Origin of the sequence: Paenibacillus pseudetheri (assembly GCF_924513355.1) — a bacterium.
Taxonomy (GTDB): Bacteria; Bacillota; Bacilli; order Paenibacillales; family Paenibacillaceae; genus Paenibacillus_AQ; species Paenibacillus_AQ pseudetheri.
The window spans coordinates 1-57671 of record NZ_CAKMAB010000029.1 but is presented as its reverse complement, the minus strand read 5'-3'; the positions used below and the strand labels follow the sequence as shown (position 1 = coordinate 57671).

Below are 57671 nucleotides of genomic sequence, written 5' to 3'. Positions count from 1 at the left end.
CTTAATCAAGCTGATTAAAGGGGAGACTGGTATTCAGCATCATGCAAATGTAGCCCATTATTTGGCGATTCGCGAAAGTACGGGTTAGGGAAAACTTCCCTAACCCTATTTTCAAATCTGATAATGGTTATTGTGTAAATCCTACACGGGCGCGTTCCCGTCCTTTAGTATCTAGTGTGATGGAACAGACGGAAGTCATGGGAATATAAAGCTCCTCGAATTCTGTCCGATATTTAATAAACTTCTCAGTTACCGTTTCCAAAATGCCTTTTCTAGCGTTAGAGCCATCTACAAAATAAATGGTTACCTCTTTACCCTGCAAAGCTTCCAGCATCATTCACTTCACTCCTTCGACTTACAGATTTGTGATAACTTTGTCGATAATCCCGTACTCCACTGCTTCCTCGGCTGACATGAAATAATCCCGATCCATATCTTGTAGTACTTTTTCCACCGCCTGTCCGGTTCGGTCCGCTGTAATTTGGACAAGCACTTCCCTTAGCTTCAAAATGCGTTTGGCTCTAATCGCAATATCACTGGCCTGACCCTGCGCTCCACCATGCGGCTGATGTATCATGATCTCACTGTTTGGCAGCGCATAACGTTTACCCTTGGCCCCCGCTAACAATAGAAGTGAACCAAAGGAAGCCGCCATACCTGTGCAAATGGTGTTCACCTGCGGTTTAATAAGCTGCATCGTATCATAGATACTGAATCCCGCCGTTATGGAACCCCCTGGACTATTGATATACATGTGTATATCTTTATCTGGATCCTCTGCCGATAAGAACAACAACTGGGCAACAACACTATTCGCTAATTGATCCTCAATCTCCGCCCCTACAAACACAATTCGGTCCTTTAAGAGCCGCGAATAAATATCGTAGGATCTTTCCCCTTGATTCGTTTGTTCAATGACATAAGGAATGTACGCCATGCGTATGCGACCTCCATCCGTTAATTTTTTTTGAAATCTACCCTGTAAACGGATTAGTCTTTGGATAGGATACGTTAAGCGGGCAAAATATTATTTTTATTATTGCGTATCTTAATTTGGAGCTCATTCGTTTATTATTAGAAGTAACTGAAAGCACTTTACCGGAAAAGGGGTTATGCAGAGTGATCAGCCTTGAGAAACTTAGCGCCGGCCATGAACCGGATGAGAATCATACCACGTCTTTGCAAATGGCTCTGAAGCGGTATTGCCTTGCACTGACACAATCCCCGTGGGAAGCCGAAGATTTGGCTCAAGATACGTGGGTCAAAGCACTGGGCTATATGAAGACTTCCAAACATTCGAAATTGAAGAGCGAAATGAACGATACAAGTCAAATGAACAACACTACAGATCATACAAGTCGTACAAATTTCAGCACACTAACGAATCATCCGAATCCTGAGGCGCTACTCCTGCGGATTGCCAGAAATACCTGGACAGATATTATGCGGCGAAAAGCCACGTTGTCACGAGTGCTCGAAATGGATCAACCACGGACAGAGGAAGCAGCAGGGTATGGTTTATTTGAGATTGAGGCTGCTTTTCAAGCCTTACAGAAGCATCTGTCTCCACTACAGCAAGCGGTGTTCCTGCTCCGTGATGTCTTCGAGCACTCCGGAATCGAAGCTGCCGAAATCCTCGATACCACGGAAGGAGCCGTCAAAGCTGCTCTGCATCGAGCTCGGCAAGCCCTCCCTGCAGTCAGACAAGAGCTTCTTCAATCGGAAGGCCCCTCGTTGCCGCAGGACATGGAATTAGAAATTGGCTTGAGTCTCCTTGCTTCCGCCTATGAACAAGGACAAATTACAGAGCTGATTGGGCTTGTCCTTGCAGATGAAAGACAGGAAACTGTAATGGCCGTGTCTAGCCAGAGCTTCCAGAGCTTCCAGAGCTTCCAGAGCTTCCAGAGCTTCCAGAGCTTCCAAAGCGAACCTTTCCAATCTGGCGGATTCAGCTCTATGGGCTGGAACTATTCCGAGCCAGGAATGCGGATGGTGGCTTAGTCTTTCGTGATATTAGTTTTGAAAAGTGCGAGTTAGGTGAGTTTTGTGAGTTAGGTCAGTTTGATGAGTTGTATAGTTGGGTGATGTTTTAGCTTTGAGCTAGTGACGTTGCAAAATGTGCAACAGAATCCATAAAATCAACGCTAAAAAACGAATCTGCTGCACTATCTGCAATAGATTCTTAATAAAGATTGCTTTTTAAGCAATTTCTCATCTATTGATTGTATAAAGTGCAATAGAATCAAATACTGAACAATATAGTATGACTTCTATTGCACAAAGTACAATCACACGAATGAAATCTTCTCACATATCTTTATGCGTAACGTCTTTAAGCACAGTCCCCCCCTGTTTTCTAAGGGAAGCCTTAAAATAGACTTATAAATAAACATTAGTTTAGTTAGGAGTGGCATCATATGAGGAAGATTCTTATCTTAGGCGGCACTCGCTTTTTTGGAAAAAGGTTAGTTGAACGATTGCTGCAGGATTCCGTGAACGACGTAACGATACTTACACGCGGGGAAACTAGTGATACCTTTGGAGATCACGTTCACCGTATCCATGCGGACCGTTTCCAAGCAAACGAGCTCGCTCAGGCGGTAGGAGATACACTATGGGATGTCGTGTTCGATAATATTTGTTATTCACCGGACGAAGCGGATCAGGCACGCCGGATTTTTGATGGTAAAACAAAACGGTATATCCTCACCTCAAGTTTATCCGTCTATGATTTCAGCGAAGAAGCGCTAACCGAGGACATTTTTGATCCTGAAACTTATCCTATCCGTCACGGAGGGCGAAATGATTTCACCTATCAAGAGGGAAAAAGACTGGCGGAAGCCGTCTTCATGCAGCAGGCCACCTTCCCAGTCGCCACGGTTCGCTTTCCAATTGTGCTGGGAATAGATGATTATACGCGAAGACTTCATTTTCATATTGAGCATGTCCGTAATGAGTTGCCTATTGGTATACCGAATCCCGAAGCACAGATCTCCTTTATCCGTTCGGATGAAGCTGCTGATTTCCTATATTGGCTCGGCTGTAGCTCTACTATGGCAGGACCGTTCAACGCATGCTCAGACGGTACGGTTAGAATTAAGGATATTCTCACAATGATTGAAGAAGAAACAGAGAAGCTAGCCATCATCCAAAACCAAGCCGCGGACGAGCATATGTCGCCATTCGGAATTGAACATTCCTGGTTTATGGATACGACAAAAGCCCAGTCAGCAGGGTACAAGTTTCTTAATCTAAATAACTGGCTCCCAGAGCTAGTCAGCTCTCTGAACAAAACCTACGAGGAATAACATAGAACCCACACACAGGTCCCAATACTCATTCATCTATGCGACAAAGGCTACCCTTAAGTAGATATCTTCTACGAAGTTGGTAGCTTTTTCATTGTACAAAACCTCTGCGAACATTTCAGATAACTGCACTCTATACAACTAAATTAGGCCGGCCAAGCTTATGTTCGACTTTAGTTGTATTCAGTGCAATTAAAAACTAGCTAAACACCACTAATAGTCATTTCTCGTAAAAATAACTGCGCTAAGTACATCTAAACACTCTTTATGGAAAATACATCCTTTAATAGCTGCATTAAATACACTTAACGCGCAAAAAAAAGGTAGATAGAGGAATCTCCACTCTAAGCTCCTTTTACGTTACAGAATTAGTGAATCAAACCGCTCCCGATGTGCGAGCAGTCAATCAAACCTTCCCCTATGCGGAGATGGTCAAATAAGACCGCTCCTCAGGCGTTTCATCGCCAGATGAGTCACTGTCGTCTCCAGCGATAATCTCGTCTACAATCTCCGAATTAATCTTGAAGACGTTGATTTCCTTGAATAATTTTTGCGAAATTTCATTAATCTCAACGGCTTGGCGGGCAATGTCGTGAATTGCGTTGTCCTGTTGCACGCTAGAGGCATTCACTTCCTGAACACCTGCCGCAGTTTCCTCAGCAATGGCCGCCACGTTGTGAACAGACTCTGCGAGTCTACGATTCATAGTCTGTGTCATATCTACCTTGTCATGAATTTGCCCAATCTGCTTACTAATCTCAACAATCGACTGATCTATCGCTTCAAAAGACGACAACGTTTCTGCCACTTTTTGATCCTGCTCTTCAAGGTTTCCTTTGGTCTCCAGCATATATTGCTGAAATTCATCCATCCCTGCTTGCAGCTCATTAATAATCTGGCCAATATGTACAGAGGACTCTTTGGTCTGATCAGATAGTTGTCTCACTTCATCTGCTATGACAGCAAAGCCCTTCCCATAAACTCCCGCCCGTGCCGCTTCAATCGCTGCATTTAGAGAGAGAATATTGGTCTGGTTAGAAATGTTTGTAATCGATTTGGTTATTCTGAAGATATCCTTCGATTGGTCGCTCAACTTGGTTAAAGCAAGATAGACTTTATTCACAGACTCACGTGAGTGCTCTGATACCTCGCGCAAAGCGATGACGGACTCGGAACCTTTTCGAGTATTGTGATTAGCCGTTTGACTTGTCGAGAGCATGACCTCCGTATATTCTGTAATTTCATGAACTTCCCGTTCCAATTCTTGAATCAAGCTTGCGCTCTGCTCAGATTGTCCGGCTTGCTGCTCAGCGCCTACAGAGATTTCCTGTATTGTGCTTACGATTTCTTGATTCGTATGAGCGGTGATCGATGAAGATTGTTGAAAAGAGTGCGAATAAGTCGCAAGCGATGAAGCTACCGATTGGGTCTGCTGAAGCATCTCTCTTACCCGCAACACCATATGGTCAAAATGATGACTCAGACTTCCTAGCTCATCGTTATATGGCGAATTAATCTGCTGCCGCAAATCTCCCTCAGCAATTTTACGTAGAGCTACTTGCAGCTTATTTATAGGGTTCAGGAAGGAACGAATAAGCATAACAGCAATAACAAGTGTGAAAATGAATACTAGGATTGCTGCATAAGCCCCCATAGAACTGGTCAGATTTAATAAATCAAAAGAATAATCCTGGGCCTTCTCTGCGTTCTCTGCTGCTGCGGTATATAGTTTCTCATTGGTTTCCAACATAGCTTTATTCATAGCCAATGCCTTCGTATGTAATTCATCTATTCGTTCCAGAACGGCCATGGGATCAAGCTGCTCGTCCTTTATAGTATTCACTAATCCGTCAAAATAGCCTGTATATCCTCCAACTTGATTATGTAACTGTTCTAACTCCTTAGACGCTTGCGAATCTGCCTCAAACTTCACTTTGCCCAATTCTTCCATTAACTTTGTCTGTTTGTCCTTAAATGGTTGAGTAAACTCTAAATCGCTAGAACCCGCTAGAGAGATCTCCACACCGTTCATTTCTTGAAGCAGTTGAGTAATTGTGGATACTGTAATTCTCTTTTCCATCTCCATTTTTTGCGTTTCCATAGAGATTTCTACTTGATTGATTTTATAGTTTTGGTATAGCGCTACTCCTAGAAAGAATAGTACTACGGCAGAAAAACTCAAGATCAACTTCCACTTCATTGATAGATGCATGGACCTAGCCTTCAACAATATCATCCTCCGTATAAAGCCTCATATGGCAATAGGTACTTTTTACTAATATCTAAATTGTAGAAGCTGGACATTAAATTCCGGACACAGTTTTGTATGAGAAATGTAAATTTTGTCGAGTACACGTTCACAACTATCCTATTGCAATTGACGTAACGTTAAGTGCTAAAATACTTCTCATAGGGCGCCTTATAAATCTATAGAACGGGAGTTGTCTATGAGTGGATTTGTGACCATTGATAAGCTTTCTACGCAAATCGGACTGACGAGTCGGACGTTGCGTCACTGGGAAGCACAAGGATTATTTGAAAGTCACCGTGAGGCTAGCTCGGGTTGGCGAATTTATGATGAGCACGCAATCCTTGCCATTCAAATCACTGCTTTATTAAGAAAGCTTGATATTAGTATTAAAGATATCGGAACCGTTCTAAAGAACATGTCCGTACAATCCTTGTATGAAACACTTCTTCAGCAATCCGCTTCCATTCATAATGAGAAATCCGAGCTTACACAAAAAGATCGCGAAATCCGCTTCTTATTACAATTAATATCCGCACGCATGGAGGAGTCCATAACTAACCATTTATTACTAGAGCTGAACGAAGAATCATGCAATACATTGGATGATTTAAATGAGAATGAGGAGGTTCTATCTATGACAACAATTAAACACTCTCCACCTATCCATGTAAGATTCATTACACTTCCACCTATGAGATTTGTTTATAACATTGCAGTCAGTACATCCCCAGAGGATGAAGCTATGCTACCCGTCTTGGAATGGTTGGAGGCTAACCATCTCTTGGGGACGGCACGTTTATTTGGTGGGAATACGAATCCGCATCCTAGTGGTGAAAATAACCCTTATGGCTATGGATTCTGTGCCTCCATTCCTGAAAATGTAGAAATACCAAGCCACCTTAAAGAGATGCGGTTCGACGGCGGTCTTTATGCGATGACGGAAAGCAGTGATGATATCTACGGCTCATGGCAAGCACTGATGAGTTTTTTGGATAATAACCTTGATTATCAAGCTGACCACGATTCAAGATTATGTCTTGAGGAGCATATCCGTAACGATAGTCCCAAAGGTAGCGGAAATGAGTATGTATTAAATCTGCTCGAACCTGTAAAAAAGAGAGCATAAAACAAAACGCTCTCCTTTGCCCATCATGGCATTGGAGAGCGTTTCTATTGTCATCAAGAAATATGATGATCGCTTATGATTGACTCAGCTTTAACAGCTTCGCTAACATTTGAGCTATTTCTTCACGAGTCGCTGTATCTTTTGGAGCAAAGTTAAGCCCCGTACCTTCTGCAACAGGCTTGCCTGAAATAATTCCTGCCTGCTGAGCAGCTGCGGCTGCTTCAAGAGCATAAGCGCTTATCGACTTCTGATCCGCAAAAGCTGAACTGTCGCCACTTACTGGCAATGTCCAGTTCATAGCTTTCGCTAATCGCACGATCATGACAGATAGCTGCTCACGAGTTACATTTGCCCGAGGATCGAACTGTCCATCACTCACTCCGGTAACAATTCCCTTGCGATTAGCCCACGTTACCGCTGCCGCATAATAATCGTCAGCTTTAACATCTGTGAATTTTCCTGATCCTTCTGCGCCCAGATTAGCACCAGCCAATCGAGCTAGGATCAAGGTAACATCTGCTCTGGTTAGTTGACTCTTAGCTCCGAACTTACCTTCACCAATGCCGGTAATTACATCACGAGCTGCCAAATATGTAATAGAATCTTTAGCAAAGCTGCTGCCAATATCAGAGAAGCTCACTTTATTGTACCCAACTGCATACGTGGAGAATTGTGAAGTTTGGAAAATCAGTTGTCCTGTTGCTGTGTTATAGCTGCTGCCTACCAGTACAACCGCTTGCCCCGCATTCGTCAAATCATAAGCTACGACTGCGTTTGCATCCTCATTTGCTCGTAGTGTATAGGGCACTGTTATTGTCGCAAAACCAGCACCTAGGTTAGATAGACGCTGACTGCCAGCGGAAATCGCCAGATTTATTACTGGACGACTGCCAATCACAGCCTGAGCTTTGCCTTTCCCATCCGTATCCGCACTGCCGATGGACAATTTAATGTCCTCACCCTTTGCTGCTGTGTGCACAGTCGAGAGTGCATTACGATCCAACGTTATCGTACCCGCTCCTGCTTCAAATACAACTGACTTTGCAGTACTACCTGCAAGTGCCGCAAAAGCACTCGATGGGAAGTGAAGTAGAACTCCACCTGAAGCTGCATCAACTTTTGAGCGGAATATCAACTGACCACTAGCATTATTCGCCAGAGACTTAAGTCCCTCTGTAACCATATCCAAAGTAACGGTGGCAACTAACTTACCTTCTGCATCCGCTGAAGCCTTAACCTCTACAATAATCTTATTCCCTTCTGTGGTTACAGCTGGTGTTGTCGTCTCTTTAACTGGATCTTTAGTCGTTACCGTTGTACCAGGTCCCGGATTTGAAATCACCGGATCTGCTGCGGATACGGTCACAGTAGATTCAGCTACGCCATAACCATCTGCGCTATAGGCGGAGATAACCGCTGTTCCCTTTGACAAGGGAGTGACCTTTCCGTTGTTATCAACGGAAGCCACACTTGAATTCGAAGAACTCCAAGTTACAGTCTTCGATCCACCTTCAGTAGGAACAACACTAGCCTCAAGCGTTGCTGAAGCTTCGCCAGCCTTCAATGACAGAGAAGTCTGGTTCAGTGAAATCTTCGTTACATTCAACTGATAAATAGCTACTGCACCACCAACTTCATTCGCTACGAGCACTAATGGCAGTCCTGTTGGGCTTGACGTTGCCGGAATAAATTCAATACCTTCTGGACCAGTATCCGTTTCAAGGATGTTCACAGGTGTGAATTGACGTGTATTAATATAGTTCACAAAATTCGGTTTCTCTGGATTCGTCACATCATAAGTCATCAGACCACCGATTCGCTCAAGACCAATAAAGGCCAGCGCTTTTTGTCCAACCTTGCCTACCTTGACATACTCAGGCTCTGGTCCTTTTTTCGTACTACGGTTATCCATGGTCGTGTTGCTGTTACTTGCATTAAAATATTCGGGCATACGTTCTCCGGTAATTCTTTCAAAGTCGCTACCACTATCGTAGACCCGTTTCATAGAATCTGCTTCCCAAATAGAAAATGAACGACCACCGTACAAGTAAATCCCATCATTGCCCATGTCAGACATAACTTCTACACTATCATATTTATCTTTATTTTTATTTAGAAATTTTGCCGCATCTGATTCCGGATCTAATGAGCCCTTCATTTTTTTGACTGAGCTCACGTTCACTTTACTATCCCATTCGGTTGCGTCTCCTTCGTTGGCCGTGAACAGATAAGTTTTACCTCCGACTGTGTACTGATCTATACCATCAGGCATAAACGTACCGAGGAATGGAACATTTTCTAAATTCACTTTATTATCTTTTACCAGGTCCAGAGCATTATTAGGAAGGCTTAAATCCTTGAACCCTAATCCTTTGACCCATAGAACCTGCTTGGAGGCAATATCGATGGCAGCAATAGCATTATTCTCTTGAAGTGCTACATAGGCAATGGTCTGGTCATCAGAAAGTACCACAAACTCCGGCTCCAGATCACGTATCGCATCCTTCTTTTCACCTTTGCCCGTAATCTGTTTCGTTACCGGATCAGCTACTCCACGGATATGGACAAGATCATCAATTACATCAGGGTTATCGAACTTCACCTGATTTATAGAGTTCTTAAGCGTATCAATGATCGTTACACTACCTTCAGGATCGCCAACCATCATGCGAGGTTCCGCTTCGTCTGCTGTCAAAATGAAACGGCCATCATCAGTATACTTCACCATGTCTGGTTGTACTCCAGCTTTATAAGAAGCCAGCAATTTACCAGCATAATCGAGTACAAGAACCTTACCGTTCTTCATAGCATCTTCTTCTTGAATGGCTACAGCGATCCGTTTAGTAGCGGTGTTGATATCTACACTCGTCAGGTCTCCGTATGTAAATCCATCCACTTCGGATAGCTGTTCTACATTAATACTATATTCTTTTTGCGGATTAGAAGGGTCCTTGAGATTCACAATATCGACTGTTGCAGGGTGGGATGAACCATTTACGAGGTAGAACTTGCCGTTATCACGGTTAAATTTCACGATCTCCGCCACGCCGCCATCTTTATTGGTCACGCCTACAGCGTATCCGCCGATCTTAGTTACACTAAGTAGATCTGGAGTCAAAGGTGCTGCGGCTTCCGCCACATTCAGTGGTAATATAGCTTCTGTCTTCTTCCGGGGTGTCGAGCTATCATACACAGCGATGCTGACGGTGGCCGCTCCTACTTTCGTCGGTGTTCCACTAATATTCCCGGATGCTGCATCCAGTGATAATCCTTCTGGTAGACCAACAGCTTCAAAAGAATACGGCTGTACTCCCCCATAAACGGACAATGTTACCGAATAAGGCGATCCGACTTTTGCTTCTGAAAGATTCTTGGTAGCGATGCCTAAATCAGTCACTTTTGCTCCCCATTGTCCGTCTGCACTGCTGTGTGGCTTTGCCAATGCCAGAGCTGAAGCATCCAGAGATTCAAAAGTAATCTGTTTGAAATCTGCTTTGTTATTATCTGAATCCGCGAAATCAGCTCGACGCACAGACTTTTTCTTTGAGATACCTCCAGAACTTCCTGTAGGATAATCCACTTCATATCCGTCGATTGTTGCATTTTTATCATTAGATGCTACACCGATCATGTCCACATAGCTGCTTGGCATCGTTTGAAATGGATTCACATCCTGCAACAAGTCAGTACTACTTAATAGAACAACCTTCATACCATTATTATTAAAATACGTCTCCGACCAGGTCTGATCACCTATGGCACTAATATCTTGCTTGTGTTCTGTATTGTTAGTATCATCGGTAATCAGATAAGATGAATGTGCCTTTATCGTCCCATTCAAATCTAGCTTTCTCCATCCAGCGAGGCTAGGATCTGAATATTGCACCGACCACCCCGTTAAACTCACATTGGAATCAGTTGGGTTATATAGCTCAATGAAACCCTTCGAGAAAAATCCACCAGTTGGTTTAGCGGTATTACCCCCACCATACACTTGATTAACAATAATATGAGGGATGTTCACATTGTATTTGCCGTCTGTAGTATAAGGCGTACCTGATTGAACGGATGCAGCCACTGCTGGACCTGCCATCCAAGCGGAACCTAACAACATCTCAGCTGTAAGCATAAGAGAAACAATAGCTTTACCTGTGGGTTTCAAGTAGATTTTCACTCCTATTGATAGTTTCTATCAATATAGAGTAATAGTATTAACTAACCTGCAGATTTGCGTAATGGTGATGTAAATATTCTCTATGCAGTAGCTGGAGTAATTTTCACAAAAATAAATCGTGTGAGCGGCCCAACTAGAATGATTTGCAGTGGAAGTGCAACAATAAAATTCTTGCCTATCGCAGACAAATAAGCCATCGGTAGTTCTGAGGAGAACCCGACATGTAGAACGGCGCCATAGAAGGACATAAACAGCACCATTCCAGTTACCATAAAAAAGGATATGAACATGATTTTTTTGATCATCGGATCATTCTCTTTTACTAGCTTATGTGCAATCCCTTTCGCAACTTTACCTACAACAAAGACATCCAGAATAAATGCAACTATAAATGCAGGTACGTAGCCGATGATCACATCTTTAACTACTGTACCTGACCAGCCCTCCATCAGCGCTACATTGTAAATGCTCATTCCCAGCACCATCAAAGCACACATGATGAATGTAAATAATAATGCTTCTTTTTTGTTTCTTCCCATCTTTTTCTCATACTCCTTAGTGTTCTTTTAGTATTGTCAACTTGGATTACAATATCACAACGTCTTAAATTAAGTCAACCAAGTTGACAATAAACACAAATGATTTATACTTGGATTAACGAGCGAAGATTTAGGAGTGTTCACATGGACAACCATCTGCAAGAAATGAATCTAATTGATTTACTTAGTGAGAAGCATCTAGTCTTACGTAAAATTGTGACTGACCCAGACCCGGATCAAATCAACAAAACTGAATCCCATATCCTAGCCGTTCTTGAAGCACATCAAATGCTCTCGATCTCGGAAATCAGTAGAATTATTAATATTTCTAGGCAAGGTACGCATAAAAGCATTCAAGGACTGTTATCCCGTAACTATGTGGAAGCCGTTGAGGTCGAAGGAAATCAGCGTGACAAAAACATCATCCTTACCCAGAAGGGGATCGAATGCAATCAAAGAATGATGATCACCAAAATCGAATTAGAGCAAAGAATCGCTAACAAGCTTGGGGCAGCTAACGTAGAACTGCTTAAATCTTTGTTAAAAGAAGAATGGCTCTAATCTCCAGCAAAAAAAGACGCAGAGTTCTCCACCCTGCGTCTCTAAAAAGATTCAATTATTTTCCGGGAAATTGTCGTTAATTAGCTTTCAAAGCACTGTTTGCCGCACTCTCCCCTCCAGATGACCTGAGGTAAAGGAGTATCCAATACCAACGCCGTTTCAAACATAAGTATCGTTAAACAACACGCCTTCAGATTCAAGACCTACAGCAAACAATCTTTCCACAGGCGTCCGAATCCATTAAATATCTATAATTATTGCTGTTACCTTTGGTTGGACTTAGATTATTCAGTACACACCCAATTGAATAATAAAGATCACGCCAGCCCAAACCAGTGAACTAGTGTAAATCCCACTAAGGATAACAATACCGAACCTATAAGTCCCGCTGCAAAAGATTTCATCCCTAGTCGTCTAAATGCCGCCAAATCAACATTTAAACCAAGTCCAGCCATCGCCATAGCGATTAGCATATAAGCAATCGTTACAATTCCATTTGCCACGGATGCAGATACGATCCCTAATGAATTCACACCACTGACAAGTAAGAACCCTAAAATAAACCAAGGGATAGGAATGCTTTTCCATGAGGCTTTAGACTGTCCACCTTGCACTTTTCTTTCTGCAAGATTGGTCCAAAACCCAATTAAGATAGCGACAGGAACGAGTAAGGCCACCCGAGTCAATTTGACAATAACCGCCATATCTACTGCTGCATTCCCACCAGCATCTGCTGCTGCGATGACGTGAGCAATTTCATGTAAGGTAGCTCCAGAGAAAACCCCATAACCAAGATCCGATAAGCCTAGTAAAGGATACAAAAAAGTGTAGAGTAATGTGAATATTGTACCTAAAATAGCAACTATCGCTGCGCCAATAGCAGTTTCGTCGTCTTTGGCTTTAATTTGTGGAGCAATCGCCACCACCGCTGCCGCACCGCAAATCGCTGTTCCGCAAGCCGTTAAGATACTGAGTCGCTTATCAACCTTAAACAGTCTAGCAAGTCCGAATACAACAGGGATCGTAAATACGATCACAATAACAGCCAGTAGAAATACCCGTGGACCTGCAGCAACAATATCCATTAAATTCAGTCGCATCCCAAGAAGGATGATTCCAAGCCGCAGCAACTTTTTACTGGAAAAATCAGTGCCTTGCGTGATCGTACCAGGCACTCCGGCGGTTGCACGCCAAATAATTCCGATTAAGATAGCAATAACCAATTGGCCCATAATAGAGAGAAATGGAAAGCCTGCTAAATATTTTGCGACTAATGCAATGATTAAGGTTAACCCAATGCCAAGTGCAAAACCAACTTGTTTTTTATTGTTCGATTGGTACAATCCCTGTGAATCCCCCATGTCGTGTACACTCCTTGTATGAATCTCTAGATGACGGAGGTATGTATTTCCCTTCCCCCATGAATCAACAATAATACGCCATGGCTCGAAAGTTAAATACCAATATACTATCCGTAAGATTAGTATTCCTTATGCTTGACTTTATGCATAAAAAAAGCTCCTCCGAGAAGCGGTATGCCTGGGCATCCACCTCACCAAAAGAGCGATTGTGATCCTATTTAAAATTTACACTTCAAGCTTTTGAAGCTTAGTCCCCTTTGGGAGTACAGAAGTTATATACTCGTGAACGGGATGTTGTCCTTCAGCTTCCGCAAGTACCGTCACAATTCCTTGGTCCGTACCCGTTCTGATCAGCCGTCCCATTCCTTGTTTAAGTCTTAGCAGCATGTAAGGTAAATCCACATCTTCAAAAGGATTGGAAGTCTCCGCACGTTTTGCCATAAACACAGGATCGAGCGGAGGATAAGGTAGCGACCAAATGATCACATTAGATAGTGAAGGTCCTGGTATATCTAATCCTTCCCACAGCGTCACCGCACAAAGTACACTGTGCTCATCCCGTTGAAAAGCTGAGATCAGATAGCTGATCTCTTGATCCCCTTCATAGAGGAAAGAATATTTGCTGGATTCTGCTCTCAGCGAGTTGAGCTGCTTGAACTGCAGAAGCTCTTCGCGAGTTCGGAACAGCAGCAAGGCTCTTCCTTCTGTCTGCTGGATAAGTTTCAGGGAGATCTTCATTTTCTCAGCAAAATCACCGCTCTGAAGCTCAGGTACATAGATATTCATCTGGTGCTCATAATCATAAGGTGAGTCTACAGAGAAAGACAGGAAGTCGTGTATTCCAAGACTATCCTTCAAGTATTGGAATGATTTATCCACGGATAATGTAGCCGAAGAGAATACGATTGGCATTTTTTGCGTGAATAAGCTGTCTTGAAGTACTTCCTTAACATTACGCGGCATGACCGACAGTGTTAATCCATCGCTATCTTCCGTCGCCCAGCAGATTAATGCACCTGAATCTTCAAACAATCTCAGTGCGATTTCTATGGTCTCTAAACGTTCTTCCACAATCCGCAATTGATATTCATCAATCGTGTACAGTCCACTTTCGAATACTAATTCTTCTTCAATAGCGGCAATCACACTACGCATGCGATGCACCTCACGGATTAGCGATGCATTTAGCTCAATGCTTTTTCGATCCGATCCAGGAATGGTGCGGCATTGACGACGAATGTGTTTAAACATTTGCTCACTTTGCATAATCGCTTCATCGATAAGAACAGCAAGCGTTTCACGAATCTCATTCTGTAACAGCCGAGAGATTAGTTCTTCAAAGACAACATGCTTCATTTTATAGCCTAACGCCTTCATGGCGGCAGATTCTAACAAATGCCCTTCGTCAAACACAACTGCACAATGCTCTGGAAGCAGAGGAATTTGACCCTCTCGTTTACGCGCTTCATAAGTCCAGACATGCTCCATGTAATAATCGTGGGAACAAATGATCAGGTCGCTTGATTTCCGGTAATGATCACGGGACAACGTTTGTCCACAGCGATGACGCATATCACAAGTAAAACAATCCTGAAACGTATCCCAGTTGATCTTATTCCATTGTTCATCATTCAGATCTGGATAATCCCTACGGTCGCCGTAGGCATGGAACTGCTGCATCGGTGCATGAGAATGTACAAAATCAGGTAAAGTACCATATAAACTCTCCAGCGGCAAGCTCCCATCATCATTGTTGCGAGCATGATCCAGCTTTTTCAGACACATATATTTATCTGGAGATTTCGCTAGTCTGGCATCGATATTCATATTCAGATGCTTCGCAAGCTTGGCAATATCACCCTCTGGCTTCACCAACTGCTCAATCAAGGACTCGTCCGCACAAGCGATAATCGCAGGTTTACCCTTATACCGCGCATAACAAATGCTATATAACAAATACACTAAAGTCTTACCCGTACCGACCCCTGCCTCAGCAAAAATCGTCTTCTTCTCAGCAAAAGCTCGCTCCACCTGAAACGCCATGTAGATCTGTTCATCACGAACTTCAAATCCTGCCTCAGGAAGAATTTCATAGAATACATCGCCGACCCATTCCCCTACTTGCTCCATAAAAGGTCTGGTCCGATCATATTCAAAAGGATACTGTGTCGCCAACAAGCCTACCTCCAATATTTGATCAGGCATATCACGTTATGCCATGAAAAATAGAATCAACGGAAAAACTCTATTATCTCATAAGATTGGAGTAATTACAAAGTAATTCATTCGGAAAATGAATAAAAGGGCAGAATGGGATTACTATAGCAGGCAGGAGGATTATTACCTTTAATAGAATTAACAGATACAAGAATATATTGGAGGAATGGGAAGATGTCTGATAGAAATGCGGTGTTAACTTGAAAAAAACATTCATAATCATTTTAATAATTGCAGTAATTGCTCTTGTTTTACCAGTCGTGTCCACTCCATTTATTAACAATTATATTGCATATTCCACAAAGAAAAATCTAATGCAATTATCTTTGCCAGACAAAACGGAAAGGGTAGATGCCTTATCATCAGCTGGAAAATTAAAAGACTTCATCGTCCAAGTGGAGCTATAAAAATTGTCCCTGTAGGTCAAGGGTGGCTAGAGTTTGAGCCGATTCTTTGTTATATGAAATATGAACGTCCGCATATTCAAGGAATCCTAGAAAGCACACCTGAATCACATCTGGGAGAAAGCATCGTTTTTTTACAGCGGATATATGAAGAAGTTTAGAAGCATCTCTTTAAAATCAAAAAATCCACTGCACACCCCATTACCTTGTGCAGTGGATTTTTATATTCTGTTTAACATCCGTTTGACCTCCATGAAATAATGGGCTGTTATGATCAAGACATCAAGAGTATTTGGGAGGGGTTCTATGCGTCTTGCTTTATTTACAGACACATTTCTTCCGCAGACGAATGGTGTTTCACTTACGCTTCAGCGCTTAACCACTCATTTAAACCAGCGAGGTATCGAGCATCTGCTATTTTCGCCAAAATCTGCTCCTGAAGACAGTTACGCCGATCCCATACGTCCCATTACCAGTATCCCCTTTTTCTTATACCCGGAATGTAGACTCGCGCTGCCCAATATGTCCTCCATCCAGTCAGAGCTAAAAGCTTTTCGACCCGATCTGCTTCATTTGGCTACTCCATTCAATATCGGTCTATGCGGCCTTCGCTATGCGCGAAAGCATGGCCTGCCTCATGTCGTCTCCTACCATACCCATTTTGATCGCTATCTTGAATATTATCGGATGAAAAAAATCGTTCCTCTTTATTGGAAGTACATGAAGTGGTTTCATCGGTCCTGCGATGCTACCTTCGCGCCCTCCAACGAAACACTTGATTCCCTCCAAACTCAAGGTTTTCAACGTCTGAAGCTTTGGTCTAGAGGTATCGACTGCAATCTCTACACTCCGAAAAAACGCAGCCATCAGGTCCGTGATCGTTACGGAATTACCGCACCGTTACTACTGTTATATGTAGGAAGAGTCGCCCCAGAAAAAGATATCAACACCCTTGCTCTCGCCATGCAGGAATTGCCCGAGTCTATGCAAGCTCAGGTTCATTGGTTAATTGTTGGAGACGGTCCCTTATTATCAGAGATGCGGGCGCAGGCGCCGCAAAATGTCACGTTTACAGGCTATAAACACGGTGAAGAGCTTGCCCAATTGTATGCCTCAGCTGATCTATTCGTCTTCCCTTCCAGTACAGAAACCTTTGGTAATGTTGTCCTTGAAGCAATGGCCTCTGGACTGCCTGTCCTCGCCGTAAATGAAGGTGGGGTGAAGGATCTGGTTACACCCGGTCGCACCGGAATAATCGCCCCACCTCGTTCCCCGGATGCTTTTATTCGTGAGATTTGTGCATGTATAGAGCAACCCCAAAAGCTGGCTGCTATGGGTTATGAGGGGCGACAGCTGGCACTCGGCCGCTCGTGGGAGACCATTTTTGATGGACTCATTCGCGATTATGAAGAGATCATTGAGAATAGACGCTTCGATCTTATACCGGCTTTACTACCATTAGTATAATAATGACGATAGTAAGCACATGTACGGCTGCTTCTAACGGAGCGATCTTGTTCATAGTCGCGGTGTAACCTTCAGGGATTTCTTCGCCTTCACTAGCCATCACGAGCTGGGTCAGCTTTTTCAATCGAGGCTCAACAAATCCAATAATAATGACTTCTATCACGATAAAAAATAATAACGAAAGATTGATCCACAATACCGACAAGCCCATTTTATCAATGATCATTAACAAAATGCCTGTAACAATCAGGGTGATCCCACCCGTCTTAGGGAATCTGTTTATTGTCTTCATCATGCCAAATACAAAACGAAGCTGGCTGCCTGTCTTGGCTGAGCTTGTCAGTATTGGCAGCACAAAAGCTGGTCCAATTCCCACTATGGCTGCTATAACATGTATAACTACCACAATCTTAGATATGATTTCCGTCAATTCCATGATTACAACCCTCCCTATCATTCGTTGTTTAGATTCATATGACGATGATAGTGGAAATAGTCTTACAGAATCCTTTAAATCTTAGATAATGATAAAAGCGCCTATCCGGATATTACCGACGTAGGCGCTTTTTTAACTTTCATGGCTGTACTTTCACTTACGCCTTGATCATTCTATTTTTTCATTATGTTATAATATTGGCATCCTTGATAGGAGGGTAAAAGATGGCCCTTATTCATTATGTTGAATACAATACAACGCACGCGAGCAATTTTGTTATAGATGTTCCCGTGGGCTATCACTGGCTTCTTGTAATCACCAAGACCCCAGCGCAATTCTGGGTAAATGGCGGGCTCAAGGAATACCCTGCTCACAGCGCCAATCCTCTATCGTCCATTGCAGAAAGTCTATTATCGGGCTTGCACCGATCATTTTATCAATGACTGGATCCGCTTCGAATCCAATGAACCTTATATTACGGAATCACCCCTTCCGCTTGGGGTTCCCTTTGCTCTTAGTGATCCGGACTACTGCCACAAGTTGTTTGAACTGCTTGTCATCGAGCATAATTTTAATCGGGATTGCAAAGAATCTTCCATCGATTATTTGCTCCGGACGTTGTTCAACAAGCTATGGGAATCCTACTTCCAAGATGAAATTACACCTCAATACTACAAATTACTGAAGCTGCGTACAGCTATTCAAACTAATCCAGGAGATTACTGGACAGTTTCGAAAATGGCGGGTTTTCTTAGAATAAGTCCCGGCTATCTCCAAAACATCTATAAAAAAACGTTTGGAATCTCCTGCATGGATGACGTTATCAATAGCCGAATTCGTATGGCAAAAGAATATTTGATTCACAACACTCAAAGCATTGCTGAAGTCTCTTCCCGGTGCGGATATCAAAATGTGGAACACTTCTGCAGGCAATTCAAACAAATAACCGGGTATACGCCAAGAAATTACCAAAAGCATGCAAGGAGTTAATGCCATTCACACAAATGGTAAGGTACCCACGACGTTTATTCCGTTCACCATATTGTAAGCGGAAAGATATATTTAAAGACAAGTGGAGATTTCTCCACAAGATTTCAAGCATTATTGGAATGATGTTATTGCCGTGGATACAGAAAGAGCACAAAAATCGTTAAACTGAGTACGGATACAGTTGCTGGCCAATTAATCATGCTGCAATAAAGATAAAGGAAGTTCTATACAGCCAGATCAGGTCTGTTAGGAACGTCTCTTTATATCTTATAGGTTGCAAACAGCGGGTATCTTTGTAAAAGGCGATTTTAAAAAATAAGTTGAGAGAACTGATAAAATCCGTTCTTCCAGACCGGCCAATCATGGTCGCCGTTTTCCTCTACCCAGATATGTGGTACGGAATGTTGTGACAAATATGCATGCGTCCGGTCACTGACATTCTTGAGACTGTCCAGATCACCACACGATAGCCAGAGTAAACTGAGCATTTCTGTGGTCTTCTGCGGTTCCGGGACCAACAGCTCGGGTAGCTTTGTATTGGGAGCTGGGGAAAATGCCCCAATCCAAGCGAAGCGGTCCAGATTGTTTAGACCGATATTTAGGGATTGTCCTCCGCCCATGGATAGTCCGGCAATGGCGCGGTGCATCCGGTCTGTCAGTACCGAATACTTCGCTTCGACATAGGGGATAAGATCATGAAGCAAATCCGACTCAAATGTTTCGAATGCGAGTACCTTATCCGGAGCAAAAATATCTCCTTCCGCCCGGTCGTTCAGCATCGCCCGACCATTTGGAAGAACGACGATCATGGGCTTCAGCATTTGATCAGCATACAGATTATCCAGAATGATCTGGGGCTTTCCGTGAGTGTACCACTCCGACTCATCCCCACCAATCCCGTGCAACAGATACAAAACGCTGTATTCCTGCTCAACAGAATAACCGGGCGGTGTATATACCCTTGCCTTCCGAGATTTGCCCAGTGTTATTGAGGGATATTCTATGGTCTGTATCTCACCCCGGGGAATGCCTTCCCTCTCCTTGTCGTATCCGGCTGGTGTTGATTGAATCTTATATTTCTGCTGGCTCTCTTTCAATGCTGCTCGTTCCTCTCTTATTCATAAATGGACTGCTGCTTGAAATATTGCTCGACCAAAAATTGCATCACTTCACCCGGGGGCTCTTCTACAAATTCTGCCTTGTCTGCATAAATCATGCCGTATGGCGCTTCCCGTGTACACGGTTTCCAGAGAGGCATATCTTCACCAGTAGAATCTTTGCCGTTCGGATTACCTGTACCAATGAAATTGGCAAGATAATTGCACATTTGGCGGGCAAGATCATAATGCTTACCTACAAAAGGCCTCCAGCATTTGGCTAGCGTCTCGAAATGAAACCATAGATCCACCGAATGAAAGGTTCCCGGATTATCCCAGCCTGGAATCTCCGCATCAAAACTGTAATAATACATTGAAACGCTGCAACCGGAATCGCTGTTTGCTTTAACGGCAACACGGGACGCATATTCAATATTGTTCACGGAAGCTTTTCGGATCATTTCCTCCAGATTACCTGAATCAACGGAGCACAGCTTAAGGTACTCAACTGCTGCCCCTCCAAAAATTTCCACAGCCTTGGCTCTGAACTCCTCTACACTGCCGGCGTAAGGGACACTGAAAAACTCAGACGCTGTATTTCCCAGCATTACCGGCACCTTATAATGCTGTCCACTCAAAAAAAGGTTATATGGATCGCCAATACAGTACTTCTGATCCATGACCGTTCCCCAGAACTTACCGTATTCAAGCATTTTATCACGGAGATATACGGCATCCAGCATGCGGGCCTCTCTCAAAGTCGAAACCCCTAAAAATTCAAAAAAGGCTGCCCCCTCCTCTTCAGCCTCCTTAAGGATCCGGTTATGCGGGGGTACCGGACTGTTCGGGTACAAAGGTGTAAAGATCCCACTCATAATGACTGCCCGCTGAAATAACCCATCATTCTGCGGCGAGGTCAGCTGGCTCAACACACTTCCACTGCCTGCAGACTGTCCTCCTATCGTGATTTGGTTTGGATCTCCGCCAAAAGCAGCGATATTGCGTTTTACCCACTGAGTGCCCGCCTGCTGATCCAGATGTCCGAAATTCGTGGGAGCATCAGGCGATTCCGCAGTAATCTCGGGATGGCTCAGAAAACCAAACGCGTTCAAGCGGTAATTTACGGTTACTACGATAATTCCCCTGCGGGCAATGCGTTCACCGTCAAACTCCATTTCAGCCGTATGACCGACCTGAAGTCCTCCGCCAAAATACCATACGAATACGGGAAGCTTCTCATCGGAGCTGACGGCCGGTGTCCAGACATTCAGGTAAAGACAGTCCTCATTCATTGGAAGATCCGGATCAACTGACCATTCGCGTGTATAAATATTATTCACATCTATGACAGTCGGGACCTGCATGGAGATGGGGGAAAAATCATGTGCTTTCAATATCCCTTCCCAGTTTTGGACAGGCTGGGGAGCACGCCAACGGTTTACCCCCACAGGCGGGGCCGCGAACGGAATTCCCTTGAAGCTAGTAATACGAGGATCAGCTGCCGGCAGTCCTTGAACCATACCATCTTCTACACGCACTACTCTTAACATCCCTTTTAATCCCTCCTAAAAAAGCGCTTACTTTTTTTTGTTTGTTCAAGAGAATATTTACTGATTCATCAATTGATCTATCCGAAGGCGGCTACGTTAGGGCTTCTCCTTCCGGTATTCCGCCTCCAGAATAGATGCACCCCTTGCGATAATGCCGCTGCGCTTCAGGTAATCCCGCCATCGACATCGCTGCCAGTTCTTCTGCCTCACTAAGCCTTCTCTCTATAATCAGCTTGCGAATTTCGGATAAATGAGGCAGAGCACCTTCGTTATTACGGTCACGCGGACCTCCGTACCACACGGAATCCTCATTTAGCTGCAATTTTCCTTCGGCCGTACCGCCAGCCCCGTTTCCTATTGGCAAAGCGTCGTTCCAATCTCCTGCAGGCTAGCTGTACCACAATCGCTGACTGTATCCCGTGTCTATCATAATTGGTATGCTCTTCTAATCTTCTACTATGAAACCAACGTTCCAAATATGCGGATGTTATTCCAAAGTAAATGAAGCCAGACTAGCACAACCATTACCGGTATACGTAAAATACAGTGCTTGTACACCATCCGGAACAACCATATCAATAGCGTATTCCTTCCATACATTCGTAAAGCCTACCGCTATACGTCCGAGTGGTGGTCCCGTCCCACGACGTTTTGACTTCAAAAGCGCCTTGGCAATATCCACGCACCTTTATTTTGACTTTGGTGACTCTCTCACACGCGAAATATTTAAAACCTGCGGTTGCCGAATCTGTCATATTGGCGATATAGCCGATTTCTTCGTCGCCATCCCTGCCGTCTTGGGTAATCTTTGGGAACCGACTATCCATCCATGCTCCGGTACGGCCGAAGCCTCCCGTATACATTTCCTTATCTTTGCAGAACAAATGACAGGCCAGGTATGCCGGATATTCCCCCCGGCCTTCAAGTGGCCCTCCGTTTGAACCGCAGGATGTGATCTCCACCTGGGGAATGGTGCCATCCTCGCGGAATTCGATTCGCTCGATACAGCCCTGCCGGCAGAAGGCCGTTCCATTGGTATGCCGGTGATAAAAAATGTACCCTTCTCCATTGATCTCCACGATGCTGCCATGGTTATTGCCGCCATAATACATAGGCTGTTCCGCCGGCTTGTATGTATCGATATGAAGATCACAATTGCTTACAATGACTCCCTGGTATGTGAAGTCTTTGGTCGGATACTGGCTGGTCGCATAGCACAGCTCATGCATCGAGATCGAGGAATAGATAAGGTAATAAGTATCTCCCCTTTTACGGATGGAAGGAGCCTCAAAGAACTCATAGCCTTCGAATCCGCTCCCTTTGCTGTATGGCTGGCTCGGTGCAACAAATACAGGCTCTTCGATAATCGTGAGCATATCCGGACCAAGCACCGTTGCCATTGCGCCGTGTCTGGATTTATCCCCGGAGGCACAGAATCCGGTGTACAGGTAAGTGTTCTCTCCTTCGGTCAGCACGCCTGGGTCAAACTGCGGTTCGTCATCTTCTCTTTCCCCCAAGCGTGTTCCATCGGCATATTTTACATAACCGTAGAACTCATACTTACCACCCGGCTTGTCGCATACAGCCACCGATACTACGGGAACCTTGTCTAGCACGTAGTAGAGATAGTATCTCCCGTCCGGTCCAACGGTGACATCGGGAGCATATAGACACATGCTTCCATCAGGGTTAAGAGGGTCATCCGTAGTCTGATAGATTACACCCTCATACCGCCAATCGCCCAGATTGTCCTCAGACGCAGACCAGCAAGCATAGTCGTTCAAGCAAAAAGCGTGTCCATTAAAACGGTCATGCGAGCCATACACATAAACTCTTCCTTCGAAAACATACGGCTCACCATCAGGGATATATTCCCAAGACGGGAGGTACGGATTTAACCCTTGTTTTTTTGCCATCATAATTTCACCCTTGTCGTTTATTAGTTTTATCTGATTATGTAAGTACAACCACTTTGCGTGGAGAACGAAAAATCATACATGAATAGCTCGCTGTGGATTTAACCGCTTTCAATTCGTTTGTACTCTCTATTCTTAAAAACATCACCTTACACAGTTTGTCCCTTTAAGTATAAAGATGCCGCCTGACCGAAGTCCATGACATATAGCCACTTAAAATTGATCTTTCCTAAGATTATAGCTGGAGTTCCACCCTATTTTACATTTCTCTCCACTGAATACGTTGTAGGGTTCACCATAACATTCATATGATTAAAATCATCACATATAAATGCAAAAAGACCTCCTTGGTGTCCCAAGAAGGTCGATGAAACAACTTTAGATTTTAACGCCACTTAAACTGCCGCCTGCAACAAACAATCGTTCGATATGCTTTTGAACCGCTGGATCCGGAATTAATGGTGGCGCTTGATGAGGTTTTATACGCGCATCAATAATCACGTTATCACATGACCAATGCTTATACTCCGTTGAACTGTTCACGCCATATATATCATGAGAAGGATTGCTGCGTGTGAACGTCGCCCATAGGAAATTCTCAATTCTATCACTTAAGAACTCGCTATCATCACATACAATGATCATCGGGCAAGACGGGAGCGCTCCCGATGCCTGAATATCTTCGCTAAGCTTGTTCATTTCCTGCGCTGCTTCAGCGTAAGTAGTGAATTTAGAGCCTTGAAGCGCCACTAGACCCGGCATCACCATCTTTGCATGTCCAAATCCCTGTAGTTCTAGAAGAATGCCAGGAACCTCTGTACATAGCTCTCTTTTCTTCTCCCCAACCGCAGCAAAAATCACCTTACTTCCGCTGTTTAATCCTGTACCGGAATAATCAAGGGTATCAATCGTTGTATTCGTATAGAAATGAATATCTCTGCGAAGATTAATTCGCTCTAAAATATAAGTCAAGAAATCCTCAACATCATGTGTGCTGATAGGTTGTTTCTCTTCGGCTGTAATAAACAAGAATTTAGCTAAACTAAGCTGACCTGTACCTAATATCCGATTCGCAATCGTAAGAATCTCCGCTGGCTGCTTCACTTGTTGATATGGCGTATAACGTTCACTGCCAATCGCAAACAAAAGGGGATGAACACCTGCAGCATCTACTGCGTGAACTTCTTTGACACCCGGGATTTCTTGTCGAATAGCTCCGCCCGTCAACTCGTGAATTAACTCACCAAAAGCGGTATCCTCTTGTGGCGGTCTGCCGACAACCGTAAATGGAAAGATTGCATTCTTTTTAGCGTACACTTTATGTACTTTCATAACTGGAAAAGGATGCACCAAGCTGTAATAGCCTAAATGATCGCCAAAAGGTCCTTCCGGCTTCGTCTCACCAGGATGAATTTCCCCTGTGATCACAAAATCCGCATCATTACTAATGCAATATCCATCCACATAGCTATAGCTAAAATGACGTCCCGAAAGTAAGCCTGCAACGATCATCTCACTCATTCCCTCTGGCAAAGGCATGACAGCCGATAAGGTATGCGCTGGAGGTCCGCCGATAAAACAGCTCACTTTAAGCGGTTCTCCTTTTCGATTGGCTCTTTCCTGATGCACGCCGATACCGCGGTGAATTTGATAGTGAATACCAACCTCTTTATTGAGCGCATAATCATTACCATTCAACTGAACACGGTACATCCCCAGATTGGAATTCATAATGCCTGGCTTGTCTGGATCTTCGGAATACACTTGCGGCAAAGTGACAAAAGCCCCACCATCCTCTGGCCAATGTGTGATCAGCGGAAGATCAGAAATACTGATTTCCTGAAAACCACTTGGTAGACCACCCGGCTTTTTAATAGGCAATGCTTTTCTCGCGGATAGTCCTGTCCCTACATATTTAAAAGGATTCTTAAGTGCCTTCATAGGATCGTTACGAAGTGCAATTACGTTATGTGTGGAGTTCCAAGTACGCCGAAAGATAAACTTACTGCGCTCCAGCGTTCCAAAAAGGTTAGATACGGCACGAAATTTCGAGCCTTTTACATTTTCAAATAATAATGCGGGGCCACCGGCTTCATAAACCTTCAAGTGAATCGCGGCCATCTCCAGATAAGGGTCCACTTCTTCACGAATACGAACCAAATGTCCATGCTTCTCTAAATCATTAACACACTCTTCTAAATTGCAATATTTCATTTCATTACTCCGATCTCTAGAAGGTTATTACAAGATTTCTTGGATGCTTTAATTATACCCTGTAACTTATTAAAATAAAGCGCACGCGTACCCTATGTACTAGAACCTAACGTCTTTATCTTGTATTCTCAGGTTTGGGTTCATCTCGCAAAATATTTCTGGCAGGAATCCCTACTGCCGAAGCATTATCCGGCACATCCTTAACCACAACAGACATAGCTCCGATATTAACATCGTTCCCCAGCGTAATCGGGCCTAGTATCTTAGAACCTACTCCGATAAATGCTCTATCACCAATCACGGGTTCCCCTAAGTTATTTCTCCCCCCAATGGTCACTTGGTGAAAAATAGTAGCGTTGTTGCCAATCACCGCTTTAGGACTAATAATAATTCCATTTAACCCATGCGGTAAATGAAGCGCATCACCAATTTGAGCCTCTGCATGAAGCTCTCCACTGGCAACAATTCGGACAAACAGCACATCCATAATTCGGTATAGGAGCCACAATGGTTTGCGGATCAGGCCACTTTTCACCCGATAATACACCCAATTTCCAAAACGATAAGTAAACAAAGCCATAATCGTTTGTGGATTTTTTAGATTTGCTTTCCAGTCCGTTTTGAATGATTTCATCATTGTATCGTCCTCCTATTAGGGGCAAGATATGAACTATATTCTCGTGAAATGAAAGCATTAGTGTGGCAAGCATAAACGCCTTCGGCGTCCTTACAAGGACGGTAAGCGTTTAAGCGAGAAATAGAAGGATGATGTATAGCGTGAAACTTATACTTTCTTATATTTTGAAAAAATATTCTGGGAGGATCGCAGGATAGAGAGTCATTCGGGTGATTGTACTTTCACCAGTGTAAGTTAGATTCCGAGATTCATCAAGCAGGCGGACCATTCTCTATAAATATTCATCAACCGATTATAGGCTACCTAAACAACATCACGCGCCGAAGTAATATCGGCGCGCACTGAATGCTATCTTTTCTATTAATAAGATCCAGAACAATCACGTTCACAGAATGGGCCGCTAGATTTACAATTGCAGTGTCTTTACCAAACATGATTTTCGTTTCAACCGGAGTAACCTTCTCATCATTTTTTCTGTTCACATTAGGTGTGTGAACTAGCGAAGCATCGCCCGTTAAAGTAATCCATTTACCGGTAGTAGCTATGTTTAAGCCTTTCAGATCAAGCTTCGTTGCTTTCTCTACACGATCCGCATTCACAAGCTTCACATAGAGATGCTTATCATCTTTAGTAACGGAATTGTATACTTCTCTGTTATACGCTCTTCATAGCAACTAGCTCTTAGGTTACCCGCTGCTGTACTAGAGGAATAATCGCCGAGCGTATAAGCCTCAATCCCTTGCTTGTACACCTTGATTCCTGTGGCATCGCCATTATAGCCAATCGCATATTCGATAACATCTTTATTTTCAGGTGAAATGTCTGTCAGACCTGCACCTACATAGAAGCCATCTTCGCCGGAAGCTTTTTCAAGAGCGACCTCTACTTTATAATTAGTCCACGCGTCATTGAGGATATACAATCCATTTAGCCCGCTGTTCTGTGCCTTCAAGACTAGTCCTTTGGAAGGATCAATCGTATATCCGGCAGAACCAGGAATGACTTTCCAAGCTTCATGCAACGGCTGTGTAAAATCTTGTTCTAACATAACGCTGCCATCCGTATTCGAAGTAACCTTCACCCGCTTCACAACCACAGATGATTTTCCAGCAGCTACTTCAATTCCTCCGTGAGGAATGAGATCTACCTTTTCACCGTTGCGATAAGTCGAGAACGATGTGCCAACCACTTTGGTGCCGAGATATTTAGCGTACAGCTGTTGAACATAATAGTTCGGCGTGTACCATACAGTTTCATCATCAAACCAAATGCAATCCGGTGTCCATCTGTAGATTCCATCTGTCAGTACCTTATTGAACAACGGTGCCGTTGCAGCTAGTCTAATCACATCAGAGTTATTCTCGAAGCTGGACATAATCGCCGCCTCAGCAATCGCTCCTGCCAATGTATTTTTATCTGTCGATGCATATTCACCTACAAAAACCTTCGAAGTTTCAGCCTCGTCCAAGCTGCCGTCTTCTTTATAAGCTCTGTAATAATAATTGTAGCGATCCGCATTCTCTAACAAATACTCGTTGGAACGGTAGTAATGCTCGTCCGCAATCGTATCCATGTAGTTCTTTTGTTTCTCATACCAGGTAACCGTCTCTTCATACAAAGGAAAACTTTTTTTATAATTAATGATTACCAAATAGACCCTTTTATTCATGATAAAATGAATTTGAAAGCAAGAAGGAGAGATGAAATATGAATAACCATGTAGAGTATGAGTCAACAAAACGCGATTTATTTACAATTGAATGTAAAGATATCCTGTTACGAGAGTTTATTGTGGAGGATTTAGACGAGTTTCATGCACTTACCACGCAGCCTGAAATCATAGAATTTCTGCCCGACTGGAATGTCCCTAAAGAACAACGGCTAGATTGGTTAATAAACTATGAAATAAAAGAAAACCAACAATTTCTAAAAGCGGTCTCAGCGGATGGAAATATCGGGGAGCTTCGTCTTCGTTTAGGCATTATTTTAAAGGAGACGAATGAGTTTATCGGTTGGTGCTGTACAGGAATGAAGGATGAATTACCCGCTCCGAACAGAGAAATCATGTATGCCATATCCAAGGATCATCGCGGCAAAGGGTATACCACACAAGCTGCCAAGGGGTTAATTAAGTATTTGTTTGAGCACACATCTACCGATGTATTAAACGCTATTGCTCTGGTACACAATACACCCTCAAATAGAGTCATACAAAAATGTGACTTCGACTTAATTAATGAAATTACGATTGAAAATGAAAGCTATAATTATTACCAGCTTTCTAAGCGGTAATGGAATAAGAAAGTCTCACGCAAAAAACCTCTGCATGGGAAATGGAGATACGATCCATCTACCTAAACAGAGGTTTTTTTGAGCTGATTCATGATTGAGGCTTCATACGAAGCATTTGCGCTAGAAGCTGTTCCACATCTTTCTCCGGGAATGCCGTCATTAGCGTGTCTTTAAAGGTTTCTTGTGCACGGATGAGCTTGGCCTCACCAATGGAGGTTAGGGAGGTATAAATACTTCTGCGATCACTGTCGCATGCTTTTCTCTCTAAAGCTCCGCAGCCCTTGGCTTCAAACCGGCTAACTAGTCGTGAAACGGCACTTTGACTTAAACCAACCATAGATTCGAGTTTCTGCAATTTCAGTTTTTTCTCTGGGGCTTCTGACAAGAATAATAACAAGTAGAACTCTTTTAAAGATAAACCATGATTCGCTTGCAAATTAACTTCTAATTCATTCGTCACATTCATTTGTATATGCGTTAACGTCAACCAATTCGCGATAAGGTCATTGTTAAGAATTTTGTCCATCTATCTCTTCATCTCCTGAGCGTATGACTATTCATGAATTTTTTCTTCTATATAATAGTACTACACTCCACATCCATTGTGCCAAGCTTAATCTAAAAAAGAGAAAAGACCGTTTCTCCACGAAGTCGGTCTTTCCAAATGATTCCATTTAATTCCGTTAGTCCTTAGCCTTTAATTCTAGGAAATCCAAAGGCATACTGCCGAGGAATACCCGGGTCTTGCTGAAGCTTAACTCCAGCCTCTAAGGTCCAATATGGATTTCTCAGCATCCCCCGACCCACTGCAACAAGATCTGCTTCTTCATTCCCAATGACTGCATTAGCAAGAGCTGGTTCATCCAATCTGCCTACAGCAATCACCGGTACATTTAAACCATATTTGATCTCTCTTGCCAAAGAAACTTGATACGCCGCATGTGTTCCTGGCTTGCCGGCAGCCGCGATAGGACCTTCACCACCCGCACTAATATGGAAAATATCTACGCCAGCTTCTTTATAAACTTTACTAAATGCCAAGCTTTCCTTAATGCCGTATCCGCCCTCTACATATTCTTGAGCTGAAATACGCATGATCAATGGCATTCCTTCAGGCATTTCACTTTTCGCTACACGAATGATTTCAGTACCAAACAAGGTCAAATCTTGGCCATATTCATCTGTTCTTTGATTCGTTAGCGGTGAATGGAACTGATGAATAAGATAACCGTGCGCACCATGAAGCTCTATAACATCAAACCCCGCTTGAATCGCACGCTTGACGCCCAACCGGAATTTCTCAACCATACCCTTCACTTCTTCAGTCGTTAGGGCACGTGGTGTTTTGGAGTCAGCATCAAATGGAACGGCAGAAGAGGATACAGGAACTGCTGCATCTTCAGCCTTACGCCCAGCATGAGCAATTTGAATACCTACTTTTGCCCCATAGGCATGACAAGCATCAACAATTCTAGCCAATGCAGGTATTTGCTCATCGGACCAAATGCCAAGGTCAAAATCAGTAATTCGGCCATCAGGCTCTACATCGGTCATTTCAATAATAATTAATCCAGTTCCTCCAATGGCGCGGCTTACGTAATGATTATAATGCCAATCGGTAGCGATTCCGTCCTTGTTAGTCACTGAATACTGACACATTGGAGGCATAACCACGCGGTTCTTCAATTTCAAATCCTTCATTTCATACGGGGTGAACAAGTTCTTCATGATATCTCTCCTCTTTATAAAAAACTAATTTTATTATGAACATTGAAACCATGTTTTAGCAGAGAGTAATTAATGTATGCTCATGCATGTATATTATTATAGAATATCTATGGTGTCAACCATGAATGTCTCCTCCGGAATAATGACTCAATGTATTGTTGAACTCCTTGTCGCAAGGTAATATGTGGATATCTATTTTCTTAGAAAGGATGAACTCAAAAGTGGACAAAAAGCTTTTACAATCACATAGTATCTTTCCTACCCTGAATATTGAGCGAACCGCTGCTTATTACAATCAGTACTTAGGCTTTCAAGTTGTGCCCTATTTAGATACGGAGGAACCGCACATTTGTCTCTATCGTGATGATACAGAAATTATCCTTACACAATCCCAAGGACAAAGGGTTATTCCTAATCGAGAATTGTATGGCTATGGTTACGATGTCTATTTTATTACGAAACTGCAAGAGCAGTTGGAGAAAGAATTCAAAGCGGCTGGTGTTAACATTGTCCGACCATTAGCAAACACCGACTATAATAACAAGGAATTTGTTATTGAAGATGTCGATGGGCGCTGGATTGCTTTTGGGATCAAAGGATAAAAAAACGGCTCTCGGCCGTTTGCTTATTTTTCAAAAGAGACCTCATAGCTTCTTACCCACACGAACATCCCTTGAAATCCTGTATGCTAGTTTACAGAATTTCATCTCCACTGCCATTGATCACACAGAAATCACTTTGGTTATGGCTAATGAATGTAGAATAAGCATCCCCCTGATCTAATAGATGCTCTTGAAAAAACTTAGCGACAAGTTCATTTATCTGATTATGAGTTCCACATGTTCTTTGATATAAAATCTCGTCCTCCTCAAAAAGTGGCATATCGCTAAAGGACATATGTGTAGCACTTCGTATTTTTAAAAAAGATTTATATCCGTTCCAATTCCGATAAAGCTTCTCTTGTCCTTTGATGAAATCATTTGCTATTTTCTCCTGTAAGATATTGCTTAGAGATTCTAAAGCAGACGCCTTTTGCCTTAATACAAGTAGGGGCACCGTATTGTTCTTCACTTCATTCTCAAAATATAAATGCATACTTGCATCTAATAATACTGCGGCTTTAATTCTATCATCTTCCATAGTTAAATCTACTGCAGTAGCTCCGCCGATTGAATGTCCAATAATGCCGACCTTGTCCATATCAAAACTTCCCATCATATCCTTATCCTTAGCGTTCAGATCATAGAGGTAATTCAAAACATACTGTATATCTTTTTTTCGAATAGAAATTAAGTGATGTAATTCGCTATAATCTGTAGCCTGTATTGTCCTCATGACCTCTGATTGATTAATAAATTCTCCACTGGGACAAACGGTAAACATGGCTTCATAAGCAGCACTGACGGTTACCACGATAAATTCTTGCTTTACCAGCGCTTGTATATTGTAAATATACATATCTCTATCTAATCCTAATGCCGGAGAGTAAATAATGACTGGATAGGGGCGTTTAGACTTCTGTTGAAATGTTCGCTCGCTTATTAAGGTAGATAATCCATCTATGAGATCCATATTCATACCTATATCTTGTAGAATTGCTCTTGCTTGTTGTTCACAAGGGCGGAAAAGATCCATATATTTTATTTCAGATTCGTTGTTTTCGAGCAAACCATCCGTATCCGGATAATAAAGACTTATCACGATTTTCCTGGGCTCAGACTCTTCTAGGAACGTACCCTTGCTCGTGTAATCCGTTAATATTTCAACTCTTCGAAAAACTCCCATGGTTCCACTCCATTCTTCCTCGTTCACTATATTTTAATTTATTTTCCTATTTATTGAAATGAATTCTCCATAATGTCCATACTAATGTCGATTGCAATGAATGGAATCAAGTTGAATGAACGGTTATAATACCTATGTGCAAGCGAATCTTTTAAAAATTCGGGGATGTGGAAACTATAATGGTAAATAATTCAGCATATACACTTTATTTACGTGAGGATTGGAAGAAGCTAAGCGATTTCACTGCTATCCAATTATCAGAAGAAGAGCTTACCGATATCCAAAGTATTAATGATAAAATTTCGATTGAGGATGTAAATGAGGTCTATCTTCCTCTGTCCCAATTGATACATTTGCAGCTTCAGGCCTCTCATACATTTAAAGACTCTATAAATCACTTTCTTAATAACGATCTTAAAAAAGGTCCATTTATCATAGGCATCGCCGGAAGTGTCGCTGTTGGCAAGAGTACAACCGCTAGACTTCTTCAGAAACTCCTCTCTCAATTACCTTCTCATCCAAAAGTAGATTTAGTTACTACTGACGGGTTCTTACATCCCAATGCTGAGCTGGAAAAGCGTGGAATCATGAAGAAAAAAGGATTTCCTGAAAGCTACGACACACGTAGTTTAATTTCATTTTTAACTCAAGTGAAGTCTGGTGTTTCGAGTGTTCAAAGCCCTGTATACTCCCATCTAACTTATGATATTGTGCCAAATGAATATATTACAATCGAGAACCCGGACATCCTAATTGTTGAAGGATTAAATGTTCTTCAGACTAGTTTGACGATTAATCAAAGTGTACCAAACTATTTTGTATCTGATTTCTTTGATTTCTCAATTTATGTGGATGCTGATGTGAATAATATTGAGAAATGGTATATTGATCGTTTTATTAAGCTTAGAGATACCGCCTTCCAAGATAAGCAATCTTATTTTAAAAAATATGCACAGTTATCACTAGAAGAATCTATCGAGATCTCGAAAAGAATATGGAAAGAAATCAATTTTGAAAATTTGATACACAATATTTTGCCTACTAGAAATCGTGCAGATCTTATTCTATTTAAAAATAACAATCATCACATAGATCGCATTAAGCTGCGAAAATAAGAAATTACAACCAAGTCTGTGATCTGCAGAGCTTGGTTTTTTCATATCCAAAATTAAATTGGGTGAATATCGTAGGTGTAATGCCTTAATCCTCTTGCCAGGGCAAACGTATACTGTGGTACATTCGTACACTAATGTAGAGAGAGGATAAATCAAATGATCGAAATTGCCTTGGCCTTTCAAGATAAGGATGGAAAATATGTAGAGCATGCCGGTGTCGTTTTAGCATCAATTTTTCATCATACAAGTTCCCCAATCCATGTTCATATTTTACATGATGCCTCTTTAACCGAAGTTAACAAGCGAAAGCTCGTCCGATTAACCACTAAACATCAGCATACGATTAGCTTTTATTCGATTACTTTACCCGAAGATATGCTCCAGGTTCTTGCCAATATTAATTCTATCGATATGTGGACACATGCAAGTATGTACCGATTGCTGCTTCCCGCGTTAATTCCTGCTGACAAAATTATTTATCTGGATTGTGATGTATTGGTAAACATAGATATCGCGGAGCTGTGGCAAGTTGAGCTGAATGATAAATATTTAGGGGCAATTTGGGATCAGGGCATTATGGATGTGGCACCTATTGTAAGCGCCAAGGGGCTAAATCCTGAGGTTTATTTTAATTCCGGAGTGATCGTATTTGCTTTGAATAATATCCGCCAGAATACGAACTGGTACCAAGAGATGCTAAACTTTTTGCGCACTTTCCCGGATGTCACTATGCCGGATCAGGATGTTCTAAATGCAGTTTTTGGAGCGAATTACCTCCCACTCGATATCCGTTTTAATTCATTTAACATGGCCATCCCAGATCATGACTATAATAATAAAATTGTCCATTTTGCCGGGGATGAGAAATGCTGGAATAAAGATTCCTCAGGGTTTGCGCTGTATCGCAAGTTCCTAAATTTAACCCCTTGGAGAACTTTTAAAGCCAAATTAAAACGAAGAAGACGGAAAGTCAGTTATGTTAAGCGGCGTTTTACACAAAAAACCAATAGACAAATCATTTATAGACGTAGAATTAAAATTGTTCGCACAAGAATCTCACCCCTTTCACTGTTCCAATTGAAATTAATTAGAACGATAAGAAGGAGAAAAGGCATTGTAATCAACACAAGAATACAAAACCAACGACGCATTAAACGCTAAAAGGCAGCCCCTATTGAATAGGGGCTCAGGCTGTCGAGAAACCCAAGGCCATCCAGTGAATTGGGTTTCTCGTCATTCTGAAAAACGGCACTCTGCCGTTTTTCTTGAACATGATCGTATAATAAATCCTTTTAGTTCACTTTAGTAAAAAACCATTTCTGAGCATCGCTTCCATTATCCGTCCACTGCTGAACCGCTGCACCATCTGCCGTTGAGGCTCCGTTTACATCCATGGCTAATCCACTCACTTTAGAAATTAGTTTGTAGTATCCACCCCCTACATCTACAATGCTCCACCGCTGAGCGTTGGTACCATTGTCATCCCACTGCTGCAACTGTACGCCGCTGGCGGTTGATGAGTTCGGTACATCCAACACTTTTCCACTATGCACTGCTGTCAGCTTATAGTAGCCGTCTCCCGTACTTTCCACCTTGAATTTCTGATTATTGGCTGTGTAATTGGTCCATTGCTGCATCTTTGCTCCGTTTGCTGTAGATACATCTACAACGTCGAGAACCTTACCACTAGCCTTATCAGCTAAAGTATAAATTCCGCCACTCACGATGCTTGAGTTAGGCGTAGTCTGATACACACGTACGTAATCAACCAGCATTTGTGCAGGGAAAGCAGTTGAACCGTTTGGTCCTCCAGGCCAATCCCCACCCACTGCAAGGTTTAGCAGAATGAAGAAAGGTTTCTGGAATTCCTCCGTATTTCCAGTTCCGTTCTCGATATAAAAAGCATTATATTGGTTGCCATCTACAAACCATTTAATATAATTCGCATCCCATTCCACGCTGTACACATGGTACTGAGAGAAATCAAGATTACCGGAAACCTGACCATAACTAGCATGCCCATTGGCATCCCAGTGTACCGTCCCATTAACAGAAGCATTATTGTTCACATGCTCCATAATGTCCGTTTCCCCAGAATTCGGCCAACCCACCGAATCAATATTCGATCCCAGCATCCAAAACGCCGGCCAGAGTCCTTGGCCTGAAGGCAGCTTGATTCTAGCTTCGATTTTTCCATAGGTAAAACTTTTAAGTCCCTGTGTTTTGATCCGTGCAGAGGTATAATTCATTCCTCCATACGATTCTTTTTGCGCTGTTATTGCTAGATTGCCACCTGTTACCTGCAGGTTCTGTGGACGACTGGTATAATACTGAAGCTCATGGTTTCCCCAACCGTCGATACCCGTGCCGATTTCAGCCAACCAATTATTAGTATTCAGAGAATTCCCGTCAAATTCATCGCTCCATACCAGATTCCAGTTCGAGGCTGCACTTGAATGACCAGTAGGCACTAGAGCAATCATAAGTGTGAACAGCAGAAATAGACTTAGCATTTTTCCTTTTCTCAACATCGTCGTCTCCTCCTAATAAATGAAAAAATCATAGGACACAGAAATGCTTAAGACGATATCTGCCCAGAGTCAGCCCAATGGAATCACCTCTTTGATCTTATTGATTTCATTGCACGGCGCGCTCGCACATTTGAAACCGGTTTCGTTTTTGGATAAAATAAGACGCTATCCCTAGAACCAGCTATTACAGCCAGAGTCAGGTTAACGCTCACTTCATTTGCAGTGTACGTCTTCACTATCCGTAATATGCCAAGATTTCAGCCTTACTTATGTACTTTGATTCCGTAACCACTACCTAATATACCTCCTGTAATTAAAAAAGCCTTTGCACTCCGTTGCAGTTGGGTGTTCTCTTCGTACACTTGAGGGCTCATACTTAGTTTATTAAATATTCTTTCTTCTGCTTCCTTGGAACTTTTATCAACTTCATAAATGTAGAACCGACTTTGAAACTGAATAATGTTCGATTCTGGGTTCAATACCTCACTTAGTTCCGGATCAAGCAGCCATGAATGACAAATAAACACTGGAGTTATACCTCTAAAAAAAGCTCTGGCTAACTGAAAGGATTCCTCCACACTTTGAACGGATAAAGGCTCTCCCGCTGGAATGTGCACATTAAGCACGATCTGATTGGTAAAGACTTTACAACCATCCACGACTAAATCCCTGTCCATCGCAAAAGGTTGAAATTGCATTCTTCCCAAACGAAATAGACGAAGCTGAACATGCTCTTGCAGCCAGTTGTATTCTTCAATACCATATTCACCGTGATCACGCAGACATTGCATGCACCAGATCTGAATATCTGAGAACGTATCATAATAGATCTCGTCCTCAATGTTACGAATACGATACTCTTCATAAGCATCTACTGCGAATCTCACAAATAAATATAATAGTAGCTTCCGATAGCCCTCTGATGCTTTCACAGATTCAAAAAAAGAAAATCTGTCAGAATAAAAATGTTGTTTATAAACAACATATTCATCCTCTTTCATCTGAAACTCATAAACCTGCTGTCTAGCAGCTGGATCAAGCTTTATTCTTTCACACAATGCTCTCATGTTCACTATAAAACCTCCTAGAAGACCACGTTAAATCATAGCCTTCAAATATGCATTCTCACACGCTGGAATGCTAAATTCATAACTATAGAATCCATAGCGTGCTGTGCGTAATATAGAATCAAGTGCTTCTGTTGTCAACGGAATCGTTGACCGCACTCTGCACAGTCCACCATTGTCAGACCCTATTGTAACCTCAGCTAACTGGCCATTACTCCACGACATATTCACTGTGTACCCGTTTCTTGCATGCAATCCTAATACACTTCCCTCACGCCAATGCGGCGGCTGCGGGCCGCAATTTTATCGATTTGGAAGATTGCGCGAGAATAATTAATGGTTGTATCCACCATATAAGAATGCCCATCAAAAAGATTAGAACCTCAGCTCCATTCCGTAATCTTGCCCACAATGCCATCCACCTCTAGTTTAAAGATATCGCAGATATGGTTTGCTATAACAATCAATATTATTTCAGTAAGTATTTAAACTCATTACAGGCTTAATACCTAGTGAATTCAAAAGCGCTTCTGAAGTGAATTGACTCTACGGATTGTAAAAACTCATAAAATAAAACAAAGAAACGGCATTTCTGCCGTTTCTTTGTTTTATGGATGGCCAGGGCTCAGAGCCTATTTTACTCCAATCCATGCTCTTTTCGGATGTTATACATGCCTTGAACAAGCAGCTCGGAAGGATCCCGATTCAATTGCATTCCTTTATTGGCTTCAACACGCTTTAACACTTCCAGAAGATCTTTTTCCGTGACAGCAATTGCTCCAACATTTTTTCAAACTCTTTAATGGAAATCAATGCATTCCATAGCCTTTAGCTCTAAACCGCTCTCAATTTCCAGGCCATAAGTTCCTTGAAGACTTCTTTGTAATTTGTATTATTGTCTTGAACTAATATTTTATGAACATCATCTGAGGTAATAAATATCTTTTTACCGTAAACCGTAATTTCCCATTCATAATCCATTCCTGTCATTTTAGTCACCTTGAACAAATCCTTGCATACCCTATTCGCCTCGTCGTTAATGGCCTGTATTGCTTGTGAGAAATGCTCAAGTCTTCCCATATCAACCGATTGATGAATTAAAGTCACTCATTAAACCCTCCTAATGTCGTATGTATGCCTTAACATACTACTATTTAATGGTTTAAATTGGAATAGGTGTAAAATGTCGTGAATTTATTGACGAATAAGATCAAAAAATAGTAATACCTATCGATAAAGAGTGATTATACGGGATTAAATCCATAGGCAACATGATGACCGATAGAGAGAATGCTCGCTCCCTGTCTTTTTTAGAAACAAAAAGGTGGATTACGGATATGCATAACCAGATCGATCTTTATAAAAAAAATATTTTTGACAACTTGAAGAAGTTTAGCCGTATTAAACATAAAGAACAACATCAACTCTTATCTAAAAAAACAAAACCGCATTGGTTTAAAGAATAGCTGGGAACGTTATTCGAAATGCTTCGTAATCGAACTTTCCAACCTATTACCCATCAGATCTTCCCTCTATCGGAAGCTAAGGTGCTAGGCAGAAGAGGTCCTGTAATTATTTGAGCAGGACTTAGGTAGTGTTCTGATGGACGCTCCGCAAACGGACCGTTGCTCCAATTGCAGTGGTATCCAGATTTAAATTACAATTTTCCCAAGAGGAAAAAATCCGGATACCAAGGCAACCGCGACCGCTTCTCCGCAATCGTTCCGTTCTCTCCGCTGCCTACGGTTTTGGTTTGTAAAAAAGGCTGTTATAGTCGTTCGAAAAGCAACGACTACAACAGCCTAGTATTTTTAAGGCGCTTTTATAAAGGTGCCTTGTTCATAATCATCCGCACCCTTCCATTTCACCCGTAGTGACTGAGTAGTGAATAGCTCCGCACTGTTAGCAACTTCAAAGTGAAGATGGGCTTCACTGGAATTTCCCGAGTTTCCGCATTTTCCTAGTATATCCCCGACTTTCACAACATCGCCGACTTTGACGCTAACCGATCCTTTTTGCAGATGGGCGTAGTAGCTGAACTCTCCATTGCCATGATCAACTATGACATGGTTCCCGGCGATTTGCTCCGTATTCTCGGTGCCCACAGGATCATTATCATGAATGTCATTAACTACCTTCACGACTTTGCCTGCTCCTGCAGCTAACACAGGTTTTCCATAGGCGTAGTAGCTCTCATTTTTCTTAGGATCGCCTTTATAGCTGAATCCATTGTTCACGACGATGAGATCATACGCATACCGCTGCTGCTCAGCTCCATAATGATAATTAATTAACTCATTCGAGCCTCCCCAAAAAACAAACCAGTTCCCTTTAATAGGAAGCTGAAACGTAGTTTTAGTACGCTGTACATCAGTCTCCGGATATTTTTGCATCTTACTGAAGAAGAGAAATTCTAACTTACCCTTACTGTCAAACATCGCTTGTATCGTGTTAACACCTTTAGGATCGGTCCAGGCATAGTAGTGCGTGTTGTTTAGAGCTACATGACTCACCACTTTATAGGATGTAGCATTCTTATGGTAAAGACTAGCTTGTTGCTTAAACTCTTTTAAAGCATATTCTTTCTTATAAGCCGCTCCTAACTGCCCATAGATACGATCATACTTCTGTTGCTCCAGCAGTTGGAGTAATTGGTCCGGCTTAAAGGCAGACGTTTGGGATTGCGCAGATACTGCTACAGGGTTGGTGGAAGTCGCTGAGACGGTGACTGAGAGTGAACCTAATGTCAGTGAGCTAACGACACTAAGCAGCATTAAGCTTTTTGGATTTAAGAAATGATTCATTGATTTCTCTCCTTTATATTGGATTCTTAGCTAAGTGTATGTGACAAGGTTTAACACCCGCGAAACGAAATCTTACGATTGTATTAATCTGGAGGGTATAAATTAAGGCTCTGTTAAGATTTCAATTGCGCTGCTGGAACCCAACAAATGGTATAGTAATTTCATGCTAATTATAGGGAGATCAGGAAGAGATGAATCCATCAAAAATCCTAATTGTGGATGATGAAACGTCCATACTTAAGCTACTAAAAACCGTATTAAATAAAGAGGGATTCCTATTTATCGATACGGCTGAAACAGGTGAACAGGCCATGCTAGCCTGCCGAACTACGAAGTATGACCTGATCCTGCTGGACGTTATGCTGCCAAAGCAGAGCGGTTTCGAGATCTTTCCATGGATTCGGCAAACGACGGATGCCCCTGTCCTTTTTTTGACGGCTAGAATCGGTGACTTCGATAAACTTACAGGATTTGCTATCGGCGGGGACGATTATATTACGAAACCATTCAATCCATTAGAGGTAGTTGCACGAGTCCGAGCACAGCTTCGTCGATATCATAAAGCTAATGAACTTCCGGCTGTGAAGCCGATTTACACCTTCCGAACCTTTCAAGTAGACGAATATGCCGGAGAGCTTCGCGTGAATGATGTCTTGGTGGATTGCCCGGCGCAGGTGTTTCAGCTTCTCTTGTTTTTTTGTCAAAATCCCAATCGGGTATTCAGTAAAAAACAGTTGTATGAGCATGTATGGGGCGAACAAAGCTTTAGTGATGACAATACGGTCATGGTTCATATCCACCGTATTCGCGAGCGTATTGAGCCAAGTCCAAGTGAGCCCGTTTACTTAATAACGGCGCGTGGATTAGGCTACAAGCTTGTACAAGAATCTGAGGACTGATGCGATGAACATCAAGAAACGGTTTATTTTTCAATACATTTGGCAATTGTTATTTGTCGGCCTTCTTCTGACGGTACTAATTATAGGGACATTTACTTTAAGCGTTGTGAAGCTGGAACGTCTGGATCAGAAATTCGACTTCATTAAACCCAGTTTGCCTGTGCTTACAGATTCCATTACAAAACAAAACGAGACCATAAAGTTCGATCCAAAACTTCTTGCTGAGGTTAAGCATCAGGGAGGCTGGCTACAGGTAGTTGATCAGGCTGGAACAACAGTGGCTGCCTACCACAAACCTAAGGATGTGCCGGAACGTTACCATCTCGGTGAGTTAATGAGCTACTGGAGAGCGGAGAAGGACTTCCCTTACGGACTATATGCTTGGATTCAAGAGCTGGATGGACAAAGCTATACCCTTTTATATGGAGTGAGCAATGATATTGCAAAGTTAAAAGAAAATCTACTGCAGCAAGTGACCTGGAGTACGGGGGAAATCGAAGTGAACGAGACTTTCAAGCAGCAACTAAATGCTGTTCATGGGTCCATCGAGCTGCTCGATGATAATGGAAAGGTGCTCGGAGGTTATGGTGTAACGTACAATACACCAGAACACTATAATCTTCAAGAATTGATGCTTCGTAACCAATATCCTGAACGTTATGGCACGCAATTATTTACGGTGTATGATCCAGCAACAAACAACACTTGGATCATTCACACGCCACTAGCCGCTTCTGTGGCTTCATGGACGAATGGCGATACGTATAGAGAAGATATTCAGATTTTCTTTTGGAATGCTGTAGTTATGCTTGTGATTATACTTCTTCTATTCTTGCTGCTAGCGCTTTGGTATGGTCATCGGTTCGGCACACCTATCTTGCATATGATTGATTGGCTTCATCATTTGTCCAAGGGAGAATTTCAAGAACCTAAGGGTCGTAATCCGAAGGGACTACCTCTTAGCCGAAATCGTTCTGGACGCTTAAAAAAAAGATTCCGCAACCATACCGAAATGATGGATTCCTTAGCGCATCTAACAGACACGCTGCAAAAGAACGAGCAGATTCACAAGCAGCTGGAGACCACAAGAGAAGAATGGATTGCTGGCGTATCTCATGATATGAAGACACCCCTTTCTTCCATATTGGGGTACGCTCATCTAATGGAATCGGACACCTACGAATGGTCACAATCAGAAATTCGTGAATTCGCTACTATTATGCGCGAGAAATCCGCTTATATGGATGAAATGATTAACGATCTGACTTTAACCTATCGACTCAAGAATGATGCCTTTGCCTTTGATTTGATCCCGACAGATATGAATGAATTCATCGAACAAACGGTTCAAAAGTGGAGACAACACCCACAATTCACCCATGTTCCGATTCATTATTCGGCTTCGGAAGAATCGATTACCTATACAATCGACAGTAAATATTTCAGACGCATACTGGAGAATCTGCTAGCCAATGCAGCCCTTCATAACCCTGAAGGTACCCTGATCCAGGTCTCTTTAGTTAAGAATACAGCCTCACAATTTGTGATTCGTATCCAAGATAATGGGGTTGGTATCGATGCAGAGACGAAAGATCTGCTATTTGAACGCTATTATCGCGGCACGAATACAGATGCGTTAAATCAGGGGACTGGACTTGGGATGGCGATCTCCAAGCAGCTTGTAATCCAGCATCAGGGACAGATTGAAGTAGAGAGCTCACCTGGAACTGGAACAACAATTTCAATGATCTTTAACACGGCAGGATAAATATCAAAAGAAACAACAAAGAAACGGCATTGCTGCCGTTTCTTTGGGTTATGGATGGCCAGGGCTCAGAGCCTATTTTACTCCAATCCATGTTCCTTACGGATGTTATACATGCCTTGAACAAGTAGTTCGGAAGGATCCCGATTCAATTGCAAGTGCGTTAACAATAAATGCAGTGGGAACGCACATACGTTATTCCCATCGCTTATCGCTGGAAATCCAGCCTCGAAAACCGGACCTAGTTTTTCGTTCCAAGCTAGACCAACATGTACATCCTCTGGCGCGAATTCTTCGGTGATTTCTTTTATACATTGCGGAACTAATACATTGTCTATGATCGCTTTAGCTTCTTCTTCACTTGAAGGCGGCTTTGGAAGCGTTTTGCCTCCCTCAATCTTCATCAGATCAACAAAGAATGAAGCCATCCATGCTGCAGGATCCTTACCCGATTGGAATCTTGCAATCAATTCACGCAGAAAAAAGCCACAAGAATAGACATGGTCTAACTCAGACTTTACGTGAAAAACAAAAACCGGGCCGTAGGCCTCCATATTCAACACTTGTCCTTCAACGTCTTGAAAGTGCACTCTCAAAGCTACGAGACCGTTATGATGAACAGCCATCACTAGCTTATTCATATCCTCCTCAGACATTTCTGGATCATTGGTTATTTCCTCGTTCTCGTTTAATGTTTCTTCGTTCTCATTTGTTATCTCATTGGTCATTTTAAATTCCCTCCCGCTCCTATCATACCATCTAGTGAATTGAACTGACACTTTAATAATAGACAAATTCCTACCAGTTGAGGAGAAAATAAATAAACGGCATCTCTGCCGTTTATGAAATAGTCTCTTAATCCATCAGGTACAGGTCCCCGAAGGCATTAACATCCTTCGAAGAACCTATGCCACTATTGTATTCCAGCCAGACTCTCGCCCCGTCATTATCATTGACCAGCAGCGAAAACTTAAGCTTCATTTCTTGCTTCACCTGTGTAAGCGTTTAACACTTATGTATTCCTTCGTGAATTAGGTTTAATGTTACGAACTTTTAGTGAACAAGAAAGCGTATAATTAAGGAGAATCAGGCTTGTCATAGAATAGATAGAGGAGGACATTACAATCATGAAATTGAGCATGAATTGGATAACGCTTAGGGTGCGCGATCTGGAGGCTTCCCTTGATTTTTATAACAGAATCCTGGGGCTTCCCATTGAGCGCAGATTTGAGAGTAGAGGAAAACAGATTGTTATGTTGGGCAGTGTGGGTCAGCCCAAAATCGAGCTTATTCAGGGTAGCGACCCGGCTCTGAAGCCAGAATGCGGCGTTTCTGTTGGTTTCGAAGTGGAATCGCTCGACGAAGCCATAGAGTATTTGAAAAGCCAAGGTATCCCCGTCGCACGCGGACCGATCACGCCAAATCCCCATCTGCGATTCCTTTATATACTGGACCCGGACGGCTTCGAGGTGCAGTTAGCGGAGCATAGCTAGGCTAGCGCTTGCCCCAGTGCTAATCAAGCAAAAAAAAAAAACCATGCAAGAAATGGGACTGACCCCATAACGTGAGACAAATCAAAATACCTTCAAGAGAATGGAACCTTGTCGTATGATAGGGGATAATCTTGGAGGTGTTTTTGCATTGGCAACCAGAGTAAGTTATCCCGTGGAAATAAAGATGAAGGCTATAGAAATGAGATTAGCAGGAGCACCTGTAAAAGAGAAGGTGTTTTGATCCCTGTCTCACACAGGGGGGTCAGTCCCAGACATCCGCCAATTTCTTCTTATAAGTTCCCTCCCCTTTAGAAGATAAGCTTATAAAAGATCACTCACTTCCACTAGGAATTCTTGTCTTTCGACAACGCATACGAACGATTTCAATACAAAAAGGAGCTGATACTATTGTAGAAAGTTCTACTTTAGGATCAGTTCCCCTTGTCATTGAGTTATCTGATGTATTACTAATCGCGTATCATTCCATAACTTAATCTGCATTTCCTTATCTCCACCTGGATGTACGGGTACAATTGGATTGCCTTTTTCAACATTAAAATATCCCCCTGTGGTTTCCTGATATTTAGGATCGATCATTAAACGAATAATGATATCAGCTCCCTTACGTGGATTCCCTATATGAAGAATTTTCAATACACGCTCAAGGATAGTTGCAAACCACAACTCACGCCCCAAACCCGTTACATTAAAACCTGGATTTAATGCGTGAACAGTAACTCCGGTCCCTGTGAATTGGCGAGCAAGTTCAGCGGTAAACATGATATTCAGCAGCTTTGTTTTTCCATAGATCTCTGACGAGCCTCTGGCCGAAAAATTAGATGTATTTATTAAATCCTCGGGAAGCTTAAGTTCTCCATGATTGCGTGAAGCTTCAGAAGCCACATTTATAATTCTTGCACTTCCCGCTGCCTTCAATGAATGCTGTAAAGTATGAGTCAATATCCATGGGGCAAAATAGTTCACGGCCATCATTTCTGATAATCCTTCAGAAGTGATCCGCTGTTCAAAAGCATGAAGTCCTGCGTTATTTACTAACACGTCTATCTTAGGATATGCATCAGATATTTCTTGCCCTAAACGACTGACATCCCTTAATAAGGATAAATCCCCGTAGAAAAAATTTATCTCAACTGTAGGTACGCTTTCTCTTATCAATTTCTCAGTAGCTTCTGCGCGACTTTTACTCCTTGCCGTCAGAACAAGATGAGCCCCACGCTTTGCCATTTCAATGGCAACGAGTTGTCCCAAACCGCTTGTAGCTCCAGTAATTACAATGATCGGCTCTGTCGTCATCTTCATTCTCCTTTACAACAAATTGTCGAAAATATATAATTGATATATGTCAACTATATGCAGATGATTGATATATGTCAACTAATTAAAAATAGGAATCTTTTGCATAAAAATCTAGGTTAGGTGGTTAAACCATGAATATCGAACGCAAAGATACATTAAGAGGACAACTCGAGCTAAAGCTCGGTGAACAATTGAATGCCCTTATTAGCGCAGCGCATGCGCTTAATGTCAGAACTGCTGCCTCTTTCGATTCCTCTATACAACCTGCAGCTTTCCATATCGTCCGTTGGCTGTATTCCTATGGTCCGACTAGCGCCTCTACCTTGGCGGAAGCAACAGCTATGGATCGTAGCTCGGTCAGTCGTCTTCTCAAACAGCTTGAGATTTTAGGGTATGTTAAAAGGGAAGACTCTCCTAAGGATCGTCGAGCTATCCTTCTTACGCTCACAGATCTTGGACGACACAAAACCTATGATTCGCTGCAGGATAAGGAGTTCGTATTTTATGAGCGCATAGCGCAATGGAATAATCAGCAGCTTGAAACCTTTACCCAAATGCTTAAGGAATTCAATGGATTTTAGCCGCCTTACTGTGCTCTGAAGTTAAATTTCATTTGCATAAAACAACTAATTTTGTTAGTATAACTGACGAACGTTCGTTAATATCGAGGTGATTTTTTTGAAAAGAAAAGAAATTAAAGACATCGCTTTGAAATGTTTCACAACTCATGGTTATGAGGGAGCTTCTTTGTCTCAAATTGCTGAGCAAGTCGGGATGAAAAAACAATCTCTTTATGCCCATTTCAAAGGGAAAGATGATCTTTTTCTACAAGTCTTACAAGATGCAAAAGAAACAGAAATCTCATCCAGACTACAATATTTGAGTAAGGTAGGGACTCAAAATCCTAAAAAAGATTTACTAGGATATCTGCAATTGGTTATTGATATGTTTCAAAAGAACGAGCAGTTAAAGTTTTGGCTGCGTATCTCTTTTTTTCCACCGCCCCATCTTGCTACAGCGATTGATGATGAAGTTATCGACACGGAGAAAAAGATTCAGCCCGTACTTGAGAGCAAATTCCAAGCTTGGATCGATGCCAAAGTCATTAGGGAAGATGCAGCCTCCATCCCTACTTTTGCCTTCTTGGGTGTGGTAGATTCGATCATGCTAGAGCTTGTGTATGGAAATAATCAAACACGCTTAAATGAAAAACTGAATGCCTCATGGACCATATTTTGGAGAGGTATTTCACAGCTATGATTTTACAAAGAGAGGTATTACTTCATGAAGAAACCATTAAAAGAACAAAAAACAGTCTTACTCATTCTGCTAAGTAATATATTCATTGTCTTTCTAGGCGTTGGACTTATCATCCCTGTTATGCCATCCTTTATGAATATTATGCATTTGTCAGGCAAAACGATGGGGTATCTTGTAGCAGCATTTGCGTTCGCTCAACTACTCATGTCTCCTCTGGCAGGGCGATGGATTGATACTTACGGCAGAAAAAAAATGATCGTAATCGGCTTAGTACTCTTCAGTGCATCGGAATTGATCTTTGGTTTAGGCACACATGTATCCGTTCTTTATTTCGCCAGAATTCTTGGAGGGATTAGTGGTGCATTTATTATGCCTGGTGTCACTGCCTATGTTGCAGATATTACTTCAGTAGAGGAAAGACCTAAGGCAATGGGTTATGTTTCTGCCGCCATTAGTATCGGTTTTATTATTGGCCCCGGAATCGGAGGTTTTATTACTGAACTAGGTATACGTGCTCCATTCTACTTTGCTGCTGGCTTTGCCTTAATCACCTGTATTTCGTCGATATTTATTCTAAAAGAACCATTATCCAAACAGCAGCTTTTGGAAATCAGTAAGCTTAAAAAAGATACCAACTTTATCACTGATCTGAAACGATCGTTTCACCCAGTATATATTATTGCCTTTATAATAGTTTTTGTGCTTGCCTTTGGTTTATCAGCATATGAAACTGTATTCAGTCTATTTTCTGATCATAAATTCGGCTTCACTCCACGAGATATTGCAACCATCATTACAATAAGCTCAATCTTCGGAGTGGTTGTGCAAGTCTTTTTGTTTGGTAAAATGGTTGATAAACTCGGTGAAAAGAAGCTCATCCAATTATGCTTAATTGCTGGCGTAGCCTTAGCGGTAGTATCCACCGTAATCTCTAACTACTTAATCGTTCTGCTAGTAACCTGCTTCATCTTTCTCGCATTTGACCTACTCCGTCCAGCATTAACGACCTATTTATCAAAAACGGCTGAAAAAGAGCAAGGGTTTGTCGCTGGCATGAACTCAACCTATACTAGCCTCGGTAATATCATCGGACCTGCATTAGGCGGAGTATTATTTGATGTAAATATCAACTATCCGTACCTCTTTGCGGCTGTCATTATGTTTATTGGTCTTCTAATTACGATGGTATGGAAAGAAAAACAATCCGCTAGCGGGTTGGTAAACTAAGGTGAGGAACAAATGCGAATAGTAAGATTTACAAAATAAAAACAGCTCACCCTCTCTGGGGACACGAGCTGCTAAGGCTGTCGAGAATGTCTCGACAGCTTTCTTTATATCTAATCATCTACAGTCTTCACCATATACCAAAAACGGAGCCCAAACCATCACTTCATGACCAGTACCATTGATTTCAATTTACTTGAGAATACTAATGTTATATTAAAGTTAAAAATAATAGGACAGCCACAATCAGCTGTCCTCTATCTATCTTCTTATTCTATAATTCCTCAACCTAGAATGGATTGATCACATGGAAAAAGACGTTAGGCGACGCCATGCGGTAATAATAGCTGCACCAGCCTGTACCTTTGTCGGTGAAACGGTTCGTAGTGCTATACAGCAATCGTTCCTGCTCCAGCTCCTCGATCCGTTCGAGCTTTCCGTCCGCATATTCTAACAGCCTCATGCTCGCTGTATCCAGCCGGCTTACGACGCCGCCGTAACGAATATCGAGTACCTCCCAGCCGAACGGTTTGAACATCGATAGCCATTGCTTCCGGTGTGCGGCGCGAAGCTGTTGCACACTCAGCGAGATTTCGGGCAAAACATCCTCTGCAATCCGCCTAAGCACTGCCTTGTCTCCACTGTCATAAGCCCGCTTCAGCTCAAGACCGATTTCGCTCTTCTGCTTCAGCACCGCACACAGCTTTTGCGGCACCTCGAACAAGTAATCTAGCTCTGCCTCAGCTTTTCTGCGGCTTGCAATTTCGCCTTCCGCCCATGCATAATGAGCCGCCATATCTAGCCCATCAATCTGTTTGTCGAACAGCCCCAGCAGTACATCCTGATACAACAGAAACTTAGACGGATTGCTCTGCTTCTGATTATTTGGTGCAGCTCCCGGTGTCTCGTCCAAATACTTCAGTCCCATGTAAGCATCCGCTTCGATGCCAGTGCAGAACCGAACGCGCTCGGCCAGCGTCTCGTCAGTCGGAGTGGACGTTGAATAGGCATGTTCCGCATAAAACTGCAAGCCGAGCAAAGCGATGTACGGATTGCTCTCCATCCCGTCGTCACCCCACATCGTCGCATAAACTTCCCGGATGCCTTCCTTCTTGCATACCGTCAGCGCTGCATCGGTTGCCGGTAAGGATAGTCCGTAATTGACGCCGAACGTATTGAATACCCACACCGCACCCGCAAAAATGAGATTATTGCCGAGCGGCCGGTGTTTGGCGATCAATGTTTCGTAGTCCTTCTCCTCGACGTGGTTATAGTCCCAGTAAACCATATCTACGTCCTTAGGAATGCGGTTCGACATCTCCTGTGGTATTTGCGTCTCATGGCCGTAATAATCTTCACCGTTCTCCGAAGCCAGCTTCAGGAACATATCGCTCCACATCATCGCTTTCAACCCTAAGCGTCGAGTCACTGCGAGCACCCGCTCCAGATGACCTGTCATAATATCAAAACGGCTCATATGTCCATTGCGATCCAAAAATTTGCCGCGTCCAAGCTCTTCCGCTTCATCCATGCCAATGTGGATTTTCCGGCTGCGGAACGGTGCGCTAATACTGACAATCATATTTTCGACCAGACGATCGGTCTTCTCCGCTCCAACGAGCAACGCGCCTTTTGTATCTTTATATTCCTTGACCGGCTCCCATTTCAGAAACTCCTCCAAATGAGCCAGTGTCTGAATGCTCGGGAACGCTTCAATGCCGAATTGATCGGCGTAATCGTCGATTTCCTTCAACTCCGCCGCCGAGTAGCGGCCGCGCATATAGCCGAAATAAGGCTCGCCTTCTATCTCGTAAGTGTCTTCCAAATAGAGCATGACGCTATTCAAGCCCATCAGCGCCATTTTGCGCAGCATAAACTTGAAGCTTTCAACGGTTAGCACTCCATTGCGCGATAAATCAAACATTGGACCGATCGCATCGAATTGTTGTTGCTCTGTAATTTGAAATAGCTCTCCGCCACTAATCTTCTGAATCAACAATCCCAAGCCGCGGAAAAACTGATGTTTAGCACTATAACGAATATAAGCACTTTTACCATCATAGCCAACTTCCAGTTCTCCTGAAGACGGTTCTATCAAAACGGGAATTCCATCCTCTGACCATTCTGTCTTAAGTTCTGTAAGCAGCACCTGAAGCCCTGATTGAAGCTCGCTCAATTCTCCTATAAAATGTAACTTCACTATCAATCCCTCCACAAGAATGAAATATATATAAGATCACACCAAAAACTCGATCAAGGGTGTTAACCTTTGACCGAGCCTGCTACCATACCTTTCATAATTTGCTCTTGGAAGATCAAAAAGATGACGATGGTTGGTATTGCAGCAATAAACATCGCGCCCATCGTTAAGCTGTAGTCCGTTCCGAATCCGTCGGAGAATAGCGACAAGCTTAGGGGCAGCGTCTTCAGCGCTTGAGAATTAATAAAGACGAGCGCAAAGGAGAAGTCATTCCAAAACCTCAAAAATGCAAGAATTGTAATCGTAGCCACGATCGGTAGGGACAGCGGGAAAATGATGCGTCCGAAGATTCCCCACCAGCCGTTGCCGTCGATCATCGCTGCTTCCTCTACTTCTCTCGGAATGGATACGATGTAGGACATTCCGAGGAAGATAGCAATTGGTAATTCAAATGCCGTATAAGGCAGGATGAGTGACCAGTACGTATTCAGCATCCCGAGCTTGTTCATGAAAATAAACAACGGAACGAGTGTGCTATGAATTGGAATGAGCATGCCTAGCAAGAACAATCCTTTTACAGCTCCGTTCAACTTGAATGGGAACCGGGCAAGCACATAAGCTGCAAGCATGCCGAGCACAATGGTCAGCAGCAGCGCTGAGATAGTAACTATTGTGGAGTTAAGCACCGCCCGGCCCATATTTCCGAGATCCCATGCCCGGGTTATGTTGTCGAGCTGCCAATGCTGAGGCCAGGAATAAGGACGGTTGAAAAATTCCTGATTCGACTTGAATGCACTTATTCCTAACCAGTATAGCGGATACAATGTAATTATGGCATAAAATAACAGGATGATTTTCGCAATTCCGGAAATCGGCTTACGCCACAGCGAGCCTCTCATCTTCTCCGACCGAGCGTTTATCATTACTTGCATAGCGATTCACTCCTTCATCGGCCGGGCCAACATTAGCCGACCGCCCATTACCCGCGTCTCTTCGTGATGATATGATTTAGGCCAATGAGCACGGCGCTAATCAGAATAATCATTGTGGATACCGCAGAGCCGTAGCCGTAACGGTATACCGTAAAGGTGTTATTGTACATATATGTGGCAAGTAATTCTGTCGATTGTGCAGGTCCGCCGCGCGTCATGACGATCACATGGTCGAATGCCTTCAAACTTCCAGATATGCACAGTACGATGGTTACAACAACTGTTCCCCAAATCATCGGGAGCGTCACGAAACATAGCTTCTTCCAACCAATTGCCCCGTCGATCTTCGAAGCATCATTAATTTCTGTAGAAATATTTTGGAGTGCAGCGATGAAAATGATGAGATATGGCCCAATATTTGCCCAGTTAATCGGAATCGATACGGCAAACATATTGATTTTAGGATCGTCTAGCCAAGATCGAGTCCAAGATTCCAGTCCCAGCGTCTCCAATAATTGATTCAGTAAACCGATTTGCGGGTGATAAATATAGCCCCAGATGAGGCCGACGACGACTGTAGACAGCACCATCGGGAGAAATACGGCGGAGCGCATCAACCGATTGAACATTGTGTTTTTAAGCAGGAGCAATGACAGCAGCAATGCGATCGATACTTGACCTATTATTGCCGAGACAATAAGGATCAGGTTATTTTTCAGCGCTCTCCAGAATACAGGATCCTCTAATATCATTCGATAATTATCCAACCCGATAAGCTTGGCAGCACCGAGTCCCTTCCACTCAAAGAAACCGTAGTAAGCTGACCAAAAAATCGGGATGATCGCAAAGACGATAAAGATGAGTAGTGCAGGAAGCAGCGCCATGATGACGAAGCTTCTGCTGCGCAATGATGCAGGCATGGCGACAGCCTCCTTTACGTACTTTTGTCTGATTACTTTTTAGTCGAACGCGCTTGCGCATCCTGCAGTTTTTTAGCTACATCCTCCGGCTTACCGCCCATCATCAGTTCCTGAAGACCGTTGTTGATCACCTCGCCTGCTTCAGCAGATAAATAGGCGTCATATACCGGCGTGATTTCAGAATTCACAGCCAATTCGTAAGCTTTGAAGTAAAGTGGGCTTACTTTCGACTTATCCAGTTCTACTTTGTACATAACCATCGAGTTGCTTTCTGCGATCGCCTTTTGGCCGTCTGGTCCGCTAACTGCGTAGATCAGATCAAGCGCTGCCTGCTTCTGTGCACCTTTTGTATTTTTGTTAAGCGCAAAGCCAGCGCCGGCACCACCGGAAATCGTATTCGCTTTGCCTGCCCCGCCTTCTATGCCAGGCATTGTTGTGACTTCGATAGGTGCCAATTGCTCAGGAGTTGCGGATGCTGCAAGATTCGTAAGCGACCATGCGCCGTTAATCATCATAGCTGCCTTGCCTTGAATGAAGTATTGCTCTGCTTGCGTGTTGTCGATGCTGTTTGCACCATCTTGAAACGCTTTATTGTCAACGAGCTCTTTGTACTTGCCCAAAGCGTCAATGAACACAGGATCTGTAAAAGACGCTCCATCTTGAGCTGCAGCTTTCAAGAACCATTCCGTGCCCGTCACGCGGTCAGCCAACGAACCGATAATCGTCGATTGTGCAACCCATGGTGCTTTATTGCCGAGGGCAATCGGCGTAATGCCGTTGTCGTTAAATGTTTTAATTGCAGCCATCATCTCTTCCCAAGTAGTCGGCACTTTTACACTATGCTTCTCGAAAAGATCTTTGTTATAATACATGAACGAAGTTGCTGACATCCCGAGCGGCGCTGTGAAAATTTGTCCTTTTTCAAACTCATAGCGGTCGAATGCCCCTGCCAAGAAATTGTTCTTCCATTCTGGATATTTATCCATCAACTCTGTAATCGGTTGAAGCTTGTCGGCATCATAGAACTCTTGGGATTGGCTACCCGCATAGACGAAAAATACGTCTGGCATTTCATTTGCTGCAGCCACTGTGCTTAGGCGTTGACGATAACCGTCAACCGGGATCGCTTGCGCGTCTACCTCAACGTCCGGATGCTCCTCTTTATACTTGTCGATCAGGTCTCTAACCGCTTTGGCACGAAGATCGTCACCCGCGAAGTTATGCCATATTGAAATTTTCGTTTTTTCTTCAGAGCTTTTGTTACCTTCATTGCTCTGCTCCTTGTTTCCGCTATTGTTGCAAGCGGTTGCCAAAAGGGCAATCATTAAGATAATTGTCGTTATAAACACAAGTCTCTTCTTCATTCAAATATTCCCCCTTTAGTGATAACCCTAGTATAGATAAGACAGACGAGAAGTCGTAGGGGGGAAAATTAAGCCCTTACGGGGGATATTTTCACCTTCATCGATTCATCTTGAACGATATTGCGAAGGAGTTTCGCCACTGTAACGCTTAAACAGCTGGTTAAAATGCTTCATATCCTCATATCCTACCCGCTTAGCGATCTCGCTCACCTTCGCCGGCGTTTCCTTCAACAAACGGCTAGCCCATTCCATTCTCGCTTCCGTTACATACTCAATATAGTTTTTACCTGTTTCCTGTTTAAACAGCTTGCTAAAATAGTTCGGATTCATATGTACGCTTGCCGCTACCTGCGCCAAAGACAAGCTGTCTGCAAGATGCTCGCGTATATATGCTACAGTTCGGTCAATAGCTTCATTCCTGCTACCGTTTAATCGTTCATACTGTGCATGGATGGCAAGCAGCATCTGCTGCAATGTCTCTTCTGGATTCGCAGTAAGCAGCTTCATGTCCAGCATTTCAAGCTGCGGTAGCTTCGGCATCGATTGACCCACGGATGCCGCTGCACGCTCTAACCAGCGGTACCCTCCAACGATCAACGAATGCAAATACGCTTGAACGGAACTAGGCGTCGCTTCCGTATCCTGCCTAATGCTCGCCAGTTCACCTTTAATCCACTGCTGTACGACTTCTCGGCTCCCGCTTCTCAGAACGGCAGTCAACTTACTCTCCACTTCTTCCGTACAAACGGTCCGCATTCCTTTCCGGTCTTTAATATCCTCATAGGCAAGCATTCTTGCTTCCTCTGCCAACCAGCGGAATGAGGTGGTATATTCAGCGGTGCGAAGTGACTCCCTCAGTTCTGCCACGTTGCTGGCCCATACCCCACATGCGGCAAAAAAAGGCTGGTTATAAACGCGCTCCGCCCGCTCCATCGACGTCTTAACCAATCGCTTCGCGCCCGGCTGTCCCCTGCGGAAAATAAGCAGCCATCCATATTCCCACTCCAGAATAACGCAGCCAAGTGAGTCCCTAATCAACATTCCCGCCTCATTCATTTCACTTTCCGTCTCCTCCTGCATGGTCAGGGGAGATGCAGATGTAACTAGCCATAGCTCTAGCTTCTCCATATCCGATCCGAGCCTCAGCTCAGGATAATAGATCAGCAATTCCTCACTTTCACGCTCCGTCAAGGGATTGTCCCCGCGAAGAAACCGATCTAGCTGCTTCCAACGGAACGCCGTTTGATGGATGGCTCCTTGAAGCACAGCCTCCTGTCTGCTGACGATACGCTGCTTCACACGCATAACCGCAGTCATAATGTCGCCAGGACGGCTATTTTTAAGCAAATAATCACTTATTCCTTCCCGCAACGCTTGCTGCGCATATGCGAAGTCATCGAATCCAGACAATATAACAATTTCAATGTGAGGAAAATTCCGCTTAACCTCGTTAGACAATTCCAACCCCGTCATTCCTGTCATCCGAATATCGGTGAGGATGATGTCAGGACACTCTATCGGAATGCGCATCAGCGCTTCCTCCGCGGAAGCAGCCGGCGCGAGCAGCTCAATACCATTCTCTTCCCATTTAATAACCGTGCTAAGGCCGGTTCTAATGATGACTTCGTCATCTACAATTAGTAGCTTCATGTGCATATTCTCCTTCTTTCCCGCAAACGGTTGCAGCCTATTTAATTTCTGATTGGAGCGGTATAATCGTGAAACTAACTTTAGTGCCGCTTCCTTCTGTGCTTTCGATTCGCAAACCGGCTTCATGCCCATAATGAAGCTGCAGCCGATTATGCACGTTGCGCAATCCGTAGCTGCTCCCCGCCGAGTCATTATTCTTCAGCGGATCAATGCCCAAGTTTGCGCTTATCTTCTCTCTCAACAGGTCCAATCTTTCTCTGCTCATGCCGACACCGTCATCCTGAACAATAAACGTTATACGTTCTCCCGCAGACGCTGCTTTAACGATAATGCTTCCTTTACCCTCTCTTTTCAAAATGCCATGAATCATCGCGTTTTCAATTAGCGGCTGGAGCAGCAGCTTCAGCATTCTCAGATCGAGCAACTCCGCCGGAATATTCGCCTCGTAATCAAATTTATCCGGATATCGAATGGACTGGATCTTCACATAATGATCTACATGCAAAATTTCTTGGCTGATTGCACAATATTCCTGTCCTTTATTTAAGCTGAAACGAAGAAAATCACTCAATGAGCCGACCATATCCGCGATTTTTTCGTCTCCCTTCATTAGCGCCATCCAGTGGACTGACGATAACGTATTGTATAGAAAATGCGGATTGATCTGCGCTTGAAGCGCCGACATATCCGCTTCCTTCTTCAACGCTTCGTTGTGCTTCACCTCATCGGTTAGATTAATAATTCGCGAGCTCATCCGATTATAGCTAATAATCAGCTGTCCAACCTCATCGATCGATGTGACGGGCAGCGTCGGCAGCGGCTCGTCCGGGCTGGAATTCCTAAGAAACTTCGTTAATGCAGACAACGGTTTCGTCACTTTTTGAATAAGTACAAGGACGAACGCGATGACAAAGAGCATGGAAATGCTCACTGCAATTGCAGTTAACGTTAAAAAATACTGGTTCTGCGCTCTGTAAGCTTTTGCCGGAATGATACCTACGAGCCTCCAGTTAACATTCGGCATCTGATAGTGCAGTACTGTACTCCGCTCCTCCGCTTCTCGGTAATCGAACGAGCCCGACTTACCCTTGAATTCAATTATTCCGGGAAAATAATCGTTCAAGTTCTTGTTAGTCGAGTACCCTTCCGGCCCAGCCAATATCCGGTTTTGTCCGTCCAACAGCAGGGCGACGCCTTCACCCTCTAGTCCAGCTTGCTTTAAATGGCTAGAGATAACCGATTGTGTCAAGCTAATTTTAAGCATGCCGATACTGTAATATTTTGATGTGCTGCGAATCGGCCGCGACATCGTAATGACATCCTCTTTGCCGTCCGATGTAACGAAGTGATGCACAGGAGACCACCATTTTGGATATTCCTCATAATAACCGGGATACTCGCTCTGAATATCGGTCCATTCTGATTCAAGGACGGATTTGAAGGAAACGGACGGCTTATTATCTTCATTCGATTCGATCATGACATTGGCGATATATGGTTTGGAAATCGATAATGTAGTAAGTAAATTAACGATGGAGGTTTGCTTTAACAAATCGTGTTCCCGTGTTTTCAAATAGCTTTGGACATCAGGGTGGCCGATGAGGAATAGTGATAGATTCTCGACATCGCTCACCATATTTTCCAAATAGGCCCCAATTTGCCGAAGCGTGTTCATGCCTGAGCTTTTCGCTTTCTCCTCCGTTAAGCTTTCAGCAATATAATAGGAGAACAGTCCCAGAGACAACACCGGTACCAATACCGAAATAATAATCAACAAACTCAGCTTCTGCTTTAACGATTTACCTAACCAGTTTTCCATCGTATCCTCCGTTCAGATTACCTTTATGCTCTGTAGCTAAATTGTAGCTTTCATGACTTCCAGAAAACATGTTTGCGCTTTCATAATAACCTAAGTCGCTCGTCCCGACTAGAGTCTATTGTTGACTTGATGAAGCATTGTCTTGTCTTGAGGTCGTGGATGCACCGGGAGAGAGCACTGGATTACCTGATCGCAAAAAAAAATAGACCGCCCTCTCGCAAAGGAATGCGGTCTATTTCTTAGAAAAACCACTCCACAATCGAGTAGGAGGGGGCGGCTAGCCCCCGACCTCTCACACCACCGTACATACCGTTCGGTATACGGCGGTTCATGAAATATTCCGTAAGAAGTTGTATCTGTCCAATGCGCTCTTTAGTCCATTGGACTCCCAATATTGGTTACTTAATGCACGTTGTAGAATTGGACTTCCTGCAATTCGCCAGTACCCTTTCCGGGTATTTCCCCACTCATAGGCTTTATCCTTAGGCACGCCTAAGGAGATAAGCCTTTTGACTTTGGTTCTCGGGTTCTTCCATTGCTTCCAGAGACACATTCGCAATCTCCTTCGAATCCACATATCTATCGCTTTAAAGGCACTTGGCGTATCCGCCAGCGAGAAATATCCGTGCCATCCCATCAAGTATCGATTGAGCTCCTGGATTCGTTCTTCCATTCGCATCGCTTTCTTCCGGGATGTTATCTCCCGAATTCGAGCCTTCGCTTTCTGCAAGGACTGTTTTGCTATCCTCACCTTCGGCTCTTTATCGCTACTAAAGCTAAACCCAAGAAATTTTCGTCTCCATGGGCGGTCCACCGCACTCTTCGTTTGGTTTACTTTTAGTTTTAGTCTTGTCTCAATGAATCCGGTGATGGATGCCTTCACTCGCTCTCCTGCTCTTAGTGTTTTCACATAGATGTTACAGTCGTCCGCATAACGGACGAAGCGGTGTCCGCGTTTCTCAAGTTCCTTGTCGAGCTCGTCCAAGACGATGTTAGATAGTATCGGACTGAGTGGACCACCTTGTGGCGCGCCTTCCGTTGTCGGTTTTACTAACCCGTTCTCCATTACGCCGGATTGAAGATATTTACGAATAAGTTGAAGAACTTTCTTGTCCTTCACTTTCTCCGAAATCTTCCTCATTAGTCGGTCATGGTTGACGCGATCAAAGAACTTCTCCAAGTCCAGATCAACAACGAATCGGTACCCTTCTTTCATGAATGCTCTAGCTTCCCTTACCGCATCATGTCCTCGCCTTTT

48 protein-coding genes and 3 pseudogenes (1 of these 51 running past the window's edge) are annotated in these 57671 nt (G+C 43.2%); 18 read left to right on the top strand and 33 right to left on the bottom strand.

Translation table 11 applies throughout. The features are described from left to right. Positions 1 to 88, top strand: partial view of a LacI family DNA-binding transcriptional regulator gene (locus L1028_RS21645; RefSeq protein WP_234539556.1) — the final stretch only. It extends 902 nt beyond the left edge of the window; 88 of the gene's 990 nt are visible here — the last part of the coding sequence; its start codon lies off the left edge, out of view; the stop codon is at positions 86 to 88. Between the two features lie 39 nt (positions 89 to 127). Here the strand turns inward: L1028_RS21645 and L1028_RS21640 are convergent, their stop codons facing one another. Both L1028_RS21640 and clpP read right to left on the bottom strand, forming a co-directional pair. Further along, positions 128 to 337: a hypothetical protein gene (locus L1028_RS21640; protein ID WP_231573413.1), complete on the bottom strand. Its 210-nt coding sequence runs from the start codon at positions 335 to 337 to the stop codon at positions 128 to 130. 18 nt (positions 338 to 355) lie between these two features. After that, positions 356 to 937, bottom strand: coding sequence for an ATP-dependent Clp endopeptidase proteolytic subunit ClpP (gene clpP, locus L1028_RS21635; RefSeq protein WP_234539518.1), 582 nt, complete (start codon positions 935 to 937; stop codon positions 356 to 358). A gap of 182 nt (positions 938 to 1119) precedes the next feature. Between clpP and L1028_RS21630 the strand changes: the two genes are divergently transcribed. Both L1028_RS21630 and L1028_RS21625 read left to right on the top strand, forming a co-directional pair. Beyond that, positions 1120 to 2001: an RNA polymerase sigma factor gene (locus tag L1028_RS21630; RefSeq protein ID WP_234539516.1), complete on the top strand. Its 882-nt coding sequence runs from the start codon at positions 1120 to 1122 to the stop codon at positions 1999 to 2001. Between the two features lie 416 nt (positions 2002 to 2417). Beyond that, positions 2418 to 3308, top strand: a complete 891-nt coding sequence (locus L1028_RS21625; RefSeq protein WP_234539513.1) for an NAD-dependent epimerase/dehydratase family protein — start codon at positions 2418 to 2420, stop codon at positions 3306 to 3308. A gap of 418 nt (positions 3309 to 3726) precedes the next feature. Here L1028_RS21625 and L1028_RS21620 read toward each other — a convergent pair whose 3' ends face one another. After that, positions 3727 to 5535 (bottom strand): methyl-accepting chemotaxis protein, encoded by a 1809-nt coding sequence (locus tag L1028_RS21620; protein ID WP_234539511.1) that lies wholly within the window; start codon positions 5533 to 5535, stop codon positions 3727 to 3729. Positions 5536 to 5755: 220 nt separating this feature from the next. Here L1028_RS21620 and L1028_RS21615 point away from each other — a divergent pair, with 220 nt between their 5' ends. After that, positions 5756 to 6685: a MerR family transcriptional regulator gene (locus L1028_RS21615; RefSeq protein ID WP_234539509.1), complete on the top strand. Its 930-nt coding sequence runs from the start codon at positions 5756 to 5758 to the stop codon at positions 6683 to 6685. Between the two features lie 73 nt (positions 6686 to 6758). On the opposite strand, the gene L1028_RS21610 is transcribed toward L1028_RS21615, so the two are convergent. Beyond that, complete coding sequence (locus tag L1028_RS21610; RefSeq protein WP_234539507.1) at positions 6759 to 10847, bottom strand: choice-of-anchor I family protein; 4089 nt, start codon at positions 10845 to 10847, stop codon at positions 6759 to 6761. 92 nt (positions 10848 to 10939) lie between these two features. Continuing rightward, positions 10940 to 11398, bottom strand: a complete 459-nt coding sequence (locus tag L1028_RS21605; RefSeq protein WP_234539505.1) for a DUF2798 domain-containing protein — start codon at positions 11396 to 11398, stop codon at positions 10940 to 10942. A 144-nt stretch (positions 11399 to 11542) separates the two neighbouring features. On the opposite strand from L1028_RS21605, the gene L1028_RS21600 reads away from it, so the two are divergent. Then, positions 11543 to 11959 (top strand): MarR family winged helix-turn-helix transcriptional regulator, encoded by a 417-nt coding sequence (locus L1028_RS21600; protein ID WP_234539500.1) that lies wholly within the window; start codon positions 11543 to 11545, stop codon positions 11957 to 11959. A gap of 317 nt (positions 11960 to 12276) precedes the next feature. Here L1028_RS21600 and L1028_RS21595 read toward each other — a convergent pair whose 3' ends face one another. Further along, the gene (locus tag L1028_RS21595) at positions 12277 to 13320 is read right to left on the bottom strand and encodes a YeiH family protein (protein WP_234539498.1); all 1044 of its coding nucleotides are present in this window, start codon (positions 13318 to 13320) and stop codon (positions 12277 to 12279) included. A 225-nt stretch (positions 13321 to 13545) separates the two neighbouring features. Continuing rightward, positions 13546 to 15525, bottom strand: coding sequence for an ATP-dependent DNA helicase (locus tag L1028_RS21590; RefSeq protein WP_234539496.1), 1980 nt, complete (start codon positions 15523 to 15525; stop codon positions 13546 to 13548). A gap of 212 nt (positions 15526 to 15737) precedes the next feature. Between L1028_RS21590 and L1028_RS21585 the strand changes: the two genes are divergently transcribed. Both L1028_RS21585 and L1028_RS21580 read left to right on the top strand, forming a co-directional pair. Then, positions 15738 to 15944, top strand: a complete 207-nt coding sequence (locus tag L1028_RS21585; RefSeq protein WP_234539494.1) for a hypothetical protein — start codon at positions 15738 to 15740, stop codon at positions 15942 to 15944. Between the two features lie 303 nt (positions 15945 to 16247). After that, positions 16248 to 17408 (top strand): glycosyltransferase family 4 protein, encoded by a 1161-nt coding sequence (locus L1028_RS21580; RefSeq protein ID WP_234539492.1) that lies wholly within the window; start codon positions 16248 to 16250, stop codon positions 17406 to 17408. Here L1028_RS21580 and L1028_RS21575 read toward each other — a convergent pair. Next, a complete protein-coding gene (locus L1028_RS21575; protein ID WP_234539488.1) occupies positions 17380 to 17844 on the bottom strand; it encodes a DUF2269 family protein in 465 nt (154 codons plus the stop codon). The two genes, L1028_RS21580 and L1028_RS21575, sit on opposite strands and share 29 nt — an antisense overlap. A gap of 345 nt (positions 17845 to 18189) precedes the next feature. Here L1028_RS21575 and L1028_RS21570 point away from each other — a divergent pair, with 345 nt between their 5' ends. Then, positions 18190 to 18834 carry a helix-turn-helix transcriptional regulator gene (locus tag L1028_RS21570; RefSeq protein ID WP_234539483.1) on the top strand — a complete coding sequence of 215 codons (645 nt, stop codon included), beginning with the start codon at positions 18190 to 18192 and terminating at the stop codon, positions 18832 to 18834. A 308-nt stretch (positions 18835 to 19142) separates the two neighbouring features. Here L1028_RS21570 and L1028_RS21565 read toward each other — a convergent pair whose 3' ends face one another. From L1028_RS21565 to L1028_RS21535, 7 genes and pseudogenes are all read right to left on the bottom strand, one after another. Further along, on the bottom strand, positions 19143 to 19931 hold the full coding sequence (locus L1028_RS21565; protein ID WP_234539481.1) for an alpha/beta hydrolase: 789 nt from the start codon (positions 19929 to 19931) through the stop codon (positions 19143 to 19145). Positions 19932 to 19948: 17 nt separating this feature from the next. Then, a complete protein-coding gene (locus tag L1028_RS21560; RefSeq protein ID WP_234539479.1) occupies positions 19949 to 21481 on the bottom strand; it encodes a carboxylesterase/lipase family protein in 1533 nt (510 codons plus the stop codon). Between the two features lie 91 nt (positions 21482 to 21572). Then, positions 21573 to 21857, bottom strand: a pseudogene (locus L1028_RS21555) (glycoside hydrolase N-terminal domain-containing protein); the annotation flags it as partial. A gap of 199 nt (positions 21858 to 22056) precedes the next feature. Next, entirely contained in the window at positions 22057 to 23400 is a 1344-nt protein-coding gene (locus L1028_RS21550; protein WP_234539475.1) for a family 43 glycosylhydrolase, read from the bottom strand. A 375-nt stretch (positions 23401 to 23775) separates the two neighbouring features. Beyond that, positions 23776 to 25611, bottom strand: a complete 1836-nt coding sequence (locus L1028_RS21545; RefSeq protein WP_234539473.1) for a UbiD family decarboxylase — start codon at positions 25609 to 25611, stop codon at positions 23776 to 23778. Between the two features lie 115 nt (positions 25612 to 25726). Next, a complete protein-coding gene (locus tag L1028_RS21540) occupies positions 25727 to 26248 on the bottom strand; it encodes a serine O-acetyltransferase (protein ID WP_149644713.1) in 522 nt (173 codons plus the stop codon). 299 nt (positions 26249 to 26547) lie between these two features. Next, positions 26548 to 27860: pseudogene (locus tag L1028_RS21535) on the bottom strand (alpha-L-arabinofuranosidase C-terminal domain-containing protein); the annotation flags it as partial. Positions 27861 to 27955: 95 nt separating this feature from the next. On the opposite strand from L1028_RS21535, the gene L1028_RS21530 reads away from it, so the two are divergent. Then, positions 27956 to 28540: a GNAT family N-acetyltransferase gene (locus L1028_RS21530; protein WP_234539469.1), complete on the top strand. Its 585-nt coding sequence runs from the start codon at positions 27956 to 27958 to the stop codon at positions 28538 to 28540. A gap of 88 nt (positions 28541 to 28628) precedes the next feature. On the opposite strand, the gene L1028_RS21525 is transcribed toward L1028_RS21530, so the two are convergent. Further along, positions 28629 to 29066, bottom strand: coding sequence for a MarR family winged helix-turn-helix transcriptional regulator (locus L1028_RS21525; protein ID WP_234539467.1), 438 nt, complete (start codon positions 29064 to 29066; stop codon positions 28629 to 28631). 164 nt (positions 29067 to 29230) lie between these two features. Continuing rightward, the gene (locus L1028_RS21520) at positions 29231 to 30268 is read right to left on the bottom strand and encodes an NADH:flavin oxidoreductase/NADH oxidase (protein WP_234539465.1); all 1038 of its coding nucleotides are present in this window, start codon (positions 30266 to 30268) and stop codon (positions 29231 to 29233) included. A 221-nt stretch (positions 30269 to 30489) separates the two neighbouring features. On the opposite strand from L1028_RS21520, the gene L1028_RS21515 reads away from it, so the two are divergent. After that, entirely contained in the window at positions 30490 to 30870 is a 381-nt protein-coding gene (locus L1028_RS21515) for a VOC family protein (RefSeq protein ID WP_234539463.1), read from the top strand. 91 nt (positions 30871 to 30961) lie between these two features. On the opposite strand, the gene L1028_RS21510 is transcribed toward L1028_RS21515, so the two are convergent. Next, positions 30962 to 32080, bottom strand: coding sequence for an alpha/beta hydrolase family protein (locus L1028_RS21510; RefSeq protein ID WP_234539460.1), 1119 nt, complete (start codon positions 32078 to 32080; stop codon positions 30962 to 30964). A 152-nt stretch (positions 32081 to 32232) separates the two neighbouring features. Here L1028_RS21510 and coaA point away from each other — a divergent pair, with 152 nt between their 5' ends. Next, positions 32233 to 33168 carry a type I pantothenate kinase gene (gene coaA / locus L1028_RS21505; protein ID WP_234539456.1) on the top strand — a complete coding sequence of 312 codons (936 nt, stop codon included), beginning with the start codon at positions 32233 to 32235 and terminating at the stop codon, positions 33166 to 33168. Between the two features lie 156 nt (positions 33169 to 33324). Next, positions 33325 to 34329, top strand: a complete 1005-nt coding sequence (locus L1028_RS21500; RefSeq protein ID WP_234539453.1) for a glycosyltransferase family 8 protein — start codon at positions 33325 to 33327, stop codon at positions 34327 to 34329. A gap of 131 nt (positions 34330 to 34460) precedes the next feature. On the opposite strand, the gene L1028_RS21495 is transcribed toward L1028_RS21500, so the two are convergent. From L1028_RS21495 to L1028_RS21475, 5 genes and pseudogenes are all read right to left on the bottom strand, one after another. Further along, the gene (locus L1028_RS21495) at positions 34461 to 35699 is read right to left on the bottom strand and encodes an RICIN domain-containing protein (RefSeq protein WP_234539450.1); all 1239 of its coding nucleotides are present in this window, start codon (positions 35697 to 35699) and stop codon (positions 34461 to 34463) included. Between the two features lie 263 nt (positions 35700 to 35962). Then, positions 35963 to 36766 (bottom strand): acyltransferase domain-containing protein, encoded by an 804-nt coding sequence (locus tag L1028_RS21490; RefSeq protein ID WP_234539554.1) that lies wholly within the window; start codon positions 36764 to 36766, stop codon positions 35963 to 35965. A gap of 30 nt (positions 36767 to 36796) precedes the next feature. Next, positions 36797 to 37042: pseudogene (locus L1028_RS21485) on the bottom strand (glycoside hydrolase family 95-like protein); the annotation flags it as partial. Between the two features lie 558 nt (positions 37043 to 37600). Beyond that, positions 37601 to 37873, bottom strand: a complete 273-nt coding sequence (locus L1028_RS21480; RefSeq protein WP_234539444.1) for a hypothetical protein — start codon at positions 37871 to 37873, stop codon at positions 37601 to 37603. 704 nt (positions 37874 to 38577) lie between these two features. Continuing rightward, complete coding sequence (locus L1028_RS21475) at positions 38578 to 39570, bottom strand: M23 family metallopeptidase (RefSeq protein WP_234539441.1); 993 nt, start codon at positions 39568 to 39570, stop codon at positions 38578 to 38580. Positions 39571 to 39761: 191 nt separating this feature from the next. Here L1028_RS21475 and L1028_RS21470 point away from each other — a divergent pair, with 191 nt between their 5' ends. Together L1028_RS21470 and L1028_RS21465 are read left to right on the top strand one after the other, a co-directional pair. Then, a complete protein-coding gene (locus tag L1028_RS21470; RefSeq protein WP_234539437.1) occupies positions 39762 to 40469 on the top strand; it encodes a response regulator transcription factor in 708 nt (235 codons plus the stop codon). Positions 40470 to 40473: 4 nt separating this feature from the next. Next, positions 40474 to 42237: a sensor histidine kinase gene (locus tag L1028_RS21465; RefSeq protein ID WP_234539435.1), complete on the top strand. Its 1764-nt coding sequence runs from the start codon at positions 40474 to 40476 to the stop codon at positions 42235 to 42237. Between the two features lie 77 nt (positions 42238 to 42314). Here L1028_RS21465 and L1028_RS21460 read toward each other — a convergent pair whose 3' ends face one another. Further along, entirely contained in the window at positions 42315 to 42962 is a 648-nt protein-coding gene (locus L1028_RS21460) for a hypothetical protein (protein ID WP_042186601.1), read from the bottom strand. 127 nt (positions 42963 to 43089) lie between these two features. Further along, on the bottom strand, positions 43090 to 43215 hold the full coding sequence (locus tag L1028_RS31350) for a DOMON domain-containing protein (protein ID WP_279306897.1): 126 nt from the start codon (positions 43213 to 43215) through the stop codon (positions 43090 to 43092). A 146-nt stretch (positions 43216 to 43361) separates the two neighbouring features. On the opposite strand from L1028_RS31350, the gene L1028_RS21455 reads away from it, so the two are divergent. Next, positions 43362 to 43727, top strand: a complete 366-nt coding sequence (locus tag L1028_RS21455; RefSeq protein WP_234539433.1) for a VOC family protein — start codon at positions 43362 to 43364, stop codon at positions 43725 to 43727. Positions 43728 to 44171: 444 nt separating this feature from the next. On the opposite strand, the gene L1028_RS21450 is transcribed toward L1028_RS21455, so the two are convergent. Further along, the gene (locus L1028_RS21450; RefSeq protein WP_234539431.1) at positions 44172 to 45041 is read right to left on the bottom strand and encodes an SDR family NAD(P)-dependent oxidoreductase; all 870 of its coding nucleotides are present in this window, start codon (positions 45039 to 45041) and stop codon (positions 44172 to 44174) included. 134 nt (positions 45042 to 45175) lie between these two features. Between L1028_RS21450 and L1028_RS21445 the strand changes: the two genes are divergently transcribed. The 3 genes from L1028_RS21445 (at position 45176) to L1028_RS21435 (ending at position 47531) form a co-directional block, all read left to right on the top strand. Then, positions 45176 to 45625 carry a MarR family winged helix-turn-helix transcriptional regulator gene (locus L1028_RS21445; protein WP_234539429.1) on the top strand — a complete coding sequence of 150 codons (450 nt, stop codon included), beginning with the start codon at positions 45176 to 45178 and terminating at the stop codon, positions 45623 to 45625. A 97-nt stretch (positions 45626 to 45722) separates the two neighbouring features. After that, entirely contained in the window at positions 45723 to 46304 is a 582-nt protein-coding gene (locus L1028_RS21440; RefSeq protein WP_234539427.1) for a TetR/AcrR family transcriptional regulator, read from the top strand. 24 nt (positions 46305 to 46328) lie between these two features. After that, a complete protein-coding gene (locus L1028_RS21435) occupies positions 46329 to 47531 on the top strand; it encodes an MFS transporter (protein WP_234539425.1) in 1203 nt (400 codons plus the stop codon). Between the two features lie 286 nt (positions 47532 to 47817). On the opposite strand, the gene L1028_RS21430 is transcribed toward L1028_RS21435, so the two are convergent. From L1028_RS21430 to L1028_RS21400, 7 genes are all read right to left on the bottom strand, one after another. Next, positions 47818 to 49728, bottom strand: a complete 1911-nt coding sequence (locus L1028_RS21430; RefSeq protein WP_234539422.1) for a beta-N-acetylhexosaminidase — start codon at positions 49726 to 49728, stop codon at positions 47818 to 47820. A gap of 62 nt (positions 49729 to 49790) precedes the next feature. Then, the gene (locus L1028_RS21425; protein ID WP_423803073.1) at positions 49791 to 50651 is read right to left on the bottom strand and encodes a carbohydrate ABC transporter permease; all 861 of its coding nucleotides are present in this window, start codon (positions 50649 to 50651) and stop codon (positions 49791 to 49793) included. Positions 50652 to 50707: 56 nt separating this feature from the next. Then, positions 50708 to 51580, bottom strand: a complete 873-nt coding sequence (locus L1028_RS21420) for a carbohydrate ABC transporter permease (RefSeq protein ID WP_234539418.1) — start codon at positions 51578 to 51580, stop codon at positions 50708 to 50710. Positions 51581 to 51612: 32 nt separating this feature from the next. After that, the gene (locus L1028_RS21415) at positions 51613 to 52944 is read right to left on the bottom strand and encodes an extracellular solute-binding protein (protein WP_234539417.1); all 1332 of its coding nucleotides are present in this window, start codon (positions 52942 to 52944) and stop codon (positions 51613 to 51615) included. A 105-nt stretch (positions 52945 to 53049) separates the two neighbouring features. Then, positions 53050 to 54594, bottom strand: a complete 1545-nt coding sequence (locus L1028_RS21410; protein ID WP_234539414.1) for a response regulator transcription factor — start codon at positions 54592 to 54594, stop codon at positions 53050 to 53052. A gap of 37 nt (positions 54595 to 54631) precedes the next feature. Then, positions 54632 to 56413, bottom strand: coding sequence for a sensor histidine kinase (locus L1028_RS21405; RefSeq protein ID WP_234539412.1), 1782 nt, complete (start codon positions 56411 to 56413; stop codon positions 54632 to 54634). A gap of 328 nt (positions 56414 to 56741) precedes the next feature. Further along, the coding region (locus L1028_RS21400) for a reverse transcriptase domain-containing protein (RefSeq protein WP_234539408.1) at positions 56742 to 57671 on the bottom strand (930 nt) is incomplete at its 5' end.

Excerpts from the sequence above, each read along its gene's own strand:
- L1028_RS21640 (WP_231573413.1), bottom strand. The coding sequence starts at position 337 with ATGATGCTGGAAGCTTTGCAGGGTAAAGAGGTAACCATTTATTTTGTA.
- clpP (WP_234539518.1), bottom strand. The coding sequence starts at position 937 with ATGGCGTACATTCCTTATGTCATTGAACAAACGAATCAAGGGGAAAGA.
- L1028_RS21625 (WP_234539513.1), top strand. The coding sequence starts at position 2,418 with ATGAGGAAGATTCTTATCTTAGGCGGCACTCGCTTTTTTGGAAAAAGG.
- L1028_RS21615 (WP_234539509.1), top strand. The coding sequence starts at position 5,756 with ATGAGTGGATTTGTGACCATTGATAAGCTTTCTACGCAAATCGGACTG.
- L1028_RS21605 (WP_234539505.1), bottom strand. The coding sequence starts at position 11,398 with ATGGGAAGAAACAAAAAAGAAGCATTATTATTTACATTCATCATGTGT.
- L1028_RS21600 (WP_234539500.1), top strand. The coding sequence starts at position 11,543 with ATGGACAACCATCTGCAAGAAATGAATCTAATTGATTTACTTAGTGAG.
- L1028_RS21595 (WP_234539498.1), bottom strand. The coding sequence starts at position 13,320 with ATGGGGGATTCACAGGGATTGTACCAATCGAACAATAAAAAACAAGTT.
- L1028_RS21590 (WP_234539496.1), bottom strand. The coding sequence starts at position 15,525 with ATGCCTGATCAAATATTGGAGGTAGGCTTGTTGGCGACACAGTATCCT.
- L1028_RS21580 (WP_234539492.1), top strand. The coding sequence starts at position 16,248 with ATGCGTCTTGCTTTATTTACAGACACATTTCTTCCGCAGACGAATGGT.
- L1028_RS21575 (WP_234539488.1), bottom strand. The coding sequence starts at position 17,844 with ATGGAATTGACGGAAATCATATCTAAGATTGTGGTAGTTATACATGTT.
- L1028_RS21570 (WP_234539483.1), top strand. The coding sequence starts at position 18,190 with ATGGCGGGCTCAAGGAATACCCTGCTCACAGCGCCAATCCTCTATCGT.
- L1028_RS21560 (WP_234539479.1), bottom strand. The coding sequence starts at position 21,481 with ATGTTAAGAGTAGTGCGTGTAGAAGATGGTATGGTTCAAGGACTGCCG.
- L1028_RS21550 (WP_234539475.1), bottom strand. The coding sequence starts at position 23,400 with ATGATGGCAAAAAAACAAGGGTTAAATCCGTACCTCCCGTCTTGGGAA.
- L1028_RS21545 (WP_234539473.1), bottom strand. The coding sequence starts at position 25,611 with ATGAAATATTGCAATTTAGAAGAGTGTGTTAATGATTTAGAGAAGCAT.
- L1028_RS21540 (WP_149644713.1), bottom strand. The coding sequence starts at position 26,248 with ATGATGAAATCATTCAAAACGGACTGGAAAGCAAATCTAAAAAATCCA.
- L1028_RS21530 (WP_234539469.1), top strand. The coding sequence starts at position 27,956 with ATGAATAACCATGTAGAGTATGAGTCAACAAAACGCGATTTATTTACA.
- L1028_RS21525 (WP_234539467.1), bottom strand. The coding sequence starts at position 29,066 with ATGGACAAAATTCTTAACAATGACCTTATCGCGAATTGGTTGACGTTA.
- L1028_RS21520 (WP_234539465.1), bottom strand. The coding sequence starts at position 30,268 with ATGAAGAACTTGTTCACCCCGTATGAAATGAAGGATTTGAAATTGAAG.
- coaA (WP_234539456.1), top strand. The coding sequence starts at position 32,233 with ATGGTAAATAATTCAGCATATACACTTTATTTACGTGAGGATTGGAAG.
- L1028_RS21500 (WP_234539453.1), top strand. The coding sequence starts at position 33,325 with ATGATCGAAATTGCCTTGGCCTTTCAAGATAAGGATGGAAAATATGTA.
- L1028_RS21495 (WP_234539450.1), bottom strand. The coding sequence starts at position 35,699 with ATGTTGAGAAAAGGAAAAATGCTAAGTCTATTTCTGCTGTTCACACTT.
- L1028_RS21490 (WP_234539554.1), bottom strand. The coding sequence starts at position 36,766 with ATGAGAGCATTGTGTGAAAGAATAAAGCTTGATCCAGCTGCTAGACAG.
- L1028_RS21475 (WP_234539441.1), bottom strand. The coding sequence starts at position 39,570 with ATGAATCATTTCTTAAATCCAAAAAGCTTAATGCTGCTTAGTGTCGTT.
- L1028_RS21470 (WP_234539437.1), top strand. The coding sequence starts at position 39,762 with ATGAATCCATCAAAAATCCTAATTGTGGATGATGAAACGTCCATACTT.
- L1028_RS21465 (WP_234539435.1), top strand. The coding sequence starts at position 40,474 with ATGAACATCAAGAAACGGTTTATTTTTCAATACATTTGGCAATTGTTA.
- L1028_RS21460 (WP_042186601.1), bottom strand. The coding sequence starts at position 42,962 with ATGACCAATGAGATAACAAATGAGAACGAAGAAACATTAAACGAGAAC.
- L1028_RS31350 (WP_279306897.1), bottom strand. The coding sequence starts at position 43,215 with ATGAAGCTTAAGTTTTCGCTGCTGGTCAATGATAATGACGGGGCGAGA.
- L1028_RS21455 (WP_234539433.1), top strand. The coding sequence starts at position 43,362 with ATGAAATTGAGCATGAATTGGATAACGCTTAGGGTGCGCGATCTGGAG.
- L1028_RS21450 (WP_234539431.1), bottom strand. The coding sequence starts at position 45,041 with ATGACGACAGAGCCGATCATTGTAATTACTGGAGCTACAAGCGGTTTG.
- L1028_RS21445 (WP_234539429.1), top strand. The coding sequence starts at position 45,176 with ATGAATATCGAACGCAAAGATACATTAAGAGGACAACTCGAGCTAAAG.
- L1028_RS21435 (WP_234539425.1), top strand. The coding sequence starts at position 46,329 with ATGAAGAAACCATTAAAAGAACAAAAAACAGTCTTACTCATTCTGCTA.
- L1028_RS21425 (WP_423803073.1), bottom strand. The coding sequence starts at position 50,651 with ATGATAAACGCTCGGTCGGAGAAGATGAGAGGCTCGCTGTGGCGTAAG.
- L1028_RS21420 (WP_234539418.1), bottom strand. The coding sequence starts at position 51,580 with ATGCCTGCATCATTGCGCAGCAGAAGCTTCGTCATCATGGCGCTGCTT.
- L1028_RS21415 (WP_234539417.1), bottom strand. The coding sequence starts at position 52,944 with ATGAAGAAGAGACTTGTGTTTATAACGACAATTATCTTAATGATTGCC.
- L1028_RS21410 (WP_234539414.1), bottom strand. The coding sequence starts at position 54,594 with ATGAAGCTACTAATTGTAGATGACGAAGTCATCATTAGAACCGGCCTT.
- L1028_RS21405 (WP_234539412.1), bottom strand. The coding sequence starts at position 56,413 with ATGGAAAACTGGTTAGGTAAATCGTTAAAGCAGAAGCTGAGTTTGTTG.